This window comes from Microbacterium commune, assembly GCF_014836945.1.
GTDB lineage: Bacteria > Actinomycetota > Actinomycetes > Actinomycetales > Microbacteriaceae > Microbacterium > Microbacterium commune.
In genome coordinates this window covers 181166-238836 of record NZ_JACSPX010000003.1, presented here as the reverse complement: position 1 = coordinate 238836, position 57671 = coordinate 181166, and the positions used below count along the sequence as shown (strand labels likewise).

Genomic DNA, 57671 nt, shown 5'->3' with positions numbered 1-57671 from the left:
ACGCCGCGGCCGTGGATGGCCGAGACGGGGTGCGGCTCGCCGAGGCCGAGGTTCCACAGGGGTGCAGCCTCGGGCTCCTGGCGCGCGTCGTCGATCTTGTTCGCGACGAGGAAGATCGGCTTGCCGCTCTTGCGCAGCAGCTTGACGACGTGCTCGTCGGTGGACGTGGCGCCCACCTTCGCGTCCACGACGAACAGCACCATGTCGGCCAGGTCGATCGCGACCTCCGCCTGGGCGGCGACCGAGCGGTCGATGCCCTTGGCGTCCGGCTCCCACCCGCCGGTGTCGACGAGCGAGAAACGACGGTCGTTCCACTCGGCCTTGTAGGTCACCCGGTCGCGCGTGACGCCGGGGGTGTCCTCCACGACCGCCTCGCGGCGGCCGAGGATGCGGTTCACGAGCGCCGACTTGCCCACGTTCGGGCGGCCGACGATCGCCACCACGGGCAGAGCCGGCGAGTACTCGATGCCGTCCTCACCGAGGGCGATGCCCTCCAGCAGCGCGGCGTCGTCTTCTTCCAGCTCGTAGTCGGTGAGCGACGCGCGCATCGCCGTGGCGCGCTGCTCGGCGAAGTCCTCGTCGAGCGAGGCCATCTTCTCGGCGAGATCGTCCGGGGCGCCGGTGTACTCTTCATCGGCCATGTTCAAGCTCCTCTGTCAGCGTCGCGCCGCTGGGCGATCACCGTGAGCACGGCGTCGATGGTCTGCGCGAAATCAAGTTCGGTGGAGTCGACCACGTCAACGCCTTCGGCGGCGTTGAGGAAGTCGACGACGGTGCTGTCGGATGCGTCGCGCTTGTGCAGCGCCTCCGCGACGACCGCGGCGTTCTCGCCGGCGAGCTCGCCGGCGCGCCGGGCGGCGCGCACCTCCGGCGCTGCGGTCAGCAGGATCCGCACGGGCGCGTCCGGCGCCACGACGGTGGTGATGTCTCGTCCTTCGACGATCACGGCCGGGTACTCCGACTCGGCGACGATGCGGCGGAACATCTCGTTCACCTGCACGCGGATCTCGGGCACGCGGGCGACGCCGCTGACGGCATTCGACACGCGCGGCTCCCGGATGGCCGCGGTCACGTCCACGTCGCCGACGCGCACGATCCGGTCGTCGGGGTCGAGTCCCTGCGAGAACGGGAAGGCGGATGCCGCGGCGCGAACCGCATCGGCATCGGCCGTGTCGTCTCCGCGGTCGAGGACGTGCCAGGCGAGCGCCCGGTACGCGGCCCCGGTGTCGAGGTAGCCGTAGCCCTCGCGGCGGGCGATCTCCTTCGACACGCTGGACTTGCCGGAACCGGCGGGTCCGTCGATCGCGATGAACTTCGAAGCATCAGTCATTGGTGTTCCCCGCAATCCGCCAGCCACGTTCCTCCAGTCCTTCGATGGCGCCGCGCAGCGAAGCGGGAGCCACGCTGATCTCGGCGAGACCGAACTGGGCGCCGGGCGAGTGCTCCAGACGCAGGTCCTCCACGTTCACGCCCAGCTCGCCGAGCTCGCCGAACAGGCGGCCCAGCTGGCCGGGGGTGTCGTCGACCATGACGACCATGGTCTCGAAGCGACGGTTCTGCCCGTGCTTGCCCGGCAGCCGCTCGACGCCCTCGTTCCCCTGGCGGATGGCGTCCGCCACCGCACGGCGGGCACCGGGCGCGGCGGGCGCGCGCAGCGCGGGGGCGACCTCCCTGCGGGCGCCGGCGAGGGCATCGAGCAGCTCGACGACCGGCGCGGCGTTCGCGCCGAGGATCTGCACCCACAGCTCGGGCGCCGAGGCGGCGATGCGGGTCGTGTCGCGCACGCCCTGGCCGGCAAGGCGCAGCGAGCCCTCGTCGGCCTCGGCCAGGCGACCGGCGAGCAGGCTCGCGACCACCTGCGGGACGTGCGAGGTCAGCGCGACGGCGCGATCGTGCTCCTGCGGCGTCATCTCGAGCAGCAGTGCGCCGACGTCGAGCGCGAGCGCCTCGACCAGAGCGAGGTCGGCGGGGCGCGTCTGCTCATCGCGGCAGACCACCCACGGCCGGCCGATGAACAGGTCGGCGCGTGCGGAGATCGCTCCCCCGCGCTCGCGCCCGGCGAGCGGGTGTGAGCCGATGTAGCGGGTCAGGTCGATGCCGCGGCGGCGCAGCTCGTCGAACGGCTCGAGCTTCACACTCGCAACGTCGGTGACGACGGCATCGGGATGCGCGGCCAACTCGGCCTCGATGACGTCGGCGGTGACGTCCGGCGGGACGGCGACGACGATCAGCCGCGGTGCGTCGTCTTCACGTGCGGCGCGCCCTGCCCCGTAGTCGATCGCGAGCCGCAGCTGCGACGGCGACGCGTCGGCGAGCACGACGTCGACGCCCTTGGCGCGCAGCGCGTGACCGATGCTGGCGCCCAGAAGCCCGGCCCCGACGACGCGCACCGTCCCCGAGAGCCGCGCGGCGTTCTGCCTCGCGCGCGCATCGTGGGAATCGCTCACTCGTTCTCCTGAGGGCTGTCGTGCGCTCGACGCTGCTCGGAGGCAGCGGGCGCCGGGGAATCCTGGCGCGACAGGGTCAGCAGTGCGCCTCGTTCGATTTTAGTCAGCTCGCGCGCCTTGCCCACCGGGAGAGTTCCCAGGTGCAGCGGCCCGAACTGCCGACGCACCAGCTCGTCCACCGGATGCCCGACCGCAGCCATCATGCGACGCACGATGCGGTTGCGGCCGGAGTGCAGCGTGAGCTCGACCAGGCTCGACCCGCGCGACACATCGAGGAGGCGTGCCTTGTCGGCCTTGATCGGGCCGTCCTCGAGCTCGATCCCGCGGGTCAGCTGGGCGATCGTCTGCGCGGTGACGGTGCCGGACACCTTGGCGATGTACACCTTCGTGACGCCGAACGACGGGTGCGCGAGCACGTGGGCCAGGTCGCCGTCGTTGGTGAGGATCAGCAGGCCGCTGGTCTCGGCATCCAGTCGCCCCACGTTGTACAGCCGCTCCGGCCACTCCTTCGTGAAGCGGCGCAGGTCGGGCCGGCTGTTCTCGTCTTTCATGGTGCTGACCACACCGGTCGGCTTGTTCAGCATCACGTAGCGCTTCGACACGTCGAGCTGCACAGCGGTGCCGTCGACATCGATCAGGTCGGTGTCGGGGTCGATGCGGGTGCCGAGCTCGGTGACCGTCCTGCCGTTGACGCGGATGCGCCCCTCGACGATGTACTGCTCGATGACGCGGCGGGAGGCCACGCCGGCGTTCGCGAGCGCTTTCTGCAGCCGGATGCCCTCGGGCTGGTCCATCGGGGGTCGGTCAGTGCTCATCGGATCATTCCCTCTTCGAATCCGTCGGCGCCGTCGTCGAGCAGCGGCGAGATGGGCGGCAGCTCGTCGATCGAGTTGATGCCGAGGTGCTGCAGCAGCTGGTCTGTGGTGCCGTAGTTGATCGCGCCGGTCTCGGAGTCGGCGAACAGCTCGGTGATGAGCCCGCGCGCGAGCAGCGTGCGCACCACCGAGTCGACGTTGACGGCGCGGATGGATGCCACCTGCCCGCGGGTCACGGGCTGCTTGTAGGCGATCACGGCGAGCGTCTCGAGAGCCGCCTGGGAGAGGCGCGCCGGCGCCTGACCGCCGACGAAGTCCGCGACCAGGTCGTCGTGGTCGTCGCGCACGTACAGCCGCCAGCCGCCCCCGACCTCGCGCAGCTCGAACCCGCGGCGCGGACCGCGGCCGCGGCCGTCGTAGTCCGCGACCAGCTGCTCGAGCACCTGCCGCACCGCGGGCACGGGCGCGTGCACGGCAGCGGCCAGAGCGACGAGCGAGATCGGCTCGTCGACGATCAGCAGGATCGCCTCGACGCGCTCGGCGAGCGGCGGGCCCTGGGGCGCGTCGCTCGCTGATTCCTGGGGGGAATCCGGTTCTGCGACGGGATCCACGGCGCGGGCATCCGTCTCATCGGTCATAGTCAGCTCCCAACGTGGCCAGCTGCTCATCCGACCAGCTCTCCGCAGACCAGCGCAGAGTCAGCTCGCCCAGCGGCTCGAGCTGCTCGAACGACAGCGCGGCGTGACGGTACAGCTCGAGCACCGAGATGAAGCGGGCGACGACGACGCCGGGCTCGCTGACGCCCGCGACGAGCTCACGGAAGGTCAGCGACTCGGTGCTGCGCAGCAGCGTCACGACGATCGCGGCCTGCTCGCGGATGCTCACCAGCGGCGCGTGCAGATGGTCGAGCCCGACCGTCGGCAGCTCCTTCGGAGTGAACGCCATCAGGGCCAGCGCGGCGAAGTCGGCCGGCGTCAGCGTCCAGACCAGCTCGGGCGTCCGGCTGCGATGCTTCTCGTCGAGCGGCACGGCGCGCACGTGCCGGCGGTCCTCGCGCTGCAGGCAGCGGGCGAACCACGCCGAGACCTCCTTGAACGCGCGATACTGCAGCAGACGAGCGAACAGCAGGTCGCGTGCCTCGAGCAGCGCCACCGATTCGGCATCCACCAGCTCGCCCTGCGGCAGCAGCCCGGCGATCTTCATGTCGAGCAGGGTCGCGGCTACGACGAGGAATTCGGATGCCTGGTCGAGTTCGGCGTCGCCGTCGAGCTCTCTCAGGTACGAGATGAACTCGTCGGTGACGCGGCTCAGAGACACCTCGGTGATGTCGAGCTCGTGCTTGGAGATGAGGGTGAGCAGCAGATCGAACGGGCCGTCGAAGTTCGACAGCGAGACACGGAACGCGTCGACCGGCTCAGCGCCGCGAACGGCGTCGGCTTGCCTCAGATCCTCAGGCGACGGAGCCACGGGCGACCAGCTCCCGCGCCAGTCGCAGGTACGCCTGTGCTGCGGCGTGCTCGGGCGCGAACTCGGTGATGGGAACGCCCGACACCGACGCGTCGGGGAACTTCACGGTGCGACCGATCACGGTCTCGAGCACGTCGTCGCCGAAGGCCTCGACCACGCGCTCGAGCACCTCACGCGAGTGCAGCGTGCGCGGGTCGTACATGGTGGCGAGCAGTCCGTCGAGCTCGATGGCGGGGTTGAGCCGGTCGCGGACCTTGTCGATGGTCTCGATCAGCAGCGCCACACCGCGCAGGGCGAAGAACTCGCACTCGAGCGGGATGAGCACGCCGTGCGCCGCGGTCAGCGCGTTCACCGTGAGCAGGCCGAGCGACGGCTGGCAGTCGATGAGGATGACGTCGTACTCGCCCGACACGTGCCGCAGCACCCGGGAGAGGATCGTCTCGCGAGCCACCTCGTTGACGAGGTGCACCTCGGCTGCGGACAGGTCGATGTTCGCCGGCAGCACGTCGAGGTTGGGCACCGCTGAGTGCACGATCGCCTCACGCGGGTCGCGCTTGGTGTCCAGCAGCAGGTCGTACACGGTGGGCACGTCGTGGGTCTGGATGCCCAGGCCGGCCGACAGCGCACCCTGCGGGTCGAAGTCGACGGCGAGCACCCGACGGCCGTACTCGGCGAGGGAGGCGGCGAGGTTGATCGAGGTCGTCGTCTTGCCGACGCCGCCCTTCTGGTTGCACAGCGCGATGATGCGCGCCGGGCCGTGCGAGGCGAGCGGCGCGGGTGTGGGGAACCCCTGGTAGGGACGACCGGTCGGGCCGATGGGGGTGTCATCACCCTTCGTCGCCTTCGACCTGCTCTTCGTCACCTTGTCCGCCATCCTTCTCCTTCGTGCTCGCTCGATTGTATCCGCCGGGCGGCCTCGAGCCGGGTCGGCACGCGGCGAACGGTCAGCGCGCCCGCGGGTGCGACGTCGCGTACACGTCTCGCAGGGCATCCACCGACACGTGCGTGTAGATCTGGGTCGTCGCCACCGAGGCGTGGCCGAGCAGCTCCTGCACGACGCGCACGTCCGCACCGCCCTGCAGCAGGTGCGTCGCGAAACTGTGCCGCAGGGTGTGCGGCGACACCTCGGCGTCGATCTGGGCTCGTTCAGCGGCGGCGCGGATGACGAGCCAGGCGCTCTGCCGTGACAGCGGCGCCCCCCGAGCACCCAGGAACAGGCGGGCCGTCGCCCTGCCCTTCGCCGCCAGCCCGGGGCGCGCCCGGGTGAGGTAGGCGTCGAGGGCGGCGCGCGCGTACGAACCGACCGGCACGATGCGCTCCTTGTCGCCCTTGCCGCGCAGCCGCAGCACGTCACCGTAGGCCAGGTCGTCGACGTCGAGCGAGACGGCCTCCGACACCCGCGCCCCCGTCGCGTACAGCAGCTCAAGCAGCGCGCGATCGCGCATCCCGATCGGCTCGTCCGCCGGCGGGGCCGCGAGAAGACGCTCGACCTGCTCGATGGTGAGCGCCTTGGGCAGACGCTGCGGTGCCTTGGGTGGGCGCAGCCGTCCGGTCGGATCGGCGGTCTCGATCCCCTCCCTGAGGAGGAAGCGGTGCCACCCCCGCACCGCGGACTGCAACCGCGCGAGGCTGGTCGCCGCCGGCGGAGGGTCGGCGCCGGCGCGGTCGGCGATGAACGCCGTCACGGTGCGCGGGTCGATGGCATCCGTGGTCTCGATGCCCTGCTCGCTCAGCCAGTCGACGTAGCCGGCGAGGTCTCGCCGGTAGGCGGCGACCGTGTGCTCGGAGAGGCCGCGCTCGATCGTGACGTGACGCAGGTACGCGTCGAGTGCCCGCTCGAGCCGCACGTCAGCGCTCGTCGAGCAGCCGCCCGGCGCGCAGGCGGCGCTCGGCGGCGAGGACGCCGATGCTCAGGATGCCGTTGTGCAGCCGGCCGGCGAGAACCCCGTCGGCCGCATCCGAGAGCGGCACCCACTCCACGCGGATGTCGGCCTCCTCGTCCAGACGCTCGTGCGGGTCCGCATCGGAGAGCCCGGTCGCGAGATAGATGTGGATCATCTCATCGTTGCCACCGGGGGTCGTCCACGCCGAGACGAGGTGCTCCCAGTGCTCGGCGACGATGTCGGCCTCTTCGGCGAGCTCGCGCTGGGCGGCTCGGGTCGGGTCCTCACCCGGCACGTCGAGCAGGCCGGCGGGCAGCTCCCAGTCGCGGTGGCGGATCGGATGCCGGTACTGCTGGATCAGCAGCACCCGCTCGCGCTCGTCGAGCGCGACGACGGCGACGGCACCGGTGTGCGCGACGTACTGCCGACGGATCTCGCCGTCGCCGTAGCGCACCCGGTCATCGCGGACATCCCAGACCGCGCCGTGGAACGCGAGGTCGCTGGAGAGGACCTCGGGCTCGAACGGCTCGTCTGCCAGAGAGTCGTCCGACCGACTCGATGACGGCCCGTCAATGGGGGCCCCGTGCCCGGAGGCTCCGGGCGACGCGACAGCGGCGGCTGGAGTGGGCATCAGGATCAGGCGTCTTCGGTGAACAGCTCGCTGGCGCGGTGGCGCTCGATGGCCGCACCGACCAGACCGCGGAACAGCGGGTGCGGTGCGGTGGGGCGCGAGCTGAGCTCGGGGTGCGCCTGGGTGGCGATGTAGAACGGGTGCACGTCGCGGGGCAGCTCGACGTACTCGACGAGGTCGAGGTCGGGGTTCACGCCCGAGAACACCAGACCGGCCTCGGCCAGACGCGGCCGGTAGGCGTTGTTCACCTCGTAGCGGTGACGGTGGCGCTCGGCGGCCGTCGGCGCGCCGTACAGATCACGGGCGAGCGAGCCTTCGGCGAGGGCGGCCTCGTAGAGGCCGAGGCGCATGGTGCCGCCCAGGTCTCCCCCGTCGAGGATCTCGATCTGCTCGGCCATGGTCGCGACGACCGGCTCTGCGGTGTCGGGATCGAACTCGGTCGACGAGGCGCCCTCGATGCCGGCGACGTCACGCGCGTACTCGATGACCATGCACTGCAGACCCAGGCACAGGCCGAGCGTCGGGATGCCCTGCTCGCGCGCGAACTTCAGCGCGCCGAGCTTGCCCTCGATGCCGCGGATGCCGAAGCCCCCTGGCACGCAGATGCCGTCGACGTCGCCGAGGGCCTTGGCGGCACCCTCCGGCGTCTGACAGGAGTCGGACGGGATCCAGCGGATGTTGACCTTCGTCTCCTGCGCGAAGCCGCCGGCCTTGAGCGCCTCGGTGACCGACAGGTACGCGTCAGGCAGGTCGATGTACTTGCCGACCAGGCCGATCGTGACCTCGTGCTTCGGGTTGTGCACCGCGTGCAGCACGGTGTTCCAGCGCGTCCAGTCGACCTCACCTGCGCGGCCGAGACCGAGGCGACGGATGATGTACGCGTCGAGGCCCTGGTCGTTGAGCGTCGACGGGATGTCGTAGATGCTCGGCAGGTCGACGGTGTTGATGACGCCCTCGGCGTCGACGTCGCACATCAGGGCGATCTTGTTGCGGTTGCTCGCGCTGACCGGGCGGTCGCTGCGCAGCACCAGGGCGTCGGGCTGGATGCCGACCTGGCGGAGCGCCGCGACGGAGTGCTGGGTCGGCTTGGTCTTCTGCTCGCCGGAGGCGCCCATGAAGGGAACGAGCGAGACGTGTACGAAGAAGACGTTGTCGCGACCCAGCTCGTGACGCAGCTGGCGGGCCGCTTCGAGGAAGGGCTGCGACTCGATGTCGCCGACCGTGCCGCCCACCTCGGTGATGATGATGTCGGGCTGCGGCTCTTCGGTGGCCTGCAGGCGCATACGGCGCTTGATCTCGTCGGTGATGTGCGGGATGACCTGCACGGTCGCACCCAGGTAGTCGCCACGGCGCTCGTTGGCGATGACCTCGGAGTAGATCTGCCCGGTGGTGACGTTGGCCGCGCGCGACAGGTTGATGCCGAGGAAGCGCTCGTAGTGTCCGATGTCGAGGTCGGTCTCCGCGCCGTCGTCGGTGACGAACACCTCGCCGTGCTCGAACGGGTTCATGGTGCCCGGGTCGACGTTGAGGTACGGGTCGAGCTTCTGCATCACCACGCGCAGCCCGCGGGCGGTGAGCAGGTTGCCGAGACTGGCTGCGGTGAGCCCCTTGCCCAACGAGGAAACGACACCGCCCGTCACGAAGATGTGCTTCGTGGTGAAGGAGCTGGTGTCGTTGTCTGGCGCCGCAACTGAAGAGTTCATCACGGGCTTTTATCCTATCAGTTGATCGCCGAGCCGAGGCTCAGCAGTTCGCGGGCGTGGGTGAGCGCGGCGTCGGAATCGGTGAGCCCGGAGAGCAGGCGGGCCATCTCGGCCTCGCGCTGCGCGCCGTCCAGCCTGGTGACGCTGGAGGCGGTCACCGCGCCGTCGTTCGACTTCACGACCGAGAGGTGGTTGTTCGCGAACGCGGCGACCTGAGCGAGGTGGGTGACGGCGATCACCTGCGAGTTCCGGGCCAGCTGGGCGAGCCTGCGGCCGACCTCGATGGCGGCGGCGCCTCCGATACCGGCATCCACCTCGTCGAAGACGAACGTCGGCACCGGGTCGGTGCCCGCGATCACGACCTCGATCGCGAGCATCACCCGCGACAGCTCGCCACCCGAGGCGCCCTTCGACACCGACCGGGGTTCGGCACCGGGGTGCGGGGCGAGCAGGATGGCCACGTCGTCGCGCCCGTGCGCGGACTCCGCCCCGGGCGAGACGCGTGCCTCCAGCGTCGCATCGGGCATGGCGAGGGCGTGCAGTTCCTCGGTGACCGCAGCGGAGAGCCGCACGGCGGCGGCGGTGCGCACCTCGGTGAGGGCTGCGGCGGCTTCATCCAGGGCTGCGCGGGCGCTGTCGGCCTCGGCGGCGAGCCGTTCGACGCGGTCGCCGTCGTCGTCGAGCTCGGCGAGGCGCAGCGACCCGGTCTGCCAGATCTGCAGGGCCTCATCGAGTGAGCCGTGCTGTCGGATCAGGCCACCGAGCGCGGCACGACGCTCTTCGACGGCGGCGAGCTCGTGCGGGCCCGACTCGTCGAGGTCGGCGAGATAGCCGGAGAGCTGCTGGGCGAGATCCGCGGCGCGATAGCCCAGATCGGCCAGCGCCTCGGCTATCCCGGTGAGCGTCGGGTCGGCGCTGCGCTCGAGCGAGCGTCGCGCCTCGGCGAGCAGAGCCGTGACGTCGGGGTCGCCCTCCTCGCTCGACAGCGCGGATCGGGCGACGGATGCCGACAGCCGCAGCTCCTCGGAGTTGGCGAGGCGCTCGGCGCGCTCGTTCAGCTCGACGTCCTCGCCCGGCTGCGGATCGATCTGCTCGATCTCGGTGAGCTGATCGCGCAGCAGAGCCGCCTCGGCCGCGCGCCGGTCGCGGTTCTCGGTGAGTTCGGTGATCTGAGCATCCAGCTCCCGCCACCGGCTGAAGCGCTCCCGGTACGTCGCCAGGGCAGCAGCGATCGGCTCGCCGCCGAAGCGATCGAGGGCGTCGCGCTGGGCGGCGGCGGAACGCAGCCGCAGCTGATCGGACTGCCCGTGCACGACGACGAGCTCCTCGGCGAGCGATGAGAGCACGCCGGCGGGGGCGGGACGGCCGCCGACGCTCGCGCGGCTGCGCCCCTCGGCGCTGAGCGTGCGCGAGACGTACAGTTCCGCAGCGTCCCCCGCGGGCTCGAGTTCGCCGCCGGCGTCGGTGACGATGTCGGCCACCGGTCCCTGCGGCGGCACCGTCCAGACCCCCGCGACGGATGCCTGCGCAGCCCCCGCGCGGATCGCCGAGGAGTCGGCCCTGGCCCCCAGCAGAAGACCGAGGCCCGTGACGACCATGGTCTTGCCTGCGCCGGTCTCGCCGGTCACCGCGGTGAACCCGGCGCCGAGCGGCAGCACGGCGTCGTCGATGACACCGAGACCGCGGATGCGCATCTCGTCGATCACGACGCCCCCCGCCACCCTGCGACCGGCAGCTGGAACTTGCGCACCAGCCGATCGGTGAACGCGGTCGGATGCAGACGGGCCAGCCGCACCGGCTGGGACGAGCGGCGCACGACGACGCGCGCGCCCGGCGGCAGCTCGTGCGACCGGCGGCCGTCGCACCACAGGATGCCGCTGCCGTCGGTGCGCTCGAGCATCTCGATCGCGACCGACGCCTCCGGACCCACCACGAGCGGTTTGGCGAAGAGGGCGTGCGCCGACAGCGGGACGACGGCGATGGCCTCGACGGTCGGCCAGATGACGGGTCCACCGGCGGAGAAGTTGTAGGCCGTCGAGCCGGTCGGGGTCGAGACGACCATGCCGTCGCAGCCGAAGCTCGACAGCGGACGACCGTCGATCTCGATGACCACCTCGATCATGCGCTCGCGGCTGGCCTTCTCGACGGTCGCCTCGTTGAGCGCCCATGTCTCGTAGACGACGGCACCGTGCGCATCCTTCACCCGCACCGAGAGGGCGAGGCGCTCCTCGACGTCGTAGTCGCGGTCGATGACCCTGGCGACGGCGGCGTCCATGTCGTCGCGATCGATCTCGGCGAGGAATCCGACGTGGCCCATGTTGATCCCCAGCACCGGGGCGCCCGAGCCGCGCACGAGCTCCGCCGCGCGCAGGATCGTGCCGTCGCCGCCGAGGACGATGGCGAGCTCGAGGTCATCGGTCGCGACATCGGCGCCGAGCAGGGCGACGTCGGCGAAGCGCTCGTCGAGAGCGACGAACTCGCGGTGATCCTCGGCCGGCAGCACGGGGGTCGCCCCTGCGCCTCGCAGCGCGTCGACGACGCGCAGCGCCGCGGCGACCGTGTCCTGCCGTTTGGCGTGGGCGACGACCAGGATGGGGCGCGCGTTCATCGTCCTCCTGCCACGTGTGCGATCTGCTCCGACCATTCTGACGGATCCGTTCCCCGCCCGGGCGCGAGGTGCACGAGGTACTCGGCGTTGCCGTGCGTGCCGAGGATCGGCGAGGGCAGGATGCCGAGCATCCCGAGGCCGGCGTCGTGTGCGCTCCACAGCGTGCGCTCGACGGCGTCGAGTCTGGCCGCGGCGCTGGTGACGAGGCCGCCCTTCACCGCGGTGCGGCCGACCTCGAACTGCGGCTTGATGAGCAGCACGACGTCGGCATCGCCCGCGATCGTGTCGGCGACAGCCGGCAGCACGAGGTCGAGCGAGATGAACGACAGGTCTCCGACGGCGAGGTCGGGACGCTGGGCCTCACCTGTGGCGTCCGCAAGCGAGGTCGCGGTCATGTGGCGCACGTTGAAGCCCTCGACCGCGGTGACACCCGGGTCGGCGGCGATCTGCGCGGCGAGCTGCCCGTGTCCGACGTCGACGGCGAGGACCCGCCGTGCACCGCGCTCGCGCAGCACCTGGGTGAACCCGCCGGTGGAGGCTCCCATGTCGAGGGCGAGACGCCCGTCGACGAGGATCGCGAAGCCGTCGAGCGCGGCGATCAGCTTGTGGGCGGCTCGGCTGACGTAGTGGTCACCGCCGTCGACCCGGAGTTCGGCTTCGTCGGCGACGGGCGTGGATGCCTTGACGATGGTGCGTCCGTCGACGCTCACCAGTCCGTCGGCGATGAGGGATGCCGCGTGGGTGCGTGAACGGGCAAGACCCCGGGCCGCGAGGGCGGCGTCGAGGCGGGTCATCGGGTGCCGTGCGCCGAGTCGGTGCGCGGGGTGCTCTCGAGGCGCTTCATCAGCTCATCGTGCATCGCGCCGTACGCGTCGGCCCGGTCGGCGAGGGGCTGACTCTCGATCAGGCGCAGTCTGCTCCAGAGCGCATCGGTCGGCTCGTCTCGCGTGTGCTCCATCCGTCAACTGTAGCCCGCGGTGCCGACGCGGCAGCCGCGACTCTCAGGGCCTGTGGAAAGGATCGGCGTAGAGCTTCTCGGGCACACGGAAGGCGTAGATCGCGAGCCCCGTCGCCCAGATGGCCGCCGCTCCTGCGCGCAGCAGGTCGATCTGCGCCGAGCCCTCCGAGAGGATCTGCACGTCGCCGTTCGCGATGCGCACCGACGCGCCGTTGACGGTGAACACGCCGTCCTTCTCGGTCGTCGCGGGGTACGGCGCGTGCAGGTCGCGCAGGTCGGCGAGGATGTAATCGGGCCGCGACCCCTGCGGGGCGGCGAGCACATGCTTGGGACGGTCGATGCCGGTGAGCACGAGCGCCGAGTCGATGCCGGCACGCACGGCGCCCATGATGTCGGTGTCGAGCCGGTCGCCGAGGAACAGCGGACGCTGCGCGTCGAAGCGCGCGATCGCCTCTTCGAAGATGGGCGTCTCGGGCTTGCCCGCCACGACCGACAGGCGGCCGATGGCCGTGTGCACCGCGGAGACCAGCGTGCCGTTGCCCGGGGCGACGCCGCGCTCGCGCGGGATGGTCCAGTCGGTGTTGGTGGAGATCCACGGGATCCCGCCCTCGTCCTCGGGCACCTTCAGCGCGAACGCCGCCTCGGCGAGATCGGTCCACGCGACATCCGGGCTGAACCCCTGCACGACGGCAGCCGGGGAGTCCTCCGCGCTGCGGGTGACCGTGTATCCGGCCTTCTCCGCCTCGACGACGAGCCCCTCTCCCCCGACGATCAGGATCGTCGCGGGAGCCGGCACCATCGTCGCGAGCAGGCGCATCGCCGCCTGGGGGCTGGTCACGACGTCAGCGGGCGCGACGCTCAGTCCCAGGCTGGTGAGGTGCTCGGCGACCGAGGCATCGGTGCGCGAGGCGTTGTTCGTGATGTAGCCGAGGCGCATCGCCTGAGCGACGCGGTTGAGGCTGTCCACCGCGTGCGGCAGCGCGTGCGGTCCTGCGTAGACGACCCCGTCGAGGTCGGCGAGGACCGCGTCGCGTCCGGTGAGTGGGGTGGATGCCTGGGTGGCGCGGCGGAACAGTGCCATCAGTGATCGGACTCCGAACGCTTTGGGGTCGAGGCTTCCTCGGACTCGGGCTGTGCCTCGGACTCGGGCACGGGCACGGACTCGGACTCGGACTCGGACTCGGGGTGCGCCTCGGGCTCGCGGGGCGAATCGGCAGAATCGACATCGTGCTCGGGTGCATCGGCGTCAGAACCGCTGCCAGCGTCGGTGTCGGTCTCGGTGTCGTCGACGTCCTCGGCGTCCTCGACGAGGCCGTCTTCCACGATGATCTCGTCGAACTCGCCGTCGTGGCCGAGCGCGGCGGCCGCGACATCGGCGCGCTGCGTCCAGAACGCGGCTTCATCGGTGCGACCGAGGTCTTCGAGCACCGCGGCACGCGCCGAGAACAGCGCGGGGCTCCATTCGAAGGCGCGGTCGGGGTCGAGCTCGGGGATCTCCAGTTCACCGAGTGCGAGCTCCGTCTCGCCGCGGTCGAGTCGCGCGCCCGACATCGCGATCGCCAACGCCACGCGCACGGCCGGGCTGAGGGAGGCGCGATCGACTGCGCGTCCCTCCTCGAGGGCGCGGTCGGGGCGTCCGACACCGCGCTCGCTGTCGACGATGAGGGCGATCTGGTCGTCGTTGCCGGAGATGCGCCGGTACGTGCGCAGCTCTCGCAGGGCGAGCGCGAAGTCGCCGACGCCGTATGCCGTGATCGCGAGGGTCTCGCGCACGACGGCCACCCGACCAGCACGACGCGAGGCCGCGAGGGCGTGCTCATGCGCGCGGGCGGGGTCGTCGTCGATGAGCTGCGCGACCATCGCGAGGTGACGCGCGACCTGTTCTGCATTCTCCTTGCTGAGAGTCTTCAGCTCGTTGCGTGCCGAGGGATGCAGGTCGCGTGCGGTGATCTCGTCCGGCAGCGGCGGCTCGGGAATGCGCTCACGCACAGGAGCGAACTCGTTGACCGGGCGGTCGACGCCACCGCGCGGCCGGTCGCGGAACGAACCGCTGGAACCCTGGTCGCGATCCTGCCGCGGCCGGTCACCGTAGGGGCGACGCTCACCCTGCGGGCGGTCACCATACGGACGACGCTCACCGGACTGGTTCCGGTCGTTATAGGGGCGACGCTCACCCGACTGGGGACGGTCACCATACGGACGACGCTCACCCTGCGGGCGGTCACCATACGGACGACGCTCACCCTGCGGGCGGTCACCATACGGACGACGCTCACCCGACTGGGGACGATCACCATAAGGACGACGCTCACCCGACTGGGGACGGTCACCATACGGACGACGCTCACCGGACTGGTTCCGGTCGTTATAGGGGCGACGCTCACCCTGCGGGCGGTAACCATACGGACGACGCTCACCCGACTGGTTCCGGTCGTTATAGGGACGACGCTCACCCGACTGGGGACGGTCACCATACGGGCGACGCTCACCCGACTGGTTCCGGTCGTTATAGGGACGACGCTCACCCGACTGGGGACGGTCACCATAGGGGCGACGCTCGCCCGACTGGTTCCGGTCGTTATAGGGGCGACGCTCGCCCGACTGGTTCCGGTCGCCGTAGGGGCGTCGCTCACCAGACTGGGATCGATCCCCCGGTGCACTGCGATCGCCACTCGGACGGCGATCGCCGTCGCGGCGCGGTCCGCGCGACGAGGAATCGTTGAACCGATGCTTCCGGTCCGAGTCAGAACGTCGGTTCTGCGCGCCCTCGCCGTCGTTTCGGCGGTCTCGCTGCTCATCTGACATTCTGACTCCCTGTTCTGCTGCAAAACGCAAAATGGCCACCCAGCTCTGGGTGGCCATTTTACTTAAGAGAAGTCCGGCGGTGTCCTACTCTCCCACAGGGTCCCCCCTGCAGTACCATCGGCGCTGTGAGGCTTAGCTTCCGGGTTCGGAATGTGACCGGGCGTTTCCCTCACGCTATGGCCGCCGTAACACTATTGACATGTTCATCGGCAACATCACTCGCGTGGAGTGTGTTGTTTGGTTCCGACCGTACGTCGAGAACCACAAAGTGGACGCAAGCTCCGCAAGAAGGAGTGTTATCAAGTCATCGGCTTATTAGTACCAGTCAGCTGCACGTGTTGCCACGCTTCCACATCTGGCCTATCAACCCAGTCGTCTGGCTGGGAGCCTCTCACCCCGAAGGGTATGGAAGTCTCATCTTGAGGCCGGCTTCCCGCTTAGATGCTTTCAGCGGTTATCCATCCCGAACGTAGCTAACCAGCGGTGCTCCTGGCGGAACAACTGGCACACCAGAGGTTCGTCCAACCCGGTCCTCTCGTACTAGGGTCAGATCCTCTCAAACTTCCTACGCGCGCAGCGGATAGGGACCGAACTGTCTCACGACGTTCTAAACCCAGCTCGCGTACCGCTTTAATGGGCGAACAGCCCAACCCTTGGGACCTACTCCAGCCCCAGGATGCGACGAGCCGACATCGAGGTGCCAAACCATGCCGTCGATATGGACTCTTGGGCAAGATCAGCCTGTTATCCCCGAGGTACCTTTTATCCGTTGAGCGACAGCGCTTCCACAAGCCACTGCCGGATCACTAGTCCCGACTTTCGTCCCTGCTCGACCTGTCAGTCTCACAGTCAAGCTCCCTTGTGCACTTACACTCGCCACCTGATTGCCAACCAGGTTGAGGGAACCTTTGGGCGCCTCCGTTACTTTTTGGGAGGCAACCGCCCCAGTTAAACTACCCACCAGGCACTGTCCCTGAACCGGATCACGGTTCGAAGTTAGATATCCAATATGACCAGAGTGGTATTTCAACAATGACTCCACCGTAACTGGCGTCACGGTTTCACAGTCTCCCACCTATCCTACACAAGCCACACCGAACACCAATACCAAGCTGTAGTAAAGGTCACGGGGTCTTTCCGTCCTGCTGCGCGTAACGAGCATCTTTACTCGTAATGCAATTTCGCCGAGTTCGCGGTTGAGACAGTTGGGAAGTCGTTACGCCATTCGTGCAGGTCGGAACTTACCCGACAAGGAATTTCGCTACCTTAGGATGGTTATAGTTACCACCGCCGTTTACTGGGGCTTAAATTCTCAGCTTCGCCTTGCGGCTAACCGGTCCTCTTAACCTTCCAGCACCGGGCAGGCGTCAGTCCGTATACATCGACTTGCGTCTTCGCACGGACCTGTGTTTTTAGTAAACAGTCGCTACCCACTAGTCTCTGCGGCCACCACACCCTTTTCGGAGTAAATCCGTATAAGCGGGTGGCCCCCCTTCTCCCGAAGTTACGGGGGCATTTTGCCGAGTTCCTTAACCACGATTCTCTCGATCTCCTTGGTATTCTCTACCTGACCACCTGAGTCGGTTTGGGGTACGGGCGGCTTGAACCTCGCGTCGATGCTTTTCTTGGCAGCATAGGATCACCCACTTTTCATTCGCATCGTGTCTCAGCCTGTATGAGTCACGGATTTGCCTATGACTCGGCCTACGCACTTGCACCAGGACAACCATCGCCTGGCTGGGCTACCTTCCTGCGTCACACCTGTTAATACGCTAGCCGCACCAGCATAGGGTCGTGTGCTCCACCACCCGGTGAACCCCGAAGGGTCCGATGGATGGCTTTGGACACTTAGCATTACTGGATTGACTGGGGCGGTTCTTCGCCGGTACGGGAATATCAACCCGTTGTCCATCGACTACGCCTGTCGGCCTCGCCTTAGGTCCCGACTTACCCAGGGAAGATTAGCTTGACCCTGGAACCCTTGGTCTTCCGGAGGACGTGTTTCTCACACGTCTTTCGCTACTCATGCCTGCATTCTCACTCGTGTGGCGTCCACGGCTGGTTCACACCGCCGCTTCACTCGCCACACGACGCTCTCCTACCCATCAACACGGCTGGACCACGAAGGCCTACCAAAAATGTTAATGCCACAACTTCGGTGGCGTGCTTGAGCCCCGTTACATTGTCGGCGCGGAATCACTTGACCAGTGAGCTATTACGCACTCTTTCAAGGGTGGCTGCTTCTAAGCCAACCTCCTGGTTGTCTAAGCAACTCCACATCCTTTTCCACTTAGCACGCGCTTTGGGACCTTAGATGGTGGTCTGGGTTGTTTCCCTCTCGACTATGAAGCTTATCCCCCACAGTCTCACTGCTGCGCTCTCACTTACCGGCATTCGGAGTTTGGCTGACGTCAGTAACCTGGTGAGGCCCATCGGCCATCCAGTAGCTCTACCTCCGGCAAGAAACACGCAACGCTGCACCTAAATGCATTTCGGAGAGAACCAGCTATCACGAAGTTTGATTGGCCTTTCACCCCTATCCACAGCTCATCCCCTCAGTTTTCAACCTAAGTGGGTTCGGTCCTCCACACGCTCTTACACGTGCTTCAACCTGGCCATGGATAGATCACTTCGCTTCGGGTCTAGAACATGCGACTAAAAACGCCCTATTCAGACTCGCTTTCGCTACGGCTACCCCACACGGGTTAACCTCGCCACATATCACTAACTCGCAGGCTCATTCTTCAAAAGGCACGCTGTCACCCCTACTAAGGAGGCTCCAACGGTTTGTAAGCAAACGGTTTCAGGTACTATTTCACTCCCCTCCCGGGGTACTTTTCACCTTTCCCTCACGGTACTTGTCCGCTATCGGTCATCTGGGAGTATTTAGGCTTATCAGGTGGTCCTGACAGATTCACACGGGATTTCTCGGGCCCCGTGCTACTTGGGATACTCTTCACGCTGCGCACAACATTTCGACTACGGGGCTGGCACCCACTATGGCCCGCCTTTCAAGACGGTTCGTCTATATCGTCACATCACGTTCACCACTCGGCAGAATGATACGAAAAGTCCCGCAACCCCGGGCATGCAACGCCTGCCGGCTATCACACACACCCGGTTTAGCCTCATCCGCTTTCGCTCGCCACTACTCACGGAATCACTGTTGTTTTCTCTTCCTGTGGGTACTGAGATGTTTCACTTCCCCACGTTCCCTCTACCCACCCTATATATTCAGGCGGGAGTCACCAGGTCGCACAAACGCCTGGCGGGGTTTCCCCATTCGGACACCCTCGGATCAAAACTCGCTTATCAGTTCCCCGAGGCTTATCGCAGATTGCTACGTCCTTCTTCGGCTCCAGATGCCAAGGCATCCACCGTTTGCTCTTAAAGACTTGAAATCACATGAGATGAACCAGATCCAGGAAAAGATCCGGTTCGGTTTTCTTTAAGATGCTCGCGTCCACTGTGTAGTTCTCAAAGTACGGGCGGTCCCCCACCCCCACTGCCATACGGCAACAGAAGTAAGGGCCACAAGGAAACAGAACGACCCACTCCCCGAAAGAAGAGGCCGGCCCGGTCCCTCAGGACCCAACAGCGTGCAGGCACCCCACCCTCAGACCAAGCGTTCCCACAGCAAGCTGCGTACTAACTCAAATCCTCAGATCGAATGCCATGTCAAATGTTCCACCCATGAGCTCCGGTCACACACATTCGGTGTGAATCCGGCTCTGTCAGAACCGAAGTCCTGCAGTGCTCCTTAGAAAGGAGGTGATCCAGCCGCACCTTCCGGTACGGCTACCTTGTTACGACTTAGTCCTAATTACCGATCCCACCTTCGACAGCTCCCTCCCACAAGGGGTTAGGCCACCGGCTTCAGGTGTTACCGACTTTCATGACTTGACGGGCGGTGTGTACAAGACCCGGGAACGTATTCACCGCAGCGTTGCTGATCTGCGATTACTAGCGACTCCGACTTCATGAGGTCGAGTTGCAGACCTCAATCCGAACTGGGACCGGCTTTTTGGGATTCGCTCCACCTTACGGTATCGCAGCCCATTGTACCGGCCATTGTAGCATGCGTGAAGCCCAAGACATAAGGGGCATGATGATTTGACGTCATCCCCACCTTCCTCCGAGTTGACCCCGGCAGTATCCCATGAGTTCCCACCATTACGTGCTGGCAACATAGAACGAGGGTTGCGCTCGTTGCGGGACTTAACCCAACATCTCACGACACGAGCTGACGACAACCATGCACCACCTGTTCACGAGTGTCCAAAGAGTTGACCATTTCTGGCCCGTTCTCGTGTATGTCAAGCCTTGGTAAGGTTCTTCGCGTTGCATCGAATTAATCCGCATGCTCCGCCGCTTGTGCGGGTCCCCGTCAATTCCTTTGAGTTTTAGCCTTGCGGCCGTACTCCCCAGGCGGGGAACTTAATGCGTTAGCTGCGTCACGGAATCCGTGGAAAGGACCCCACAACTAGTTCCCAACGTTTACGGGGTGGACTACCAGGGTATCTAAGCCTGTTTGCTCCCCACCCTTTCGCTCCTCAGCGTCAGTTACGGCCCAGAGATCTGCCTTCGCCATCGGTGTTCCTCCTGATATCTGCGCATTCCACCGCTACACCAGGAATTCCAATCTCCCCTACCGCACTCTAGTCTGCCCGTACCCACTGCAAGCCCGAGGTTGAGCCTCGGAATTTCACAGCAGACGCGACAGACCGCCTACGAGCTCTTTACGCCCAATAATTCCGGATAACGCTTGCACCCTACGTATTACCGCGGCTGCTGGCACGTAGTTAGCCGGTGCTTTTTCTGCAGGTACCGTCACTTTCGCTTCTTCCCTGCTAAAAGAGGTTTACAACCCGAAGGCCGTCATCCCTCACGCGGCGTTGCTGCATCAGGCTTCCGCCCATTGTGCAATATTCCCCACTGCTGCCTCCCGTAGGAGTCTGGGCCGTGTCTCAGTCCCAGTGTGGCCGGTCACCCTCTCAGGCCGGCTACCCGTCGACGCCTTGGTGAGCCATTACCTCACCAACAAGCTGATAGGCCGCGAGCCCATCCCCAACCGAAAAATCTTTCCACCCGCACACCATGCGGTGACGGGACATATCCAGTATTAGACGCCGTTTCCAGCGCTTATCCCAGAGTCAGGGGCAGGTTGCTCACGTGTTACTCACCCGTTCGCCACTAATCCACCCAGCAAGCTGGGCTTCATCGTTCGACTTGCATGTGTTAAGCACGCCGCCAGCGTTCATCCTGAGCCAGGATCAAACTCTCCGTAAAAAAGAAATGCATACACAACCGGGAAAACGGTCACGCAGCGAGTTTGAAACTGACCAAAAGAGACGAACATCATTGCTGACATTCATATAAATTGATCCAAAGGAATTCTCAACCAACCCCCACAAGGGTTGGACGAGGATAATTTGGCATTTGACAAGTGCACGCTGTTGAGTTCTCAAGGATCGGACGCACCCGCACACCCACCCCATCAGGGCAAGAAGCGCAGGGCAACTTCACAATCGTATATCTCCCCGACCAGGCCGTCAAATCCGACACGCCGTAACGATCAAGGTGAAGACATCCACCGCCCCTCACGAGGCAGCCGCTCCAGCCTATCCCATCCGACGAGCATGTCAAATCGACAACACCCGAACCGGGAACCACACTCCCCGGGCCTAACAGCCCCTCCGAACCAACAAATGGACCGAAGTGGAGGTGGGTGGTTCGCTACTTGGAGGGGAGCCAGGCCCTTCAGGCCTTCCGCTCAACCGCTTGGGGCGAACAAGTAATAATTTACGCCCCACCCCACACCCCCGCAAATCCCCACCACCCCCCGGGCGTGTCGCACCCCCACCCACCCCCACCAAAAACACCCACCACCAGCACAAAACCCTCTCCGGACCCCGAACACGACTACAGCCGACGCTGGGGTCGGCCCCGTCACCTCGGCCCGGTGCGGAGCGGGACCGTCGGTGTTCCAGTGATGCTGGCGTCCGTGACGCCGGTCTCTCTGCGCATGGTGACGAGCAGCAGGCACAGGACGAAGGTGAGCGCTCCCCACAGTCCCGACGCGGCCGGCAGCGTGTGGTAGGCCAGCTGCTGCACCGTGATGTCGGGGCCGGAGTTCGCCAGCCCGAGCAGCCACGCTCCCCCGAGCACCGCCGGCAGCGCGAGCATCCACAGCCACCGCAGCCACACCGGGCTGCGGTGCGGCAGCGGCCTGGCCGGACGCTGCCGCACCCAGCGCAGCGCGAATCCGGCGATGACCACGAGGCCGACGACACTCGAGCCGTGCTGCAGCCACCTGTACCCCGGCATCGGACCCCACATCTGCTGCAGCGCGGGCAGGGCCTCGACGCCCCACCGTCCCTCGTGGGTGAACAGATCCCAGCCGATGTGCGAGAGCACACCGATCACGAGGGATGCCGCCAGCAGCCACGGCCCTCCCCGACCATCGGGGCCGCGCAGCGCATCCCGTGCGATCGCCTTACCAGACTGCGACCACGCCTCGGGAAGGCGGCGGGCGAGGGCATCCGGCGCGAGGGCGACGAGCCCGGGACGCAGCACCACTCGCCAGAGCAGCAGCAGCACGAGCGCGATGAGCGCGGTGAACCCCACGTTCGCCACGGAGTGCGTGAACAGGTATCCGGGGCCGAGGCCGCGCGTGAACAGCGGCAGATCGGGGGTCATCGCACCGATCGCGAGCGCGGCCGGCACGAGGGGCGTGCGCAGCAGCGGCAGGGCCACGATGGCGTGGCTGGGTGTGAACGGCATGCGGCCTCCAGCTGCGGCGTGCGCGAACGTCTCGGGTGTGCCGATCCGGCCATCGGTCTGGCCGCTCCGGCGTCGACCTGCTACCGGCTCGGTGAGTCGTCTCCGGACGCAGCGGGGCGGCTTCCGGAGTCAGGCGCACCGCTCGCGCGCTCCGCGTCGTCCTCGGCGCCGACCACGGCGAGGGGCATCGTGCGGGTGTCGATGAACGGGTTCTCGTCCTGCCCCGCCACGAGCTCCTCCGCCTCCGCCACGCTCTCGACCGTCGGCACCGAACCCAGCAGCGGCCGCTGCGCGGTCTCGCGCATGCTCAGCAGCGCGATGCCGCCCAGTGCCGCGAAGAACATGATGTAGAACGCGGGCATGTACACGTTCCCGGTCAGCTCGATCAGCGCCTGACTGAACAGCGGCGTCGTGCCGCCGAACAGCGACACGGCGAGGTTGTACGCGATGGCCATCGCGCCGAATCGCGACGCCGTCGGGAAGAGCGCCGGCAGCGCAGAAGCCGAGATCGCCACATAGAACGCCACCGGGATGGCGACCATGGCGAGCGCGATCATGACGGCCCACTCCTCGCCGATCTGCATGACCGCGAACGCCGGCACCATGAGCAGGATCGTCGACCCGACGGCGATGCCGTACACCGGCCGTCGGCCGATGCGGTCGGACAGTCGCCCGATCAACGGCAGGCACGCGCTCATCACGACGAGCACCGGCACGGTGGCGAGCGCGGCCATGAGGTTCGACACGCCCACTTCCTTCTCGAGGTACGTCGGCATGTAGCTGGTGAGGGCGTACCCGGCGGTGTTCGTCGCCGACACGAGGGCGACGCCGATGAGGATCTGACGCCAGTAGTGGCGGAAGATGCCCGCGATCCCCTGGCGCGCCAACGGGTCGTCGGCGTCGGTGCGGGTGAGCCCGGCGCTCTCCTCCGCTTCGTAGGCAGGGGTCTCGGGAATGCGCAGCCGGAACCAGATCGCGACCGCACCGAGCGGGATGGCGATGAGGAACGGAATGCGCCAGCCGTACTCGGTCATGGCGTCCGGGCCGGACAGGCTCTCGGTGATCCACGTGGTCACCGCCACCGCGCTGGCACCGGCCGCGAAGCCGACGTACGAGCCGACGTCGAGGAACGACGACCAGTAACCGCGGCTGCGGTCGGGCGAGAACTCCGAGACGTAGGTGGTCGCACCGGCGTACTCGCCACCCGTGGAGAAGCCCTGCACCATCTTCAGCAGGTACAGCGGGATGATCGCCCACAGGCCGATCTGAGCTGAGGTGGGCAGCACGCCGATGAGGCCGGTCGCGACCGCCATCATCGCCATCGTGAGGAACAGGACGCGCTGACGACCGATGCGATCGCCCAGCGGACCCAGCACGATCCCACCCAGCGGGCGCACGAGGAACGAGATGGCGAAGCCGAGCAGCGTGATCAGCAGCCCCCACGAGCCCGGCAGATCGCCGGTGAAGACGACGGCGAGCGTGACGGCCAGATAGCCGTAGACCCCGAAGTCGAACCACTCCATGAAGTTGCCGACGACGGTGCCCGAGATCGCCGTTCTCAGACGAGACTTGCGGACGACCAGGACGTCATCGACCTGCAGCCGGCGCGTGGCGCGGCGCGGGACGGTACGGCGGACATGTGCTTCCTTGGGCAAGGGGACCAGCTCCTCGAGTGCTTGCGGACAGCGTCAGCTGTCCGATGCTACTGCACCCCCGGGCCGCGAAGCTGGGCCGCCGCGCAGAGCGGCCTCACTCCACGAAGACGCCCGCCAGGGTCTTCTTGCCGCGGCGCAGCACCGAGACCCCGCCGGGCAGTGTGCCCTGGACGGTGGTCTCGTCGTCGGCGACCTTCGCACCGTCGAGCGAGACACCACCCTGGGCGATGGCGCGCCGAGCTTCGGATGCGCTGGTCACCAGACCCGTCGTGACGAGCGCCTCGACCACCGGCGTGCCGGCGGGCATCGTCGCATTCGGCAGCTCGTCCAGCGCCGTGCGCAGGGTCGCCGGGTCGAGTCCACTCAGGTCGCCCTGACCGAACAGCGCCTCCGACGCCGCGATCACCGCGGCCGTCGCCTCGATGCCGTGCACGGTGGCGCACACCTCGAGCGCGAGACGCTTCTGCGCCGCGCGGCGGAACGGCTCGCTCTCGACGAGAGCCGCGTACTCCTCGATCTCGGCTCGGGTCAGGAATGTGAACACCTTGAGCCGCTCGATCACGTCCGCGTCGGCGGTGCTGAGCCAGAACTGGTACATCCGGTACGGGCTGCACATGTCGGCGTCGAGCCAGACCGCGTTGCCCTCGCTCTTGCCGAACTTGGTGCCGTCGCTGTTGGTGATGAGCGGAGTGCCGATCGCATGCGCCGAGGCCCCCTCGACACGGTGGATGAGATCGGTGCCGCTGGTGAGGTTGCCCCACTGGTCGCTGCCGCCCGTCTGCAGCACGCAGTCGTACGAGCGGAACAGCTCCAGGAAGTCCATGCCCTGCAGGATCTGGTAGCTGAACTCGGTGTAGCTGATGCCGGCATCCGAGTTCAGACGGGCTGCCACCGCGTCCTTCTTCAGCATCGTGCCGACGCGGTAGTGCTTGCCGATCTCGCGCAGGAAGTCGATGGCGCTCATCGGCGCCGTCCAGTCGAGGTTGTTCACGATGCGGGCGGCGTTCTCGCCCTCGAAGCTGAGGAAGCGCTCGACCTGCGTACGCAGGCGCTGCACCCACTCCTCGACCGTCTCGCGCGTGTTCAGCGTGCGCTCCGCGGTGGGGCGAGGATCCCCGATCAGGCCGGTCGATCCGCCGACGAGGCCGAGCGGCCTGTGACCGGCGAGCTGGATGCGGCGCAGGGTGAGCAGCTGCACGAGGTTGCCGAGATGCAGGCTCGGCGCGGTCGGGTCGAATCCGCAGTAATAGGTGATCGGGTCCCCGGCGAGAAGGGCGCGCAGCGCCTCCTGATCGGTGGACACGTGGACGAGGCCGCGCCACAGCAGCTCGTCCCACACGTTCTCGAACGTGGGATCGAGCGCCACGGAGGCGGTCGTCAGAGCGGGATTCGACACGCGTTCCAGATTATCAGCGCGGGACACGCGCTCCCGACCCGTCGGGCTGTCGGATGCCCGTGCGATGCTGTCGGGATGTCGCCGGTCGATCCGCTCACCTCCGCCGTGCTCTCCGCGATCATCGGGATCGTGCTGCTCGTCGTGCTGGTGCTCTCCCTGCTCGGCGTGCGCAGGCCGTCGACGCCGCCGATGGTGCTGTGCGCGGTTCTGCTCGTGGCTGCGGTGACGATCGCCATCGTCGTCCGCCCGATCGCGATGCCCGCCATCGGCGTGCCGATGACGGTGATCGGCATCGGCGCCGCGACGCTCGGAGGCAATCCGTTCACCCGTCGTGCGCTGGACATCGCCACGGGCAAGCGCGTGCGGGAGACGGAGGACGGCGGCATCCTCATCGTCGCCGCCCAGCATGCCGATCCCGCGCACGTGCGCACGCTCATGCGCGGGGGCACGGTGATCGGCTACCTCGAGCGGATCTGCACGGTGCTTGCCATCGCCGTCGGGTTCCCCGAGGCGATCGCGGCGATCATCGCCGTGAAGGGCATCGGTCGATTCCCCGAGCTGGCCGAGGCCGAGGCGCGGGAGCGCTTCATCATCGGCACGCTCGCCAGCCTGCTCTGGGCGGGAGCGATCGGGCTGATCGTGCGCCTCAGCCTGGGCTGATCCTGCGCCTCAGCCTGGGCTGATCCTGCGCCTCAGCCTGGTGTGATCAGGGCTGCCCCGTCAGTCGACGTCGAGCAGCCGGAACCCCTCGACCACAGCCGCGGCCCCCGCGGCCGTCAGCGCCTGCGACACGGCTGACTGCGTGATGCCCTCCTGCTCGGCGAGCTCACGCTGGGTGAGACCGAGGCAGCGACCGTAGGTGAGGCGACGCAGGCGCTCTCGCATCCCGCCGACGAGTTCGTCGCGTGCGAGCAGGTAGGCGTTGGCCCACCGCACCTGCTCACGCGGCATCTGCGCACTCTCATGCACGACGATCCAGCTGCGGGCCTCGGGGGCGGCACGCTTCTGCAGCGTCTGCACGTGCTCGATGGCGCTGCGGGCCGCCCACCATCCCGGCCCCTCCGGAATGCCGTCCCTGGACGCGGTGGAGGGGATGCGCCCCACATCGCCGACGCCGATCCCGAAGCGGAACTCCACACCGTCCGGCAGCGCGAGACGGATCAGCAGCAGAGAGGCCAGTGCGCCGTCCAGCGTGGGATACACCCCCTGCTGCTCGTCGCCGACCGTGGGCCGAAGCGGCTGCGCAGCCACAGGGAGATCGCGCTGCACGCGAGCGATCGCCGCGTCGAAGTGCTGCTGCGCGACGGCGCGGTCGTCGAGCTGCCGGGAGCCGATGATGTCGGCCGTGACTGCGATCACCATGCCATAAGGTTATCACTGATATCTCGCGATAATAAGCGAATCACTCATGTCTGGTGGATATCAGGCGAAGCCCCCGAGTATCAGAGACCGAGGGCGTGCGCCGCGGCCTGCGCACGGGCCACAAGCTCGGCCCGCTGCTCGGCGACGCGCTCCGGGGCCGTGCCGCCGACACCCGTCCGCGATGCCACGGAACCCTCGATCGAGAGCACGTCGCGCACCTCGACGGTCAGGTGCTCCGACACCGAGCGCAGCAGCTCGTCATCCGCATCCTCGAGACCGATGCCCCGCTCCTCGCAGGCACGCACCAGCGCACCCGAGATCTCGTGGGCGTCGCGGAACGGCACCCGGCGCTTGACCAGCCACTCCGCGACGTCCGTCGCGAGCGAGAAGCCCTGTGGCGCGAGCTGCGCCATCCGCTCGGTGTCGAAGCGCAGCGTGGCGATCATGCCGGCGAACGCGGGCAGCACCACTTCGAGCGTCTGCACCGAGTCGAAGACGGGCTCCTTGTCCTCCTGCAGGTCGCGGTTGTATGCCAGAGGCAGGCCCTTGAGCGTGGCGAGCAGCCCGGACAGGTTGCCGATCAGCCTGCCCGACTTGCCGCGGGCGAGCTCGGCGATGTCGGGATTCTTCTTCTGCGGCATGATGCTCGACCCGGTCGAGTAGGCATCGTCGAGCGTGACGAAGCCGAACTCCCGTGTGTTCCAGAGGATGATCTCCTCACTCAGACGCGACAGGTCGATGCCGGTCATCGCCGCGATGAACGCGAACTCCGCCACCACATCGCGAGCCGAGGTGCCGTCGAGCGAATTCTCGGCCGGGCGGTCCAACCCGAGCTCGCGCGCCACGAGCGCGGGGTCGAGCCCCAGGGTGGAGCCGGCGAGCGCTCCCCCGCCGTACGGCGAGGCGCCGGCGCGACGCCGCCAGTCGACGAGGCGCTCGAGCTCGCGCACGAGCGGCCAGGCGTGCGCCTGGAGATGGTGGGCGAGCAGCACCGGCTGGGCGTGCTGCAGGTGCGTGCGCCCCGGCAGGATGGCGCCGGGGTGGGCTTCGGCCTGGGCGACCAGCGCGTCGATCACGCGCAGCAGGTGCTTCGCGATGATCCGCGCGTGGTCGATGAGGTACATCCGCACGAGCGTCGCGATCTGGTCGTTGCGGCTGCGACCGGCGCGCAGCCGGCCGCCCACATCGGCACCGACCTCGGCGATGAGCGCCTTCTCGAGCGCACCGTGCACGTCCTCGTCACCCGGGTCGGGCAGCAGCGTGCCGTCTGCGATGCGTGCGGCGAGGGCGTCGAGCCCCTCGTGCATGATGCGGGCCTCGTCGGCTTCGAGGTACCCCGCCGCCTCCAGCGCCGTGGCGTGCGCGTGCGATCCCGCGATGTCGTACGGGGCGAGGATCCAGTCGAAATGCGTCGACCGGCTCAGCTCGGCCAGCTCCGGCGAGGGCCCCCCGGCGAAGCGCGCACCCCAGAGTGCGCCCTCGTTCGTGCCGTGGCCGCTCACGCTGCCGCCTCCTGCTTGCCGAGCAGCCACACCAGCAGCGCCTTCTGCGCGTGCAGACGGTTCTCCGCCTCATCCCAGACGACGCTCTGCGGGCCGTCGATGACCTCGGAGTCGACCTCGTAGCCGCGGTCGGCGGGCAGGCAGTGGATGAAGATGGCATCCGATGCCGCCTGCGACATGACACCGGTGGTGACCTTGTACCCGCCGAGATCGCGCAGCCGCTCGATCTTCTCCTCCTCCTTGCCCATCGACACCCAGGTGTCGGTGACGACCACGTCGGCGCCGACGGCGGCCTCGCGCGGGTCGGAGATCAGCGTGATCGAGCCGCCGGTCTGCGCCGCACGCGACTGCGCGGCGGCGACCACATCAGGGCGTGGCGCGTAGGCCTCGGGAGAGGCGATGCGCACGTGCATCCCGGCGGTCACTCCGGCCAGCGCGTACGAATGCGCCATGTTGCTGCGGCCGTCGCCGAAGAACGACAGGGTGAGCCCCTTCAGGTCGCCCTTGTGCTCGCGGATCGTGAGCAGGTCGGCCAGCAGCTGGCAGGGGTGGAAGTCGTCGGACAGCGCGTTGACGACGGGAACCCGGGTGCCGCGCGCCATCTCCTCCAGGCCAGACTGCGCGTAGGTGCGCCACACGATGGCCGCAACCTGACGCTCGAGCACGCGTGCCGTGTCGGAGGGTGTCTCCTTGCCGCCGAGCTGGCTGTTCGCCGTCGAGATGATCAGCGGTGATCCGCCGAGATCGGCTATCCCGACCGCGAACGAGACACGGGTGCGCGTGGAGGACTTGTCGAAGATCACCGCGACGGTCTGGGGACCTGCGAGCGCCTTGTTCGCCCAGCGGTCCTTCTTGAGCTCAAGCGCGAGATCGAGGATCTCCGCCTGCTCGGCGGGGGTGAGGTCGTCGTCGCGCAGCAGGTGACGGGTCATGCGGAAGCCTCCGTGGGGGTCGTTGCGTTCTGTGCCTGGAGCGTCTCGGCGACGGCGGCGAGCGCGGCGCTGAATCGCGAGACGAACTCGTCGACCTCCTCGTCGCCGATCGTGTACGCCGGGGCGATGCGGATGACATCCGCCGTGGGCGCGTTGACGATGAGTCCGCGCTCGTGCGCGGCCGCGCGGACGTCGGCGGCGACCGGTGCGGTGAGGTGGATGCCGATGAGCAGTCCCGCGCCCGACATCGCGTCGACGAGCGGCAGCGAGGTCACGGCATCGCGCAGCTGTGCTCCGCGCGCGGTGACGTTCTCGAGCAGATGCGCGCTCTCGATGTGCCCGAGCACGGCGTTGGCTACGGCGCTCGCGAGCGGGTTGCCGCCGAAGGTCGAGTTGTGGGTTCCGGGGTAGAACAGGTCGCTCGCCGCTCCGAAGGTGATGAGGGCGCCGAGCGGGAAGCCGGCTCCGATGCTCTTGGCCACGGTCACGGCATCCGGGGTGATGCCCTCCCGCTGGAATGCGAACCACTCCCCCGTGCGTCCGGACCCGGTCTGCACCTCGTCGAGGATCAGCAGCGCGTCGTTCTCGGTGGCGAGTTCCCTGGCACGGGCGAGGAACCCGGCCGGCAGCTCGACGACCCCCGCCTCGCCCTGGATGGGCTCGACGATCATCGCGGCCACCGCGTGCGATGCGAATGCCGCCTCGAGGCTCTCGACGGAGCGCTCGACGGTCACCACGTCGGGGACCGCGGGCTGGAAGGGGTCGCGGTATGCGGCCTTCGGCGTCAGCGACAGCGTGCCCATCGTGCGGCCGTGGAAGGCCCCCTCGACGACGAGGATCGTCGTGCGGGCGCTGCCCTCGGTCTCGGCGAAACGCGCACCGTGCAGGCGGGACAGCTTGATGGCGGTCTCGTTCGCCTCGGCGCCGGAGTTGGCCAGGTACACGCGGCCCTGCTCACCGGTGCCGGCCAGGCGCTTCAGTCGCGCGGCGATCTCGAGCTGGGCGGGGGATGCGAAGTAGTTCGACACATGCGACAGCGTGGCGGCCTGACGTGAGACGGCGTCGACGAAGACCGGGTGCGCGTGCCCGAGGCAGTTCACCGCGATGCCGCCGAGGAAGTCGAGGTAGCGGTTCTCGTCGGCATCCCACACCCACGAGCCCTCACCCCGGGTCAGCATGGCCAGCCGCCCGCCCAGGCTCATCAGATCGCGCGCGGCGTCATCGCTCCAGTCAGACATCCTTGACCACCTCCGTGCCGATTCCCTTGCTCGTGAACAGCTCGACCAGCACCGAGTGCGGCACCCGTCCGTCGATGATGGCCGCGGCATCGACGCCGCCCTCGACGGCGTCGAGGCATGCCCGCATCTTCGGGATCATCCCCGACTCGAGCGTGGGGAGCAGCTCGACCAGCGAGCTGGATGTGAGGTGCGAGACGAGGGAGTCGCGGTTCGGCCAGTCGGCGTACAGGCCGGGCACGTCGGTGAGGATCACGAGCTTGCGGGCGCCGAGCGCGACGGCGAGCGCGGCTGCCGCGGCATCCGCGTTCACGTTCAGCGACTGGCCGGGGTGGTCGAGGTCGGGGGCGATCGAGGAGACCACCGGGATGCGACCGGCGGCGAGGTGATCCAGCACGGGCGTCGGGTCGACCTCGACGACGTCGCCGACCCGGCCGAGGTCGACCTCTTCGCCGTCGATCACGACGCCACGTCGACGGCCGCCGAACAGGCCGGCGTCCTCACCGCTGAGACCGGTCGCGATGGGCCCGTGCGAGTTGATCTTCGCGACGAGCTGCGGGTTGACCTGCCCCGTGAGCACCATGCGCACCACGCTGATCGCCTCGGTGTTGGTCACCCGGTAACCGCCCTTGAACTCGCTCGGGATGGCGAGTCGATCGAGCATGTTCGAGATCTGCGGGCCGCCGCCGTGCACGACGACCGGCTGCACGCCGACGTAGCGCAGGTATGCGATGTCCTGCGCGAACGCCTCCTGCAGCTCGTCGGAGACCATCGCATTGCCGCCGTACTTGACGACGACGATCTGATCGCGGAACTTCCTCAGCCACGGCAGGGATTCGATGAGTGTCGCTGCCTTGACGGCGGCCTCTTCCGGCGGGGTGTCCTGGATGTCTGTCATGAGGCGTAGGCGCTGTTCTCGTGCACGTAGTCGTGGGTCAGGTCGTTGGTGAGGATGGTCGCGGTCGCGTCGCCCATCTTCAGGTCGATCTCGATGCGCACCTCGCGCGGCGTCAGGTCGACCTCCTCGCGCGGGCGGTCGGGGCCTCCCGCGGTGCACACGCGCACCCCGTTCATCGAGACGTCGACGTCGTACGGGTCGAACTGGGCGGAGGTGGTGCCGATCGCGGCGAGCACGCGGCCCCAGTTCGGGTCGTTGCCGAAGATCGCGGCCTTGAAGAGGTTGTTGCGTGCGACCGATCGGCCGACCTCGACGGCCTCGGTCTCGGTGACGGCGTTCTTCACCTCGATGGCGATGCTGTGGCTCGCGCCTTCGGCGTCGGCCTGCAACTGCTCGGCGAGGTCGCGGCACAGCTCGGTGAGCGCGGCGGCGAAGTCATCCAGGTCGGGGCGGATGCCGCTGGCGGCGTTGGCGAGCAGGGTGACCTGGTCGTTGGTCGACATGCATCCGTCGGAGTCGAGCCGGTCGAAGCTGACGGCGGTCGCCCTGCGCAGCGCCGCGTCGGCCTGGGATGCCTCGAGGTCGGCGTCGGTGGTGATCACGACGAGCATGGTCGCCAGCCCCGGGGCGAGCATGCCCGCGCCCTTGGCCATGCCGCCGATCGTCCAGCCGTCGCGGGTGACCGTTGCGGTCTTCGGCACGCTGTCGGTCGTCATGATGGCCGCCGCCGCATCGTCGCCGCCGTCGACACGAAGGGAGGCGATGCCGCGTTCGACGCCGTCGAGCACCTTGCCGCGGAACACCTCGTCGCCGGTGCCGATGAGCCCGGTCGAGCACACCAGGACATCACCCGCGCTGACGTCGAGCAGCTCGGCCGCCTTCTCCGCGGTGAGGTGGGTGGTCTGGAAGCCGAAGGCACCGGTGAAGCAGTTGGCGCCGCCGGAGTTGAGCACGACCGCCTCGACCACGCGATCGGCGATGACCTGCTGCGACCAGATGATCGGGTTGGCCTTGGCGCGGTTGGTGGTGAAGACAGCCGCTCCGATCTTGCGCGGGCCGCGGTTGACGACGACGGCGACGTCGGGCTTGCCTGTGCTCTTCAGGCCTGCGGCGACTCCGGATGCTTCGAAACCCTGGGGTGCGGTGACACTCACGGCGCGACTCCGTTCACGGTGAGGGCGCGACCTTCGGGCAGGCCGAGCGCGATGTTCATGGACTGCACGGCGGCGCCCGCCGTACCCTTGACGAGATTGTCGACCGCGGTGACGACGGTCACCCGGTTCGCGGCGCGGTCGACAGCGAGACCCATCAGCGCGGTGTTCGCGCCGAGCACGTCGGCCGTGCGGGGGAAATGACCTTCAGGAAGCAGCTGCACGAACGTCTCGTCTGCGTACGCGTTCTGCCACGCGTCGCGGATCTGGGCGTCGGTCGCGCCGGCGGCGATCGGAGCGGTCGAGGTGGCGAGGATACCCCTGGCCATCGGGACGATGACGGGGGTGAACGAGATGCGGATGTCGTCGGGCGCGTGGGATGATGCCGCGGCCAGAGCCTGGCGGATCTCGGGGATGTGCCGGTGCGTGCCGCCCACCGCGTACGGGTTCGCGGTGCCGAGGATCTCGCTGCCGAGAAGGTTGGTCTTCAGGCTCTTGCCGGCGCCGGAGGGGCCGACGGCGAGCACGCTGACGATGTCGGACGGGTCGATCACGCCGGCCGCGACGCCGGGCACGAGGCTCAGGCTCACGGTGGAGGCGTTGCAGCCGGGGGCGGCGATCCGGGTCGCCCCCTGCAGGTTCTCGCGCTGCTTGCCGGCGGTGGTGAGCAGTTCCGGTACGCCGTAGACCCACGGCTCGTGGAATGCCCCGCCGTAGAAGGCGTCCCACGCGTCCCGCGAGGTGAGGCGGTGGTCCGCCCCGGCATCGATGATGAGCGGCGCGTCGGCCAGCGCGTCGGTGTACTGCCCCGACTGGCCGTGCGGCAGCGCCAGGAAGACCACGTCGTGCCCCGCGAGGATCTCGGGGGTGGTGTCGTGCAGGGTCAGGTGCGCGAGGGAGCGCAGATGCGGCTGGTGCTCGATGAGCGGCTGACCGGCGTTCGAGTGCGCGGTGACGGTGCGGATCTCGATGTCGGGGTGGGCGGCGAGGAGCCGCAGGATCTCGCCTCCCGCATAGCCGGATGCGCCGGAGACGGCGACGGAGTACGTCATGCTTCTACCTTAACGGTCGGTGCTCGGTCGACCCCGAGGATGACGCGGGATGCGAGCGATGGGCGGGCCGGGGCGGCGACACCGGTGTCCTCCGATCTGGTCCCTGCGCGTGGCGGAGGGCGGGGGCGCGGGGTCGCCTAGAGTCGGCGGCCGCTGCGACGTCGGCGCACGGCAGCGACGCTGAAGACGAGCGTCTGCGAGGGCTGTGGCACCGAGGGCATGCGGCGACAGTAGCGCCGAGGGCGCGGGATCCGCAAATCCACACGCTCGGCGCTGCTGTCTCAGCGAAGGTCGAAGAAGGCCCGTTCGTGCTCGGACGCGACGACGAAGGCGCGGTGCATGTCCCGTCTGAGTCGATCGTCTGCTCTCGCCGCCGCCCCGGTCGCGAAGCCGATGGCGCGCTCGTTCGCCGCGGCGAAGTCCGGGTCGGCGTACGTCTCGAGCCACGACGCATAGGGATGCTGCGGATCCCGCGTCTGCGCTCCGAACTCCCCCGCGCGCAGCCGCATGCCGAGGTCGGTGTACAGCCAGAAGCAGGGCAGCACGGCGGCGACCAGCGTCTCGTACGCACCCGCGAACGCCGTCGCGCGCAGGTGATCGAGGTAGGCCGTCGTGACCGCGCTCGGTTCGGCGTCGAACGTCTCCGCACTGACGCCCGTCGCCGGCGTCAGCCATGAGGCGTGCAGCTCGAGCTCGCCCACGATGCAGCCCCGGGCGGATTCCGCCCAGAACGCCTGCTCGACCGGCGTCGGAGCCAGACGCGCGGCCTCCGCGAGCACGCGTGCGTACTCCCGCAGGTACAGGGCGTCCTGCGCGAGGTAGGCCAGGAACCGCTCGCGATCGAGCGATCCGTCGGCCAGCGCGCGGATGAACGGCAGCCCGTCGATGTCGCGTCGGATTCCGGCGACGCTGCGCCACCACTCATCCCGGATCTCCTCGGCGGACGGACGTGTGGCCAGACCGCCACGGTGCCACAGCCCGGCGAAGTGACTGACCGGCCCGTGTCCGCGCCCGACGTCCAGGGCGTCGGCCGCGCGCAGGGATTCCCGCAGCCAGGCGCGGGACGCGCGCACGGCATCCGGCCACTCCCGCCCGCCAGCCCGGAGCGTGGCGATCGCCGACGAGAGCGAGCAGCCGGTGCCGTGCGTGCTGGTCGTGTCGATGCGCGGGCCGTCGAATGCGGCCACGACTCCGTCCGCGTCGACGAGGGCGTCCGGGACGGTCGGGCCGTCGAGGTGACCGCCTTTCGCGAGCACGAGTGCTCCCGTCTGGGCTGACAGCCGCTGCGCGGCGCCCAGCGCGTCGTCCCAGTCGCTGATGCCCCGTCCCACCAGCACCGCGAGCTCGTCCAGATTCGGGGTGATCACGTCTGCGAGCCCGGTGAGCTCGCGCAGCGCAGCCTCCGCCGGCGCGTCGAGCAGGCGGTCCCCGCTGGTGGCGACCATCACGGGGTCGAGCACCACCGTCGGCGGGCGGTGCGCCCGCAGCCAGTCGGCGACCGTGCGGATGATCTCGGCGTCTGCCAGCATCCCGATCTTCACCGCGTCGATCACGATGTCGTCGGCGAGGGCGTCCAGCTGCGCCCGCAGGAACTCCGCCGGTGGCACGTGCACGCCGTGCACGCCACGGGTGTTCTGGGCCGTCAGGGCGGTCACGGCGGCCATCCCGTATCCGCCGTGCGCGGCGATCGACTTGAGGTCGGCCTGGATCCCCGCGCCGCCGGAGGGATCGCTGCCGGCGATGCTGAGCACGCGCGGGACGGTGGGCCCCGTCCACCGACGCCGGAGTTCGCGCGCCGCGCGACGGGCGTCGGGCGCGGCGCAGACGGCGGAGACGACGGCGACCCCTGCCGCCCCCGCCTGGCGCAGCGCGGCGACGTCGTCGGTCCGGATGCCGCCGATCGCCACGACCGGCACCGGGCTCTCGGCGGCGAGCGCGGCGAATCCGTCGAGGCCGAGAGCAGGCGGGTGGTCCGGCTTGGTGCTGGTGGGTCGGATCACTCCGATGCCGACATAGTCGACGGTCCCGGCGGGCAGCGCGCGCACGGCGGCGAGGTGAGCGGACGTGTCCGCGGTGAGTCCGATCAGCGCGTCGGGTCCGAGCAGACGCCGCGCCTCGGCGACCGGCATGTCCGATTGTCCGACATGCGCTCCGTCGACTCGCGCTCCCCGCCGTCGCGCCTCGAGAGCCGCGTCGATCCGGTCGTCGACGACGAGCGCCGCGCGGCCGTCGATCACGTCGCTGAGGGCGATGAGCTGCTCGATCACCGACGCGTCGGAGGCGCTCTTGTCTCGCAGCTGCACCACGCTCACGCCCCCGGCGACGGCCTCGCGGACCGTGTCGACGACACCGCGTTCGCCGCACAGGGCGGAGTCGGTCACCAGGTGGATAGACAGGTCACGGGTCATCTCGCGACCTCCTCGACGGGCGCATCGTGCTGCTCGACCCGCGCCTCGGCGGCGATGTCGGTCGGGTCGATTCCGGCGAGGGCATCGAGCAGGCCGACCGCGAAGCTGCCGGGCCCGTCGGCGACGCGAGCCGCGTGCTCGGCTGCCAGGGTGTAGACGAGCGTGGCCGCCGCGACCGCCTCCAGGGCGTCCGCGTCGGTGTCACGCGCAGCGCCGAGGAAGGCGGCCATGAGCGCCCCGAGGGCGCAGCCGCCGCCGGTCACGCGGGTGAGCAGTGCATCCCCGTTCGCGACCCGGATGACGCGCGTGCCGTCGGTGAGGAGATCGACCGGCCCGGAGACGGCGACCACGGCGCCGAAGCGGGTGGCGAGGGAACGAGCCGCATCCAGCGCGGCGTCCGGGTCATCCAGCGCGTCCACCCCTCGCCCGCCCGAGCCGCTGCCGGCCAGCGCGAGGATCTCACTGGCGTTGCCGCGCACGGCCGCCGGCCGCAGCCGCACCAGCTCGCCGGCGAGGGCGGTGCGCACGGGGAGGGCGCCGACCGCGACCGGGTCGAGGACCCACGGCGTGCCCGCGTCGTTCGCTCCGGCGACGGCTTCACGACTGGCCGCCCGCTGCTCCGGCGTCGGGGTGCCGAGGTTGATCAGCAGACCCGAGGCCAGCCGGGCGAAAATGCCGGCCTCTCCGACGATGTCGACCATCGCGGGCGACGCGCCCGCGGCGAGGAGCACGTTCGCGGTGAAGCCCGTGACGACGGTGTTCGTGATGCAGTGCGTGAGCGGCGGTATCTGCCGCACGCGGGTGAGAAGCTCGGCGGAGACCGCCGGGATACGGACGGATGGACGCAGCGGATCGCACATGGGCGACATCCCTTCGCTAGTACGAACTAGATCAGGTTCGACGGGTGTGATCTCAGCCGCGGATGCGGCACCCCGTGTCACTGCCCGCGAGTCTAGCGAGGACACCGACCGGGGCGGCCGGAATGACGCTCCGTGTCAGGGCGACGTGTCAGGGCGACTCACCTGGGCGACGTCAGCTGGGCGAGGAGAGCGAGCTCGTCCGCGCGACTCAGGCCCGCGCGGCGCGCACGGTCCAGACCCCTGGTGCGCTCGTCGTCGAGAACCGCGCGGATCGTCTCGTCGAGCGGGCGGCGCACCCCTCCGGCCGCCCGGTAGGCGGAACTGTCACGGCGCATGAAGCCGGGCATGTCGGCGGGCAGCCAGAGAGGAAGCGACCTCTCCCCCATCCAGTACTGCACGCCGTGCCCCTCCAGCCACTCGTCGCTCGCCTCCCGCAGCTCCCCGGTGTGTCCCGCCGCGGCACGGATGCGGCTGAGCAGCTCGGCGAGCGGATGCACGTCTCCGATGGCGTTCATGACCCCTCGCCCGAGCTCACCGGCGACGACGTCGGCCAGGTCGTCGACGTCGATCACCTGCACGGAGCGGTCGGCCGATTCGGGCACCAGCACGGGCTCGCTCCCCGCCCGGGCGAAGGCCGCCGGCCAGTACCCGAAGCGGTCGCTCGGGTCGCCCGCGCCGACGATGAGTCCAGGGCGCACGATCAGCGCGTTCTCGACCAGCGCCGTCACGGCGTCTTCCGCAGCGACCTTCTGCGCACCATAGTCGTACGCGTCGCCGCGCTGGGCTGGCGCGTGACGCAGACCCGACTCGTCGAGCCCGTCCGTCACGTCGTCCACGTACACCGACAGGGACGACACGTACGTCCAGTGATCGGCGCGGTCGCCGAGCGCGGCGAGCGCCGCGGTGACGTGATCGGCGCGCGAGGAGACGTCGACCACCTCGATCCAGTGCTGCTCGGCGAGCGGGTCGTAGACACCGCGGTCGTCCCGATCGCCGCGGCACAGCACGGTGCCGTCCGGCGCGGGGCGCTCGCCCCGCGCCAGACAGGTCACCTCCGCACCGGCATCCCGCCACCGCTGTGCGATCCGCCCCGAGAGCCATCCTGTTCCGCCGAGCACGAGCACCTGATCCATCCGGCCATGACAGCACCGGTGCACGAAGAGGGGAAGGGATTCCGCTCAGAGCAGACGACGACGCCCCCGGAGCCGGTCGGCTCCGGGGGCGTCGTGCGGTCAGTCGCGGATGGTCGCGCCGAAGCGCTCAGCGGCGACGGCCACGCCGGCGAGCTTCGCCTCGGTCGCCTCGGCCGCGGTGAGGGTGCGATCGGATGCCCGGAAGCGCAGGGCGAAGCTCAGGCTCTTCTGTCCCTCCCCGAGGCCCTCGCCGCGGTAGTCGTCGACGAGCCGGGCCGACTCGAGCAGATCGCCTGCGCCCTCCACGAGCGCCGTGCGCACCTCTGACGCCGGCACCTCGACGCCGACGACCAGCGAGACGTCCTGCGTCGCGGCGGGGAACGTCGACAGCGACTCGGCCACGACCCGGTGCCCGGCGAGCGTCAGCACGCGATCGAGGTCGAGCTCGAGCACGTACGCGCGACCGGGGAGATCGGCATCCGCCGAGACCTGCGGGTGCAGCTCGCCGACGTACCCGACCTGCTCGCCCGCCACGCTCAATGCCCCCGCGCGACCCGGATGCAGTGCCGCGCGCTGTGTCTGCTCGACGTCGATCTCCACACCCGCGGCGACCGCGATGACGCGGACCGCATCGAGCGCATCGGAGAGATCGACGTGCTCGGCCGCACGCCCCGGCTGCCGAGGGGTGATGTTGCCCGTCAGCAGCGCCGAGACGAGGCGCGGCTGCGGCGGGATCGACGCGTTGAGCTCGGCGAGCGTCTCGTCGGACGGGCGCTGGCCCAGCGGCGGGACGACGTCGGTGCCGTACGCGACGCCGTCTTCCGGCGCGAACACCGAGCCGACCTCGAACAGCGCCAGGTCGACCAGCCCGCGCGAGATGTTGCGGTGCGCGGTCTGCAGGAGGCCGGGCACGAGCGAGCGGCGCAGGAACGGCGCCTGACCGTCGAGAGCGTTGGCCAGACGGATGCTGGGCAGGTGCGCGCCGCTCGCCGAGCCGTGCAGATCGTTGTGCTGCTCGGTGGTGAACGGGAACGACGGAGTCTCGACGAAGCCCGCCGCGGCGAGCGCATCCGCCACGCGCGTGCGCCCGATCTGCAGCGCGGTGTATCCGCGCCCGGACGGCGGGGTCGGCAGGATCGAGGGGATGCGGTCGAGCCCGTGGATCCGCGCGACCTCCTCGACCAGGGTCCACTTGTCGGTCAGGTCGCGTCGCCAGCTCGGCGGGATGACGAACCACCCCTGTGCCGGGGCTCCCGAGCCTGTCGCAGGGGTCACCTCGGCGCCGATCATCTCGAGCGCGGTGACGATCTCCTCATCCGTGTAGTCGACCCCCACGACACCCTGCGTGAAGCCGCGGGGCAGGTCGATGCCCGCGATCTCGACCTCGGCGTAGAGGGCGCCGCCCTCATCGGTCAGCGTTCCGCCGGCGAGCTCGACCATCAGATCGGCCACGCGGCGAGCGGCGACGAACGGGATCAGCGGGTCGACTCCGCGCTCGAAGCGCTTGGATGCCTCGCTGGGGAGCTTGTGGCGCCGGGCGGTGCGGGCGATCGTGACGGGGTCGAAGGTCGCCGCCTCGATGAGCACGTTGCGGGTCTCATCGCTCATCTCGGTCGTCCCGCCGCCCATGACACCGGCGAGACCGATGGGTCCGGAGCCGTCCGTGATCAGCAGATCCTCGACGTGCAGGGCGCGGTCCTGGCCGTCGAGCGTGGTCATCCGCTCGCCCTCGACCGCGCGACGCACGACGATGCCGCCCTGCAGTCTGTCGAGGTCGTACCCGTGGATCGGGTTGCCGAGCTCGAGCATCACGTAGTTGGTGATGTCGATCAGCACGCCGAGCGAGCGCATTCCGGCCAGGCTCAGCCGAGCGATCATCCAGGGCGGGGTGGGGCGCGACGGATCGACGTCCCGCACGACGCGCACGACGAACTCGCTCGCGCCCACCGCACCGCGGATGGGCGAGGAGTCGTCGACGCGGATGTCGAAGCCGGATCCTGGCTGCAGGTCCGAGAAGTCCCGCTCGGCGGGGTCGCGGAACTCTCCGCCGGTGGCGTGCGCGTACTCGCGCGCGAGTCCCCGCAGCGAGAACGCGTATCCCCGGTCGGGGGTGACGTTCACGTCGACGGCGAAGTCGTCGAGGTGCAGCAGGGCGATGGCATCCGAGCCGACCTCCGGGTCGAGCCCGAGGGTGGCGAGCACGATGATGCCGTCGTGCTCGTCACCGAGACCCAGCTCGCGCGCCGAGGCGATCATGCCGTCGGAGACGTGGCCGTAGGTCTTGCGGGCCGAGATCGGGAACGGTCCTGGCAGGACGGCCCCCGGCAGGCTCACCACGACCTTGTCGCCGACCACGAAGTTGTGGGCGCCGCACACGATACCTCGCACGCCGCCGTTCTCGACGCCGACATCGACCTGGCACCAGTTGATCGTCTTGCCGTTCTTCTGCGGCTCGGGCTCGATCGACAGCACCCGGCCCACGACCACGGGGCCGGAGATCTCGAAGCGGTGGACGTCCTCCTCTTCGAAACCGACGGACACGAACGACGCCAGCACGTCCTCGGCCGTGGCATCCGGTGCCACATCGACGTACTCGCGCAGCCATGAGATCGGAACGCGCATCACACCACCATCCCGAACTGCTCGCTGAAGCGCACATCGCCCTCTGCCATGTCGCGCATGTCCTTCACATCGCTGCGGAACATCAGGGCGCGCTCGACGCCGATGCCGAAGGCGAATCCGCTGTACACCTCGGGGTCGATGCCCGCCGCGCGCAGCACGTTCGGGTTGACCATGCCGCAGCCGCCCCACTCGATCCAGCGTGCGCCGCCGGCGAAGGTCGGGTGCCACAGGTCGAACTCGGCTGAGGGCTCGGTGAACGGGAAGTAGTTGGTGCGCAGACGCGTCTTCGCCTCAGCCCCGAACAGCTGCCGGGCGAGGTGATCGAGGGTGCCCTTCAGGTGCGCCATCGTGATGCCCTTGTCGACGACGAGACCCTCGACCTGGGTGAACACCGGCAGGTGGGTGGCGTCGAACTCGTCGGTGCGGTACACGCGTCCCGGGCAGAGCACGTAGATCGGCAGCTCGCGGTCGAGCATGGAGCGCACCTGCACGGGGCTGGTGTGCGTGCGCATCACGAGGTGACGCGAGGTCGGATCGACGTAGAAGGTGTCCTGCTCCTGGCGGGCGGGGTGATCCTCGTCGAAGTTGAGCGCGTCGAAGTTGAACCACTCGTGCTCGAGCTCAGGCCCCTCCGCGACCTCCCACCCCATGCCGACGAAGATGTCGCTGATCTGCTCCTGCATGAGCGGCAGCGGGTGTCGAGCGCCGACGCGGGAGCGCGACGCGACGGCGGTGATGTCGACGCGCTCGGCCTCGAGTCGCGCGGCCGTCTCGGCCTCGGCGAGCTCGGTCTCCTTGGCCGCGAGCGCCTGGGTCACGCGACCCCTGCCCTGACCGATCAGCTTGCCGAACGCGGCCTTGTGCTCCGGGGCGACCTGACGCATCGCCGCATTCAGCGCGGCCAGCGGGGAGCCCTCGGCGACGTGCGCAGCACGTGCCGCCTTCAGCTGCGCCGTGTCGGCTGCGGCGCCGATCGCGGCGAGCGCGGCGTCGACGGCGACCTCCACCGCCTCTGGGGTGATCTGGGGTGTTTCGGGCGAGTCTGACACGAGAGAAGAGTCTACCGGCGCCCCGCATGCCGACCCGCCCGCCGCCGGACCGCCCGCCGCCGGACCGAGCGCTCGCCGATAGGATCGCCATCGACCGGGACCGACGAGCGCGACGGGATGACGATGACCGCGAACGACCTGCCCACCACCGAGGCCATCGCCCTGGTGTCCGCGCCCGCACCGTATGTGCTGGCCATCGACATCGGCTCCGGCTCCACCCGCTGCAGCCTGTACGACGCCTATGCCCGTCCGATCAGGAAGCGCATCGCGAAAGCGGATCACCGATTCGTGGAGGAGGCGGACGGCACCGCCGAGATCGACGCCGATCTGATCGTCGCCGAGGTCGCCGACGTGATCGGGCAGGTGGTCGAAGGCGTCGAGCCCGGACTCATCCGCGCCGTGGTGATGGACACGTTCGCCTCCTCGCTGGTGTGCGTGGATGCCGACGGCGCCGCCCTCACGCCGTGCTACACCTACGCGGATTCACGGTCGGCACGACACCTGGCCGAGCTGCGCACGTGCCTGGACGAGACCGAGGTGCACCAGCGCGTCGGCGCGCGTCTGCACACCAGCTATCACCCGCCACGCCTGCTCTGGCTGCAGGACGAGCAGCCCGACGTCTTCGCACGCACCGCGAAGTTCCTCTCGCTCGGCGAGTACGTGTACGCGAAGCTGGCCGGGGTCGAGGGCGCGGCGACCTCGACGATGGCGTGGGCGGGCATCCTGAACCGGCACACCTGCGAGCTCGACGACGAGCTGCTCGCGGCGGTCGGCGTCGATCGGTCTCGCTTCGCGCCGATCGTCGACCCTGACGAGCCGATCACCGCCGTCTCTCCTGATGTCGCACGCCGCTGGCCGGCGCTCGAGGGAGCCGCATGGTTCCCTGCCGTTCCCGACGGCTACGCGTCGAACGTCGGGGTGGGGGCATCTGCGCCGGAGGTCGCCGCGATGTCCGCGGCCACCTCGGGCGCGATCCGCGTGATCGTCGACCGAACCCCCGACGTGCTGCCCTCCGGCCTGTGGGCGTATCGCATCTCGCGCACCCAGTCGATCATCGGCGGGGCGCTGAACGACGTCGGACGCGTGACGCTATGGCTGCAGGCGACCCTCGCTCCACTCTCGTACGACGAGGTCGACATGCTGCTGCGCGCCGCGCCCGCCGAGGGCACGCCCCTCATGCTGCCCTTCCTCACCGGAGAGCGCGCCACCGGATGGGCGGGCAGCGCTCGGGCCGCCCTGACCGGGGTCTCATCGGCCTCGGGCCCGCGCGAGCTGTGGCGCGGGGCGGTCGAGGGCATCGCCATCTCGTACCAGCGGGTGTTCGAGCAGCTGCGCGAGGTGAGTCCGGGGATCGAGCGTGTGATCGGATCGGGCGGTGTGGCCGGCGCCTTCCCCGCGATGATGTCCGTGATCGCGCAGGCGCTCGGATTCCCCGTCCAGGTGGTGAACGTCAAGCGCGTCACGATGCGCGGCGCCGCGGCGATCGCCCTGTCGGTGCTGCAGCCGGAGCATCCGCTCGCGATCATCCCGCAGACCGATCGCACCGAACCGGATGCCGGGCAGCGGGCCTACTACGACGACCTGCGACGCCGATTCGATGAGGCGTACGCGGCGATCATCGCCGGCTGAGCCTGCCCGGATCGGGCGGGCCGCCGGTCAGATCTGAGCAGGCGGCGCGCCCGTTCCGGCGTCGAACTTGCCTGCCCCGCGCTGCATCGCGATGACCTCGGTCACCGTCGACTCGCCGTGGATGCGGGGGTCGCCACCGGCATCCGGGGTGTAGCCCTTCGTCTTCGGCGAGTGGCGGGTGCGCACCTCGACCCACTTCGCCACGCCGGCGAGAAGCAGGCAGAGCAGGATGTAGATGCCGCCGATGACGAACGCGGACTGCAAGATGGGCCGGCCCTGCTGCGAGCTGAGCAGCTTCGCGTAGTACAGCAGCTCGGGGTAGGTGATGATGAAGCCGAGAGCGGTGTCCTTGAGCGTGACCACCAGCTGCGCGACGATCACCGGCAGCATGGCCCGAACCGCCTGCGGCAGCAGGATGAGGCGCATCACGCCGCTCTTGCGCAGACCGATCGCGTAACCGGCCTCTTTCTGGCCCTTGGGCAGCGACTCGATGCCGGCACGCAGCGCCTCGGCGAGCACCGAGCCGTTGTACACCATGAGACCGATGACGACCGCCCAGTACGGGTCCATGTCGACGCCGATGACCGGAAGGCCGTAGTACAGCAGCATCATGAACACCAGCACCGGCACGGCGCGGAACAGCTCGATGACCACGCCGACCGGAATGCGCACCCAGGCGTGGTCGGAGAGGCGGCCGATGGCGAGCACGAAGCCGAGGACGACGCTGAGCACGGCGGCGAGCGCGAAGGCGCCGAGGGTCTTCCCGAGGGCGCCCAGGATGCCGTTCCAGACGTTGGCGAAGGTGAAGACGTACCACTTCTGCGGCTCGAACTGTCCGGTCGCGTACATCCGGTACAGGACGAAGCCGATCGCAGCCAGCACGACGACGATGGTGATCACGGCGAGGATGCGGTTGCGCGCGATCGCCCGGGGACCGGGGACGTCGTAGAGCACTGAGGTCATCGTGCGATCCTCCACTTGTTCTCGAGATGCCGCTGCACCGCGCTCATCGCGAGCACGAGCACGACGAACACGACGGCGACCCAGAGCAGGACCTCCATCGGGTTGCCGGGGCGTCCGGGCGCATCGTTGATGGTGGCGCGCAGGGCCGCGAGCTCGGCGATCGAGAACCCGGCGGCGACGGTGGTGTTCTTGAGCAGGGCGATGAAGACGCTCATCATGGGCGGGACCACGGAGCGGAACGCCTGCGGCAGCACGATCAGCGTCATGACCTGCCCGAACGGCAGGCCGATCGCGCGGGCGGCCTCGGCCTGGCCGACCGGCACGGTGTTGATGCCGGCTCGCAGCACCTCCGCCACGTAGGTGGCGGTGTAGATGCCGATGGCGAGGATGCCGAGCACGGTGTTCGACAGGTCTGGCAGCCCGAGCTGCGGATAGCCGAACACGAAGAAGAAGAAGACCAGCGTGAGCGGGGTGTTGCGGATGATGTTCACGTACGCGGTGCCCACACCGCGGGCGATCGGCACCGGCGAGACGCGCATCGCGCCGACGATGATGCCGAGCACGAGGGCGATCAGCCCGCCGACGAAGAACACCAGCAGCGTGTTGGCGATCGCCCCACCCCAGAGGTCGAGGTTTCCGAAGATGACGTCCACGCCGTCTTCCCTTCTCAGGATGTGTTCGGGGCGGCCCGGTTACGGGCCGCCCCGCAGGGTGGTCAGTACGCGTCGACCTCAGGCTGCTCGACCTTGATCCCCGAGTCGCCGAGGTTCTTGTCGAAGATGGCCTGCCAGATGTCGTTGTTCTCGGTGAACAGGTCGTTGATGTGCGCACGCAGCGCGTCATCGCCCTTGGTGAGGCCGACGCCGTAGCGCTCCTCGGTGAACAGTCCACCGGTGACCTTGACCTCGTCCGGGTACTGGGCGGCGTAGCCGATCAGGATGGCCTGGTCGGTGGTGACGGCGTCGACCTTGCCGTCGATCAGGTCCTGCACGCATGCGGAGTACAGGTCGTACTCCTGCGTCTTGATCTCGGGGAAGTTGGCCTTGATGTTCTGGATCGGCGTGGATCCGGTGGCCGAGCAGACGGTCTTGCCGTTGAAGTCCTCGAGCTTGTCCGCCTCCGGTGCGTCCTTCGCGACGAGCAGACCCTGTCCGGTGATGAAGTACGGGCCGGCGAAGTCGATCTGCTCCTTGCGCTTGTCGTTGATCGAGTAGGTGCCGACGTAGTAGTCGATGTCGCCGTTGACGATGGCCTGCTCGCGGTTCGCGGAGGCGATCGGCTTGAACTCGATCTTGTCCTCGCCGTAGCCGAGCGAGGCGGCGATCCACCGGGCGATGTCGACGTCGAAGCCGGTGCGCTCACCGGTCGTCGCGTCGAGGTAGCCGAGCCCGGGCTGGTCCTCCTTGACGCCGATGGTGACCTTGTCGGCCTTCTCGATCTTGTCGAAGGTGGGGCTGCCGTCGAGCGTGACGTCCTTCGCGACCTCGAACAGCGGCGTGTCGCCGCCGTCGCCGGCGTCGCCGCCGCCCGGGTTGCTGGGGCTGCCGCTGTTGCAGCCGGTGAGGGCCAGCAGCGCCGCCGTGGCGATTCCGATCCCTGCGAGAGCTCGTGTGCGTCGCATGTGCGTCTCCTTCTGTGCTGTGGTGCGTTTCGGTGCGGGGTCAGTGGGTGAGGAGCTTGGACAGGAAGTCCTTCGCGCGCGTGCTCTTCGGGTTGGTGAAGAACTCCTCCGGTGCCGCCTCTTCGACGATCTGGCCGTCGGCCATGAAGACGACGCGGTTGGCCGCCTTGCGCGCGAAGCCCATCTCGTGGGTCACGACGATCATCGTCATGCCCTCTTTCGCGAGCCCGACCATCACGTCGAGCACCTCGTTGATCATCTCCGGATCGAGCGCGCTGGTCGGCTCGTCGAAGAGCATCACCTTCGGGTGCATCGCGAGAGCGCGCGCGATCGCGACGCGCTGCTGCTGACCGCCGGAGAGCTGGGCAGGGAGCTTGGATGCCTGCTGCGCGACGCCCACGCGCTCGAGCAGCGCCATGGCCTCCTTCTCGGCCTCGGCCTTGCTCTTGCCGAGCACCTTGATCGGCCCGAGGGTGACGTTCTCGAGGATGGTGAGATGCGCGAAGAGGTTGAAGGACTGGAAGACCATGCCGACCTCGGCGCGCAGCTTCGCGAGGCCCTTGCCCTCGGCGGGAAGCGTCTTGCCGTCGATGCGGATCTCGCCGCTCGTGATCGTCTCGAGTCGGTTGATCGTGCGGCACAGCGTCGACTTGCCCGAGCCGGACGGACCGATGACGACGACCACCTCGCCCCGGTCGACCTTCAGATCGATGTCCTTCAGGGCATGGAAATCGCCGTAGTGCTTCTGGACGTTCTCGACCACCACGAGGGCGTCATTGCGCTCTGCCATGGGTTACAGACTAGGCCAGAGGCCGCGTCCGTCGCGGAGACCCCACGCGGGTTTACCGATTCGTGATGGGTCTCGGCTGACCCGCACGGGCCAGATCGCCGGCGCGAGCTCAGTCGGCCGCGCGCTGCGCGAACGCCGACTCGTAGAGGCAGACGCTCGCGGCCGTGGCCAGGTTCAGCGATTCCGCGCGGCCGAAGATCGGCAGACGCAGCGCCCGATCCGCCTGAGCGAGGGCATCGTCATCCAGCCCGCGCGCCTCGTTGCCGAACAGCCAGGCGGTGGGCTGCGCGAGCACGCCGTCGGCGCGCGCGGCGAGCAGGTCGTCGCCCTTCACGTCCGCGGCCACGACGTTCATGCCCGCGGCGTGGGCGCGGCGGATCACGTCGTCGAGGTCTCCCCCCACGGAGACGGGGAGGTGGAAGAGAGAACCGGTCGTCGAGCGCACCACCTTCGGGTTGTACGGGTCGACGGTGCGCCCGGTGAGCACCACGGCATCCGCGCCTGCCGCGTCCGCCGCGCGGATGATGGTGCCGAGGTTGCCGGGGTCGCGGACCTCCTCGCAGATCGCGATGAGTTTCGGCTCGGCGGCGAAGATGTCCTTCACGGACGTCGGGGTCTGGCGTGTGACCGCGATCAGACCCTGCGGGGTCACCGTGTCGGCCATGGCGGCGAGCACCGCCTCGGTGACGTACTCGACCTCGACGTCGCGCTCATCGGCGAGAGCGCGCACGTCGGCATGCTTCTCCCACGCGGTGGGAGTCGCGAACAGCTCGACGATCGCGTCCGGCAGGTACTGCAGCGCTTCGCGCACCGACTGCGGGCCCTCGAGCAGGAAGAGTCCCGTCTCGACCCTGGCGCTGCGCTTGGTCAGCTTGGCGACGGCACGGACGCGGGGAGAGCGAGGGTTCTCGAGCACCCGGCCAGTCTACCGGGGTGCGGAGACGCGAAACGGGCGCCTCCCCGGAGGGAGACGCCCGTGCAGACCACTCGGATCAGGCAGCGGCCTTCGGCGCGTTGACGTCCGAGGGCAGAGCGTTCTTCGCGACCTCGACGAGTGCCGTGAAGGTGCCGGCGTCGGTCACGGCCAGGTCGGCCAGCATGCGGCGGTCGACCTGCACACCCGCGAGGCCGAGGCCCTGGATGAAGCGGTTGTAGGTGATGCCGTTCTGACGGGCAGCGGCGTTGATGCGCTGGATCCACAGACGACGGAAGTCGCCCTTGCGCTTGCGGCGGTCGCGGTACGCGTAGACGAGCGAGTGGGTGACCTGCTCCTTCGCCTTGCGGTACAGGCGCGAACGCTGGCCACGGTAACCGGACGCGCGCTCGAGGATGACGCGACGCTTCTTCTGCGCGTTGACTGCGCGCTTGACTCTTGCCATTTTCGTATTCCTATTCGTACGGGCGTCGCGGTCAGCGACCGAGAAGCTTCTTCGCGACCTTGGTGTCTGCCTTGGACAGGACCTGGTCCTGGTTCAGACGACGGGTGCGCCGGCTCGACTTGACCTCGAGGTTGTGGCGCATGCCGGCCTGCTGCTTCTTCAGCTTTCCGCTGCCGGTGATCTTGAAGCGCTTCTTCGCACCCGAGTGGGTCTTCTGCTTCGGCATCTTCTCTTCCTTCGTGTGGCGCCCTGGCGGGCGACGGTGGGTACCCGCTCGGAAGCGGGAGCTGTGGGGGCGGGCTACGCCTCGGACTCGTCGGTCGCCTCGGAGTCCGTGCCCGGGCCGTTCTTCGCGTCGCGCGCGGCCTGCTTGTTCGCGGTGCGGACGGCGTTCTGCTCTGCCTTCGCCTCGGACTTGTTCTTCAGCGGGGCGACGACCATGACCATGTTGCGCCCGTCGATGGTGGGGTTCGACTCGACGGTGCCCAGCTCGGCGACGTCCTCGGCGAACTTGCGCAGCAGACGCACGCCCTGCTCGGGACGCGACTGCTCGCGGCCGCGGAACAGGATCATCGCCTTGACCTTGTCACCGGCCTTGAGGAAGCCCTCGGCGCGCTTGAGCTTGGTCGTGTAGTCGTGAGCCTCGATCTTCAGGCGGAAGCGGACCTCTTTGAGGATGGTGTTCGCCTGGTTGCGGCGCGCTTCCTTGGCCTTCTGCGCGGCCTCGTACTTGAACTTGCCGTAGTCCATGATCTTGACCACGGGCGGCTTGGAGTTGGGGGCCACCTCGACGAGGTCGAGGTCCGCCTCCTGGGCCAGACGCAGTGCTGCCTCGATGCGGACAACGCCGATCTGCTCACCCGCGGGACCGACGAGGCGGACCTCGGGGACGCGGATGCGCTCATTGGTACGGGGATCGCTGATGCGGAGCTCCTAAGACGTGGGTTCTCGGCCACCGGGATGCAGGTCGCATCTCGGGCGAAATCGGAGTTCTCCCCACCCGCCGGTGCAGTCAGACACACCGGCTTGTGACACCCTTTCCACCGGAACCGGCGGGGTGCTGAACCCGGTAGCCTGGAACGGCAAGCGCGGGTGGGATCAGAATCCTCTTTCGTATCGGAGCATGACACTCCGAAGCCCGCAGAAGTCTACCAGAAAGCACCCCGAAGTGACGATTCCCGCTGAGCACCACGATGACCGCCACGATCGCTGGGAGCAGCAGGAGCACGCCGCGAGCGCCGCGACGCGCGACATCGCGGACGTTCCCGCCGTCGAGGTGATCACGACGACCGCCGTGCACCTGATGAGCGCCGCGGCCGTGAAGGTGGGCCTGGCGGACTCCCCCGAGGAGCAGACCGACCTCGACGAGGCGCGCAAGCTCATCAACGCCCTCGCCGGCCTCATCACCGCCGGAGCGCCCGAGATCAGCGACATGCATGCCCGGTCGCTGCGCGACGGACTGCGCTCGCTTCAGCTGGCCTTCCGCGAGGCGTCCGTGATCCCCGACCCGATCGGCAAGGGACCCGGCGAGAAGTGGACCGGCCCCGTCAACTGAGCTTCTCGCTCAGCCCGCGGAGCGCGTCAGCTTCACCGTGAGCGAGTCGACCAGCACGGCCATCCGGTCATCGGCCGCCCAGCGCTGCGCGAGCCGCGCGAGCACGGCGTCCAGCGTCTCGCGCTCCAGGCCGTCGACGAGCTCGAGGGTGACGACGAGTTCCGCGCCGCGCATCCGGGCATCCGGATCCCCCGCCGCGACCGACACGTCGATGACCGCCAGCTCGTGAGCGATGCTCTCCCGCAGAGCGGTGAACACCTCCGGCGACAGGTGGCTCGGCTCCCAGCGCTGCCCCTGGGCGATCGCCCAGACCGCCGGGCGACGGATGACGAACTCGGTCTCGGATGCCGGGTCGAGAATGATGAGGTCCGTCTGCTCGCTCGACGCCGACAGCGCCACGCGGATCGCCTCCACGGGGATCGGCCGGGCTGCGGCGTCCCAGCGTCGCATCGTGTCGACCGACGAGAACACCGGCTGCACACGACGCCCGTCGGGGGCGGCGACCGTGACGATCGAGAGCTCCTGCGTCTTGTCGACCGTCAGTCCGGTCGGCCCCACGCCCTCATCGCCCTTCTCGGCGATGAGGGGAACGAGCACGCGCGCATCGCGGAAGGCGTCGACCACCTCGACCTGCGAGCCCGAGCCGCCGCGGAAGCGCAGCAGGGCGGCGAGCAGGGCGGGGTCGGCGGAGCCGTCGTCGGAGGCGTGCGGGTTCGCCTGGAAGCTCCGCCCCTCCCACGGGACGCCGGCCGAGTCGCCCGGGTTCCCGCGCCCGTGGTCGCAGGCGTCGTCAGTCGCCGGCGACATCCAGCGCCTCGGCGAGGGTGAACTTCCCGGCGTAGAGCGCCTTGCCCACGATCGCGCCCTCGACGCCCAGGGGCACGAGCTGACGCAGCGCCGCGATGTCGTCGAGCGTCGCGACACCGCCGGACGCGATCACCGGCTTCGGGGTGCGCGAGGTGATCTCGCGGAGCAGGTCGAGGTTCGGACCGCGCAGGGTGCCGTCCTTCGTGACATCGGTGACGACGTAGCGGCTGCAGCCGGCCTCTTCGAGGCGCTCGAGCACATCCCAGATGTCACCGCCCTCCTTCGTCCAGCCGCGCGCGGCGAGCGTCGTGCCGCGCACGTCGAGCCCGACCGCGATCGCCTCGCCGTATCGGCTGATGACGTCGGCCGACCACTCCGGGTTCTCCAGGGCGGCCGTGCCGAGGTTGATGCGGGTCGCACCGGCCTCGAGCGCGGCGTCGAGGCTCGCGTCGTCGCGGATGCCGCCGGAGAGCTCGATGCTCACGCCGCGGTACTGCTTGATGACCTTGCGCAGGATCGCAGTGTTGCTGCCGCGGCCGAACGCCGCATCGAGGTCGACGAGGTGGATCCACTGAGCACCGGCGTCGACGAACTCGCCGGCCGCGTCGACGGGGTCGCCGTAGCTCGTCTCGGTGCCGGCCTCGCCCTGCGTCAGGCGCACCGCCTTGCCGCCGGCCACATCGACCGCGGGCAGCAGGATCAGCGAGGGGGACTGTGCGAAGTCGTTCATGTCGTCCTTCGAAGGGGGTGGGTGCGGCCCGAGCGGGCACGAGAGATCAGAGTAGCCGGGCAGGGGGGTCGTCTCAAATGACGTGACGTCCGGCGCCTCGGTGAAGTGGGGTTCTCGCAGGCCCCGGCGGTACGATCGGAGGCGCACCGGCCGGGCAGCCCCGCCTGTGCGCACATCGACACGAAGGGACGCGAGGCATGGCCGACGCGCACAACGACAGCGGCGCAGGTCCGCTGCGCCGGCGGACGAGCGCTGCGCGGCGTTCCGCACCCGAGCCCGAGTCGATGGTGTCCGAGGTCCCGCTGGTCGCGTCCGACGGCCCGGTCGAGGCACCGCGTTATCATCGCGGGTCCGCCGCCGCGTCCGCGCCCGCTCCGGCACCGGAATCCGCGCCCGCAGCGCCGGCACTCCCGACGACCCCGCCCGCATCCCCCGTCTCGCGGCGCGAGCAGCGTGAGCGACCGTCGTTCCTGCAGCAGGAGCGACGCGAGGAGCCCGCCAGGACCGGCGCGCGTGGCATGCTGAACCGGATCGGATTCTCGCTCGCCCCCGGTGCCGCAGAGCGCGCGGTGCGCGAAGATGAGCTGCTCGTCAGTCAGCACTGGCCGGGCCCGCGCACGATCGCCGTGGTGAACGGCAAGGGCGGCGCGGGCAAGACCCCGACCACCGTGCTGCTCTCTGCCGTCTTCGCGCGCTTCGGAGGCGCGGGTGTGCTCGCCTGGGACAACAACCAGACCCGCGGCACCCTGGGCTGGCGCACCGACACCGGCCCGCACGACCGCACGCTGTTCGAGCTGCTCCCCGAGGCCGATCGGCTGCTGGGCGCGGGCGCGCAGTCGGCGGATCTCGCGCATTTCGTGCACCACCAGGCGCGGGAGAAGTACGACGTGCTGCGCTCGAAGCCGATGCGGCTCGCTCAGGAGAACCGGCTGCGCTCCGCAGACATCGACGCGATCCACGCCGTGGCGGCGAAGTACTACCGGCTGATCATCATCGACTCCGGGAACGACGAATCCGACCCGATGTGGCTGCGCATGATCGACCACGCCGACCAGATCGTCGTGGCGACCACGACGCGCGACGACCACGCCGAGGCGGGTGCGCTGCTGCTCGAGGCTCTCGAGGACCGCGACGAGCGATCCGCCCGGCTCGCCCGTCAGTCGGTGGTCGTCGTCACTCAGGCGGACCCCAAGGCGACCCCGGCCGATGTCGACCAGGTCGTCACCGGCTACCGCGACCTGGCACGGGAGGTGGTCGCGATTCCGTTCGATCATGAGATGGTCGACGGCCACCTGCGCCTCGGCGCCCTCGCCCCGGCCTCCCAGACCGCCTGGCTGGCGGCGGGAGCAGCCGTCGCGCGGGGCCTCTGACCACCCGTACCGGGACCACCCGCACGGGTCTCCGTGCGGGGCTCCGGGTCGCGTCGGACGCTAGAGCGACTCGACCCAGTTGCGCAGCAGCCGGATGCCGGCCTGTCCCGACTTCTCGGGGTGGAACTGCGTTGCGGAGAGCGGGCCGTTCTCGACCGCGGCGATGAAGCGCTCCCCGTGGGTCGCCCACGTCACGGCGGGCTGCGGGAACGGCGGGATGACGTCGAGCTCCCACGACGTGGCGGCGTACGAGTGCAGGAAGTAGAAGCGCTCGTGCTCGATGCCGCGGAAGAGCACACTGCCCTCCCCCGGCTCCACGGTGTTCCAGCCCATGTGCGGCAGCACCGGGGCGTGCAGCTCGGCGACCGTGCCCGGCCACTCCCCCAGGCCCTCGGCGGGGTGCCCGCGCTCGACACCGCGTTCGAACATCACCTGCATGCCGACGCAGATGCCGAGCACCGGGCGCCCACCGGCCAGGCGACGGTCGATGATCTCGTCACCGCCGTGTGCGACCAGCGCCTCGCGCACGGCGGCGAAGGCCCCGACGCCGGGCACGAGCAGGCCGTCTGCCTCCAGCGCTCTGTCGCGATCGCGAGTGAGCTCCACCTCGGCGCCCGCGGCGGCCAGCGCCTTGACGGCCGAGTGCACGTTGCCCGACTCGTAGTCGAAGACGACGACGCGGCGCGTGGTCACAGCGCACCCTTGGTCGAGGGGATGCCCTCGACGAGCGGGTCGAGCGCCTTGGCCTGACGGAACGCACGGGCGAATGCCTTGAACTCGGCCTCGGCGATGTGGTGCGGGTCGCGTCCGCCGATCACGCGCACGTGCACGGTGAGCCCGGCGTTGAAGGTGATCGCCTCGAACACGTGGCGCACGAGCGATCCGGTGAAGTGCCCGCCGATGAGGTGGAACTCGAAGCCGGCCGGCTCTCCGTCGTGCACGAGGAACGGGCGGCCGGAGATGTCGACCACGGCCTGGGCGAGAGCCTCGTCGAGAGGCACCATGGCGTCGCCGTAGCGCGAGATGCCCGCCTTGTCGCCCAGTGCCTCGCGAATCGCCTGGCCGAGCACGATCGAGATGTCCTCGACGGTGTGATGCGCGTCGATGTGCGTGTCTCCCGTGGCGCGCACGGTGAGGTCGGTGAGCGAGTGCTTGGCGAAGGCCGTCAGCATGTGGTCGAAGAACGGCACGCTCGTGTCGATGTCGCTGCGACCGGTGCCGTCGAGGTCGACGACGACCTCGACGGTCGACTCGGAGGTGCTGCGGGTGCGGCGGGCGGTGCGTTCGGTCATGCTGACGGTCCAATCGACGCGAGGGCTTCCAGGAATGCGGTGGTCTCGGCCTCGGTGCCTGCGGAGACCCGGAGGTGATGCGGGATGCCGACATCGCGGATGAGCACTCCGCGGTCGTACAGTGCGCGCCACAGGGCCTGGGTGTCGTCCACTCCGCCGAACAGGACGAAGTTCGACCACGAGGCGTGCGGCAGGTACCCGAGGGCCTCGAGCGTGGCCGAGATGCGCTCGCGCTGCTCGACGATCTCATCGACCATGCGCAGCATGGTGGCGGAGTTGCGCAGCGCCGCGACGGCGGCGGCCTGCGTGAGGGCGCTGAGGTGGTACGGCAGGCGCACGAGCCGCAGCGCGTCGATGAACGCCGGATCGGCGGCCAGGTACCCGACCCGAGCTCCGGCGAAGGCGAAGGCCTTGCTCATCGTGCGCGACACCGCGAGACGCGGGCGACCGTGCAGCAGGCTCAGCGCAGAGGGCGCGTCGTGCGGGGCGAACTCCTGATACGCCTCGTCGACGACCACGACACCGCGGGCCGCCTCATAGACGGCCTCGATGACGTCGAGTCCCAGCGGCGTGCCGGTCGGGTTGTTCGGGGTGCACAGCAGGATGACGTCCGGGTCGGCCTCGGCGACCTGTCTGGCGGCATCGTCGGGGTCGATGGTGAAGTCGTCGTGGCGCGTGCCGGCGACCCACCGTGCGCCGGTGCCCTGCGTGATCAGCGGGTACATCGAGTAGGTGGGTGCGAACCCGAACGCCGTGCGGCCGGGGCCGGCGAAGGCCTGCATGATGTGCTGCAGCACCTCGTTCGAGCCGTTGCCCGCCCAGATCTGCTCGGCCGTGAGACCGTGACCGAGGTACTCGGCGAACCCTTCCCGCAGCGCGGTGAACTCGCGGTCCGGGTAGCGGTTGACATCGCGCAGGGCGAGGGCGACGTCGTCGAGGATGTCGCTGGCGACCTCGTCGGGAACCGGATGCGTGTTCTCGTTGACGTTCAGAGCGACGGGAAGCGGCGCCTGCGGGGCGCCGTACGGCGTGAGCCCGCGCAGATCGTCGCGGAGGGGCAGCTCATCGAGGGATGTCACATGCTCCATCGTAGGCCGCGCATCGCACCCACCGCCTCGGATGACGGCGCACTCTCACTCTGCGGGCGCGGTCTCGGAGTAGGCGGTCGGGATCGCGATCGACGCACCGGCCTGGATCATGCCGGAGGGGAGGTTGTTGAGACGCCTGATGTCATCGATGACCTCGCGCGGGTCGGAGCCGGGAGCGGCCTCAGCGGCGATCGACCAGAGGGTGTCACCGGGCAGCACCGTCACCGTCTCGAAAGCGAGGGGTGCACTCTGGCCGGACGCGATGGCGGAGCCGCCGGCCAGCAGAGAGACCGCGATGCCGGCGATGACCGGCGCGGCGGCGAGGGTGGCGAGCAGACGACGACCGCGCACGGTGAGGCGCAGCCGGGTCGGGACAGAACGCCGGGCAGCGGCCGTGTGCGACGCGGTCAGGGGGGCCTGGATGCTGATGGTGCTCATGCGATGCTCCTCTTCACTCTCCTCCACCCATCGGGCGGAAGTGGTGCAGCTTTCGCATCCGGCGTCCGGCCGGGGATGCCGGATGCGAAGCTACGTTCCGAATCTATCTTCGATATCGAACATCTGTCAAGAATTCTTCGAATACAGCGCCCGCGGTTCCGCGACACGCTCGAACAGATCTTCCGTTTTCCGAGCGAACTCGGATACGGTTTCGATGAAGTCAGCCCACCATGGGCCACCGACATTCGAACCGGATCCCCGCGAAGACGCGGATCTGCACCGTGTGAGGGCATGAAGGAGCACCCATGAGCGACAACCCCGAGACCGCAGCCGAGGCTCCCCGCACGCGGCGCCGCAAGAGCCTGAGCCCCAAGCAGATGGCGATCCTCGAGGTGATCCAGAGCTCGATCGCCCGTCACGGCTACCCGCCGAGCATGCGCGAGATCGGCGACGCGGTGGGGCTGAAGTCGCTCTCGAGCGTCACCCACCAGCTCGGGCAGCTCGAGCTGAGCGGCTACCTCCGCCGCGACCCGGGCAAGACCCGCGCCATGGAGGTGCTGATCGATCTGCCCGGCAGCGGAGCCGAGAACCCGGCAGACACCGCGCCGTCTGTCGGCGATGCCGCGCTGGTGCCGCTCGTCGGTCAGATCGCCGCCGGCGTGCCGATCACGGCAGACCAGCAGGTGGAGGAGATCTTCCCGCTGCCGAGGCAGCTCGTCGGCAAGGGCGACCTGTTCATGCTGAAGGTCAACGGAGAGTCGATGATCGATGCGGCGATCTGCGACGGCGACTGGGTGGTCGTGCGCACGCAGAACAACGCCGAGAACGGCGAGATCGTCGCCGCCATGATCGACGGGGAGGCGACGGTGAAGACCTTCCGCCGCCGAGACGGACACACCTGGCTGCTGCCGCGCAACTCGGCTTTCGAGCCCATCCTCGGCGACGAGGCGGTCGTGCTCGGAAAGGTCGTGGCGGTGCTGCGCTCGGTCTGAGCGAGCCCTCGCGAACGAAGAGGCGCCCCTTCCCGGTCGGGAAGAGGCGCCTCTTCGTCGTGGGCGGTGCTCAGACGGTGACCGCGACGTCCTCGCGGACGCGCCTGGTCGCCTCGACGATGTTGCGCAGCGACTCCACCGTCTCCTCGTACGCACGGGTCTTCAGGCCGCAGTCGGGGTTCACCCACAGCTGGCGCAGCGGCAGCTCGTCGACGGCGCGACGCAGCAGCGCCTCGATCTCCTCGACGCTGGGCACACGCGGCGAGTGGATGTCGTAGACGCCGGGGCCGACACCGTGGTCGAAGCCGAATCGCGCGATGTCGGCGACGACCTCCATCCGGCTGCGGGCGGCCTCGATCGAGGTGACGTCGGCGTCGAGGGCGCGGATCGCGTCGATCACGACACCGAACTCCGAGTAGCAGAGGTGCGTGTGGATCTGCGTTCCGGCGGCGGCGCCGCCGGTCGCGAGCCGGAACGAGCGAACCGACCAGTCGAGGTAGTCCGCCTGATCGGCCGCCTTCAGCGGCAGCAGCTCGCGCAGCGCCGGCTCGTCGACCTGGATGATCGCGATTCCGGCGGCCTCGAGGTCGGTGATCTCGTCGCGCAGGGCGAGCGCGACCTGGTTGGCCGTCTCGCCGAGCGGCTGGTCGTCGCGCACGAACGACCAGGCCAGGATCGTCACGGGGCCGGTGAGCATGCCCTTGACCGGTTTCGCGCTCAGCGACTGCGCGTACGACGCCCACGAGACGGTGATCGGCGCAGGGCGCGACACGTCTCCCCAGAGGATCGAGGGCCGGGTGGCGCGCGAGCCGTACGACTGCACCCAGCCGTGCTGGGTGACGGCGAACCCGTCGAGGTGCTCGGCGAAGTACTGCACCATGTCGTTGCGCTCCGGCTCGCCGTGCACGAGCACGTCGAGGCCGAGCTCCTCCTGCAGGGCGACGACCTGGTCGATCTCGCGGCGCAGGAAGTCGTCGTAGTCGTCGGCGGGCAGCTCGCCGCGCAGGAACTGCGCACGAGCCCTGCGGATGTCGCCGGTCTGCGGGAACGAGCCGATCGTCGTCAGCGGCAGCGCCGGCAGGTTCAGCGCCTGCTGCGCGCTCTCGCGCTCGGCATACGAGACGCGCAAGAACTCCGCCTCGGCGACCTCATGGCCGCGCACGGCCCCGTCGCGCACGCCGGGTGCGTCATGCCGGTCGGCGAGGGCCGCGGACGCGGCATCCAGCGCGTCGGTGATGGCATCCCGCCCCTGGGCCAGTCCTTCGGCGAGGGTGACGACCTGGCCGACCTTCTGGTCGGCGAAGGCGAGCCACGAGACGAGACGCGGGTCCAGCGCCGTCTCGTCGTCGACGTCGTGCGGCACGTGCAGCAGCGACGTCGAGGTGGACGCCGAGATGTGGGACGCCCCGAGGTCGCGCAGCGCCTCGAGCTTCGCGAACGCCGCGTCGAGGTCGCCGCGCCAGATGTTGTGTCCGTCGATGACGCCGCCGACGAGGGTCTTGCCCTCGAGCGCGGGGAGCGCTGCGGGCACCTCGCCGCGGACCAGGTCGATGCCGATGGCCTCGACGGGTGCGGTCGCCAGCACGTCGAGCGTCGTGCCGAGAGCGGCGTAGGGCGCGGCCACGAAGATCTGCGGTCGCGCGCCGGCGCCCCCCCGCCCGG

At 68.9% G+C, this 57671-nt stretch carries 52 protein-coding genes, 3 rRNA genes and 1 riboswitch (1 of these 56 cut by a window edge); of the genes, 6 read left to right on the top strand and 49 right to left on the bottom strand.

What is annotated here, in order from left to right; all coding sequences use genetic code 11:
- The 16 genes from der to H9633_RS11225 all read right to left on the bottom strand — a co-directional run.
- Positions 1-641 carry the 5' end (the start) of a ribosome biogenesis GTPase Der gene (gene der, locus H9633_RS11300; RefSeq protein ID WP_191713239.1) on the bottom strand. 880 nt of this gene lie to the left of the window's left edge, so 641 of the gene's 1521 nt are visible here — the first part of the coding sequence; the start codon lies at positions 639-641; its stop codon lies off the left edge, out of view.
- Positions 642-643: 2 nt separating this feature from the next.
- Positions 644-1330, bottom strand: coding sequence for a (d)CMP kinase (gene cmk, locus H9633_RS11295; RefSeq protein ID WP_191713238.1), 687 nt, complete (start codon positions 1328-1330; stop codon positions 644-646).
- Positions 1323-2447 (bottom strand): prephenate dehydrogenase, encoded by a 1125-nt coding sequence (locus H9633_RS11290; protein WP_191713237.1) that lies wholly within the window; start codon positions 2445-2447, stop codon positions 1323-1325. Before H9633_RS11290 ends, cmk begins: the two co-directional genes overlap by 8 nt.
- Positions 2444-3262 carry a pseudouridine synthase gene (locus H9633_RS11285; RefSeq protein WP_225211418.1) on the bottom strand — a complete coding sequence of 273 codons (819 nt, stop codon included), beginning with the start codon at positions 3260-3262 and terminating at the stop codon, positions 2444-2446. The genes H9633_RS11290 and H9633_RS11285 overlap by 4 nt, the downstream gene beginning before the upstream one ends.
- A complete protein-coding gene (gene scpB / locus H9633_RS11280) occupies positions 3259-3900 on the bottom strand; it encodes an SMC-Scp complex subunit ScpB (RefSeq protein ID WP_191713236.1) in 642 nt (213 codons plus the stop codon). The genes H9633_RS11285 and scpB overlap by 4 nt, the downstream gene beginning before the upstream one ends.
- Positions 3890-4729 carry a segregation and condensation protein A gene (locus H9633_RS11275; RefSeq protein ID WP_191713235.1) on the bottom strand — a complete coding sequence of 280 codons (840 nt, stop codon included), beginning with the start codon at positions 4727-4729 and terminating at the stop codon, positions 3890-3892. The genes scpB and H9633_RS11275 overlap by 11 nt, the downstream gene beginning before the upstream one ends.
- Complete coding sequence (locus H9633_RS11270; protein ID WP_191713234.1) at positions 4713-5603, bottom strand: ParA family protein; 891 nt, start codon at positions 5601-5603, stop codon at positions 4713-4715. The genes H9633_RS11275 and H9633_RS11270 overlap by 17 nt, the downstream gene beginning before the upstream one ends.
- A 70-nt stretch (positions 5604-5673) precedes the next feature.
- Positions 5674-6576, bottom strand: coding sequence for a site-specific tyrosine recombinase XerD (xerD, locus tag H9633_RS11265; protein WP_191713233.1), 903 nt, complete (start codon positions 6574-6576; stop codon positions 5674-5676).
- Position 6577: 1 nt separating this feature from the next.
- Positions 6578-7243: an NUDIX domain-containing protein gene (locus H9633_RS11260; RefSeq protein ID WP_083428731.1), complete on the bottom strand. Its 666-nt coding sequence runs from the start codon at positions 7241-7243 to the stop codon at positions 6578-6580.
- 5 nt (positions 7244-7248) lie between these two features.
- Positions 7249-8946 carry a CTP synthase gene (locus H9633_RS11255; RefSeq protein ID WP_071643562.1) on the bottom strand — a complete coding sequence of 566 codons (1698 nt, stop codon included), beginning with the start codon at positions 8944-8946 and terminating at the stop codon, positions 7249-7251.
- A gap of 17 nt (positions 8947-8963) precedes the next feature.
- Positions 8964-10652: a DNA repair protein RecN gene (gene recN / locus H9633_RS11250; protein WP_191713232.1), complete on the bottom strand. Its 1689-nt coding sequence runs from the start codon at positions 10650-10652 to the stop codon at positions 8964-8966.
- The gene (locus tag H9633_RS11245; RefSeq protein WP_071643563.1) at positions 10649-11554 is read right to left on the bottom strand and encodes an NAD kinase; all 906 of its coding nucleotides are present in this window, start codon (positions 11552-11554) and stop codon (positions 10649-10651) included. Before H9633_RS11245 ends, recN begins: the two co-directional genes overlap by 4 nt.
- On the bottom strand, positions 11551-12348 hold the full coding sequence (locus H9633_RS11240) for a TlyA family RNA methyltransferase (RefSeq protein WP_191713231.1): 798 nt from the start codon (positions 12346-12348) through the stop codon (positions 11551-11553). Before H9633_RS11240 ends, H9633_RS11245 begins: the two co-directional genes overlap by 4 nt.
- Entirely contained in the window at positions 12345-12512 is a 168-nt protein-coding gene (locus H9633_RS11235) for a hypothetical protein (protein ID WP_177243835.1), read from the bottom strand. Before H9633_RS11235 ends, H9633_RS11240 begins: the two co-directional genes overlap by 4 nt.
- 43 nt (positions 12513-12555) lie before the next feature.
- A complete protein-coding gene (locus H9633_RS11230; protein ID WP_191713230.1) occupies positions 12556-13593 on the bottom strand; it encodes an HAD-IIA family hydrolase in 1038 nt (345 codons plus the stop codon).
- Positions 13593-14501, bottom strand: coding sequence for a hypothetical protein (locus H9633_RS11225; RefSeq protein ID WP_318247268.1), 909 nt, complete (start codon positions 14499-14501; stop codon positions 13593-13595). The genes H9633_RS11230 and H9633_RS11225 overlap by 1 nt, the downstream gene beginning before the upstream one ends.
- Here H9633_RS11225 and H9633_RS11220 point away from each other — a divergent pair.
- Complete coding sequence (locus H9633_RS11220) at positions 14442-15314, top strand: hypothetical protein (protein ID WP_191713229.1); 873 nt, start codon at positions 14442-14444, stop codon at positions 15312-15314. The genes H9633_RS11225 and H9633_RS11220 overlap by 60 nt on opposite strands.
- Positions 15315-15388: 74 nt before the next feature.
- Here H9633_RS11220 and rrf read toward each other — a convergent pair.
- The 6 genes from rrf to tyrS all read right to left on the bottom strand — a co-directional run bounded on the left by rrf (position 15389) and on the right by tyrS (position 25151).
- Positions 15389-15505, bottom strand: a 5S ribosomal RNA gene (gene rrf, locus H9633_RS11215).
- Between the two features lie 107 nt (positions 15506-15612).
- Positions 15613-18718 (bottom strand): 23S ribosomal RNA (locus H9633_RS11210).
- 363 nt (positions 18719-19081) lie between these two features.
- Positions 19082-20606 (bottom strand): 16S ribosomal RNA (locus tag H9633_RS11205).
- The 16S, 23S and 5S rRNA genes sit together here, the layout of an rRNA operon.
- A 660-nt stretch (positions 20607-21266) precedes the next feature.
- Entirely contained in the window at positions 21267-22100 is an 834-nt protein-coding gene (locus tag H9633_RS11200) for a DUF4184 family protein (protein ID WP_191713228.1), read from the bottom strand.
- A gap of 80 nt (positions 22101-22180) precedes the next feature.
- Complete coding sequence (locus H9633_RS11195; RefSeq protein ID WP_225211417.1) at positions 22181-23755, bottom strand: MFS transporter; 1575 nt, start codon at positions 23753-23755, stop codon at positions 22181-22183.
- A gap of 94 nt (positions 23756-23849) precedes the next feature.
- Complete coding sequence (tyrS, locus tag H9633_RS11190; protein ID WP_191713227.1) at positions 23850-25151, bottom strand: tyrosine--tRNA ligase; 1302 nt, start codon at positions 25149-25151, stop codon at positions 23850-23852.
- A 75-nt stretch (positions 25152-25226) separates the two neighbouring features.
- On the opposite strand from tyrS, the gene H9633_RS11185 reads away from it, so the two are divergent.
- On the top strand, positions 25227-25811 hold the full coding sequence (locus H9633_RS11185; RefSeq protein ID WP_191713226.1) for a hypothetical protein: 585 nt from the start codon (positions 25227-25229) through the stop codon (positions 25809-25811).
- 60 nt (positions 25812-25871) lie between these two features.
- Here the strand turns inward: H9633_RS11185 and H9633_RS11180 are convergent, their stop codons facing one another.
- From H9633_RS11180 to pheS, 12 genes are all read right to left on the bottom strand, one after another.
- Positions 25872-26513: a SatD family protein gene (locus tag H9633_RS11180; protein WP_191713225.1), complete on the bottom strand. Its 642-nt coding sequence runs from the start codon at positions 26511-26513 to the stop codon at positions 25872-25874.
- Between the two features lie 80 nt (positions 26514-26593).
- Positions 26594-28015: an argininosuccinate lyase gene (gene argH, locus H9633_RS11175; RefSeq protein ID WP_191713224.1), complete on the bottom strand. Its 1422-nt coding sequence runs from the start codon at positions 28013-28015 to the stop codon at positions 26594-26596.
- Entirely contained in the window at positions 28012-28947 is a 936-nt protein-coding gene (gene argF, locus H9633_RS11170) for an ornithine carbamoyltransferase (protein WP_071643635.1), read from the bottom strand. Before argF ends, argH begins: the two co-directional genes overlap by 4 nt.
- The gene (locus H9633_RS11165; RefSeq protein WP_191713223.1) at positions 28944-30185 is read right to left on the bottom strand and encodes an acetylornithine transaminase; all 1242 of its coding nucleotides are present in this window, start codon (positions 30183-30185) and stop codon (positions 28944-28946) included. Before H9633_RS11165 ends, argF begins: the two co-directional genes overlap by 4 nt.
- Positions 30178-31080, bottom strand: a complete 903-nt coding sequence (argB, locus tag H9633_RS11160; protein WP_071643633.1) for an acetylglutamate kinase — start codon at positions 31078-31080, stop codon at positions 30178-30180. Before argB ends, H9633_RS11165 begins: the two co-directional genes overlap by 8 nt.
- Entirely contained in the window at positions 31077-32234 is a 1158-nt protein-coding gene (argJ, locus tag H9633_RS11155; protein ID WP_071643632.1) for a bifunctional glutamate N-acetyltransferase/amino-acid acetyltransferase ArgJ, read from the bottom strand. The genes argB and argJ overlap by 4 nt, the downstream gene beginning before the upstream one ends.
- Positions 32231-33283 (bottom strand): N-acetyl-gamma-glutamyl-phosphate reductase, encoded by a 1053-nt coding sequence (argC, locus tag H9633_RS11150; RefSeq protein ID WP_191713222.1) that lies wholly within the window; start codon positions 33281-33283, stop codon positions 32231-32233. The genes argJ and argC overlap by 4 nt, the downstream gene beginning before the upstream one ends.
- Before the next feature lie 281 nt (positions 33284-33564).
- Complete coding sequence (locus H9633_RS11145; protein WP_191713221.1) at positions 33565-35691, bottom strand: bifunctional hydroxymethylpyrimidine kinase/phosphomethylpyrimidine kinase; 2127 nt, start codon at positions 35689-35691, stop codon at positions 33565-33567.
- Positions 35688-36551, bottom strand: a complete 864-nt coding sequence (gene thiM, locus H9633_RS11140; protein ID WP_191713220.1) for a hydroxyethylthiazole kinase — start codon at positions 36549-36551, stop codon at positions 35688-35690. Before thiM ends, H9633_RS11145 begins: the two co-directional genes overlap by 4 nt.
- Positions 36543-36636: riboswitch (TPP riboswitch) on the bottom strand. It overlaps the preceding gene by 9 nt.
- Before the next feature lie 73 nt (positions 36637-36709).
- Positions 36710-37684 carry an NAD-dependent epimerase/dehydratase family protein gene (locus tag H9633_RS11135; RefSeq protein WP_191713219.1) on the bottom strand — a complete coding sequence of 325 codons (975 nt, stop codon included), beginning with the start codon at positions 37682-37684 and terminating at the stop codon, positions 36710-36712.
- 99 nt (positions 37685-37783) lie between these two features.
- Positions 37784-40306, bottom strand: a complete 2523-nt coding sequence (pheT, locus tag H9633_RS11130; protein ID WP_191713218.1) for a phenylalanine--tRNA ligase subunit beta — start codon at positions 40304-40306, stop codon at positions 37784-37786.
- Entirely contained in the window at positions 40306-41355 is a 1050-nt protein-coding gene (gene pheS, locus H9633_RS11125) for a phenylalanine--tRNA ligase subunit alpha (protein ID WP_191713217.1), read from the bottom strand. Before pheS ends, pheT begins: the two co-directional genes overlap by 1 nt.
- Positions 41356-41478: 123 nt before the next feature.
- Here pheS and H9633_RS11120 point away from each other — a divergent pair, with 123 nt between their 5' ends.
- A complete protein-coding gene (locus H9633_RS11120) occupies positions 41479-42984 on the top strand; it encodes a gluconokinase (protein WP_191713216.1) in 1506 nt (501 codons plus the stop codon).
- A gap of 27 nt (positions 42985-43011) precedes the next feature.
- Here H9633_RS11120 and H9633_RS11115 read toward each other — a convergent pair whose 3' ends face one another.
- The 8 genes from H9633_RS11115 to infC form a co-directional block, all read right to left on the bottom strand.
- Positions 43012-43947 carry an amino acid ABC transporter permease gene (locus tag H9633_RS11115; RefSeq protein ID WP_071643625.1) on the bottom strand — a complete coding sequence of 312 codons (936 nt, stop codon included), beginning with the start codon at positions 43945-43947 and terminating at the stop codon, positions 43012-43014.
- The gene (locus H9633_RS11110) at positions 43944-44600 is read right to left on the bottom strand and encodes an amino acid ABC transporter permease (RefSeq protein ID WP_071643624.1); all 657 of its coding nucleotides are present in this window, start codon (positions 44598-44600) and stop codon (positions 43944-43946) included. Before H9633_RS11110 ends, H9633_RS11115 begins: the two co-directional genes overlap by 4 nt.
- 62 nt (positions 44601-44662) lie before the next feature.
- Positions 44663-45568, bottom strand: a complete 906-nt coding sequence (locus H9633_RS11105; RefSeq protein WP_071643623.1) for a glutamate ABC transporter substrate-binding protein — start codon at positions 45566-45568, stop codon at positions 44663-44665.
- Between the two features lie 40 nt (positions 45569-45608).
- Positions 45609-46358 (bottom strand): amino acid ABC transporter ATP-binding protein, encoded by a 750-nt coding sequence (locus H9633_RS11100; protein WP_071643622.1) that lies wholly within the window; start codon positions 46356-46358, stop codon positions 45609-45611.
- A gap of 109 nt (positions 46359-46467) precedes the next feature.
- The gene (locus H9633_RS11095) at positions 46468-47274 is read right to left on the bottom strand and encodes a TrmH family RNA methyltransferase (RefSeq protein ID WP_071643621.1); all 807 of its coding nucleotides are present in this window, start codon (positions 47272-47274) and stop codon (positions 46468-46470) included.
- 76 nt (positions 47275-47350) lie between these two features.
- Positions 47351-47737, bottom strand: a complete 387-nt coding sequence (gene rplT / locus H9633_RS11090; RefSeq protein ID WP_071643620.1) for a 50S ribosomal protein L20 — start codon at positions 47735-47737, stop codon at positions 47351-47353.
- A 31-nt stretch (positions 47738-47768) separates the two neighbouring features.
- Positions 47769-47963 (bottom strand): 50S ribosomal protein L35, encoded by a 195-nt coding sequence (gene rpmI / locus H9633_RS11085; protein ID WP_071643619.1) that lies wholly within the window; start codon positions 47961-47963, stop codon positions 47769-47771.
- A gap of 74 nt (positions 47964-48037) precedes the next feature.
- Positions 48038-48661, bottom strand: coding sequence for a translation initiation factor IF-3 (gene infC, locus H9633_RS11080; RefSeq protein WP_071643618.1), 624 nt, complete (start codon positions 48659-48661; stop codon positions 48038-48040).
- Positions 48662-48911: 250 nt separating this feature from the next.
- Here infC and H9633_RS11075 point away from each other — a divergent pair, with 250 nt between their 5' ends.
- Complete coding sequence (locus H9633_RS11075; protein WP_396654507.1) at positions 48912-49292, top strand: DUF1844 domain-containing protein; 381 nt, start codon at positions 48912-48914, stop codon at positions 49290-49292.
- A gap of 9 nt (positions 49293-49301) precedes the next feature.
- Here the strand turns inward: H9633_RS11075 and H9633_RS11070 are convergent, their stop codons facing one another.
- Both H9633_RS11070 and priA read right to left on the bottom strand, forming a co-directional pair.
- On the bottom strand, positions 49302-50099 hold the full coding sequence (locus tag H9633_RS11070) for an SseB family protein (RefSeq protein ID WP_191713214.1): 798 nt from the start codon (positions 50097-50099) through the stop codon (positions 49302-49304).
- Complete coding sequence (gene priA, locus H9633_RS11065) at positions 50083-50829, bottom strand: bifunctional 1-(5-phosphoribosyl)-5-((5-phosphoribosylamino)methylideneamino)imidazole-4-carboxamide isomerase/phosphoribosylanthranilate isomerase PriA (RefSeq protein ID WP_071643615.1); 747 nt, start codon at positions 50827-50829, stop codon at positions 50083-50085. The genes H9633_RS11070 and priA overlap by 17 nt, the downstream gene beginning before the upstream one ends.
- 197 nt (positions 50830-51026) lie before the next feature.
- Here priA and H9633_RS11060 point away from each other — a divergent pair, with 197 nt between their 5' ends.
- Entirely contained in the window at positions 51027-52199 is a 1173-nt protein-coding gene (locus H9633_RS11060) for a MinD/ParA family ATP-binding protein (RefSeq protein ID WP_191713213.1), read from the top strand.
- A gap of 60 nt (positions 52200-52259) precedes the next feature.
- On the opposite strand, the gene hisH is transcribed toward H9633_RS11060, so the two are convergent.
- Genes hisH through H9633_RS11040 form a run of 4 tightly spaced genes read right to left on the bottom strand, consistent with a single transcriptional unit; the run spans position 52260 to position 55017 of the window.
- Positions 52260-52892, bottom strand: coding sequence for an imidazole glycerol phosphate synthase subunit HisH (hisH, locus tag H9633_RS11055; RefSeq protein ID WP_071643614.1), 633 nt, complete (start codon positions 52890-52892; stop codon positions 52260-52262).
- Positions 52889-53491, bottom strand: a complete 603-nt coding sequence (gene hisB, locus H9633_RS11050; RefSeq protein ID WP_071643613.1) for an imidazoleglycerol-phosphate dehydratase HisB — start codon at positions 53489-53491, stop codon at positions 52889-52891. The genes hisH and hisB overlap by 4 nt, the downstream gene beginning before the upstream one ends.
- Positions 53488-54579 carry a histidinol-phosphate transaminase gene (locus tag H9633_RS11045; RefSeq protein WP_191713212.1) on the bottom strand — a complete coding sequence of 364 codons (1092 nt, stop codon included), beginning with the start codon at positions 54577-54579 and terminating at the stop codon, positions 53488-53490. The genes hisB and H9633_RS11045 overlap by 4 nt, the downstream gene beginning before the upstream one ends.
- A 45-nt stretch (positions 54580-54624) precedes the next feature.
- Entirely contained in the window at positions 54625-55017 is a 393-nt protein-coding gene (locus tag H9633_RS11040) for a LysM peptidoglycan-binding domain-containing protein (RefSeq protein ID WP_191713211.1), read from the bottom strand.
- A 305-nt stretch (positions 55018-55322) separates the two neighbouring features.
- Between H9633_RS11040 and lexA the strand changes: the two genes are divergently transcribed.
- Positions 55323-56009, top strand: a complete 687-nt coding sequence (gene lexA, locus H9633_RS11035) for a transcriptional repressor LexA (RefSeq protein ID WP_071643610.1) — start codon at positions 55323-55325, stop codon at positions 56007-56009.
- Between the two features lie 70 nt (positions 56010-56079).
- Here the strand turns inward: lexA and metE are convergent.
- On the bottom strand, positions 56080-57671 hold a 1592-nt coding region (gene metE, locus H9633_RS11030; RefSeq protein WP_225211416.1), incomplete at its 5' end, for a 5-methyltetrahydropteroyltriglutamate--homocysteine S-methyltransferase.

What these genes read in the sequence shown, in the direction of transcription:
- cmk (WP_191713238.1), bottom strand. Translation starts at nt 1,330, where the DNA reads ATGACTGATGCTTCGAAGTTCATCGCGATCGACGGACCCGCCGGTTCC.
- H9633_RS11285 (WP_225211418.1), bottom strand. Translation starts at nt 3,262, where the DNA reads ATGAGCACTGACCGACCCCCGATGGACCAGCCCGAGGGCATCCGGCTG.
- scpB (WP_191713236.1), bottom strand. Translation starts at nt 3,900, where the DNA reads ATGACCGATGAGACGGATGCCCGCGCCGTGGATCCCGTCGCAGAACCG.
- H9633_RS11270 (WP_191713234.1), bottom strand. Translation starts at nt 5,603, where the DNA reads ATGGCGGACAAGGTGACGAAGAGCAGGTCGAAGGCGACGAAGGGTGAT.
- H9633_RS11260 (WP_083428731.1), bottom strand. Translation starts at nt 7,243, where the DNA reads ATGCCCACTCCAGCCGCCGCTGTCGCGTCGCCCGGAGCCTCCGGGCAC.
- H9633_RS11255 (WP_071643562.1), bottom strand. Translation starts at nt 8,946, where the DNA reads ATGAACTCTTCAGTTGCGGCGCCAGACAACGACACCAGCTCCTTCACC.
- H9633_RS11245 (WP_071643563.1), bottom strand. Translation starts at nt 11,554, where the DNA reads ATGAACGCGCGCCCCATCCTGGTCGTCGCCCACGCCAAACGGCAGGAC.
- H9633_RS11240 (WP_191713231.1), bottom strand. Translation starts at nt 12,348, where the DNA reads ATGACCCGCCTCGACGCCGCCCTCGCGGCCCGGGGTCTTGCCCGTTCA.
- H9633_RS11235 (WP_177243835.1), bottom strand. Translation starts at nt 12,512, where the DNA reads ATGGAGCACACGCGAGACGAGCCGACCGATGCGCTCTGGAGCAGACTG.
- H9633_RS11230 (WP_191713230.1), bottom strand. Translation starts at nt 13,593, where the DNA reads ATGGCACTGTTCCGCCGCGCCACCCAGGCATCCACCCCACTCACCGGA.
- H9633_RS11220 (WP_191713229.1), top strand. Translation starts at nt 14,442, where the DNA reads ATGCAGGTCGCGTGCGGTGATCTCGTCCGGCAGCGGCGGCTCGGGAAT.
- H9633_RS11200 (WP_191713228.1), bottom strand. Translation starts at nt 22,100, where the DNA reads ATGCCGTTCACACCCAGCCACGCCATCGTGGCCCTGCCGCTGCTGCGC.
- H9633_RS11185 (WP_191713226.1), top strand. Translation starts at nt 25,227, where the DNA reads ATGTCGCCGGTCGATCCGCTCACCTCCGCCGTGCTCTCCGCGATCATC.
- H9633_RS11180 (WP_191713225.1), bottom strand. Translation starts at nt 26,513, where the DNA reads ATGGTGATCGCAGTCACGGCCGACATCATCGGCTCCCGGCAGCTCGAC.
- argF (WP_071643635.1), bottom strand. Translation starts at nt 28,947, where the DNA reads ATGACCCGTCACCTGCTGCGCGACGACGACCTCACCCCCGCCGAGCAG.
- H9633_RS11165 (WP_191713223.1), bottom strand. Translation starts at nt 30,185, where the DNA reads ATGTCTGACTGGAGCGATGACGCCGCGCGCGATCTGATGAGCCTGGGC.
- argB (WP_071643633.1), bottom strand. Translation starts at nt 31,080, where the DNA reads ATGACAGACATCCAGGACACCCCGCCGGAAGAGGCCGCCGTCAAGGCA.
- argC (WP_191713222.1), bottom strand. Translation starts at nt 33,283, where the DNA reads ATGACGTACTCCGTCGCCGTCTCCGGCGCATCCGGCTATGCGGGAGGC.
- H9633_RS11145 (WP_191713221.1), bottom strand. Translation starts at nt 35,691, where the DNA reads ATGACCCGTGACCTGTCTATCCACCTGGTGACCGACTCCGCCCTGTGC.
- thiM (WP_191713220.1), bottom strand. Translation starts at nt 36,551, where the DNA reads ATGTGCGATCCGCTGCGTCCATCCGTCCGTATCCCGGCGGTCTCCGCC.
- H9633_RS11135 (WP_191713219.1), bottom strand. Translation starts at nt 37,684, where the DNA reads ATGGATCAGGTGCTCGTGCTCGGCGGAACAGGATGGCTCTCGGGGCGG.
- pheT (WP_191713218.1), bottom strand. Translation starts at nt 40,306, where the DNA reads ATGCGCGTTCCGATCTCATGGCTGCGCGAGTACGTCGATGTGGCACCG.
- H9633_RS11120 (WP_191713216.1), top strand. Translation starts at nt 41,479, where the DNA reads ATGACCGCGAACGACCTGCCCACCACCGAGGCCATCGCCCTGGTGTCC.
- H9633_RS11115 (WP_071643625.1), bottom strand. Translation starts at nt 43,947, where the DNA reads ATGACCTCAGTGCTCTACGACGTCCCCGGTCCCCGGGCGATCGCGCGC.
- H9633_RS11105 (WP_071643623.1), bottom strand. Translation starts at nt 45,568, where the DNA reads ATGCGACGCACACGAGCTCTCGCAGGGATCGGAATCGCCACGGCGGCG.
- H9633_RS11100 (WP_071643622.1), bottom strand. Translation starts at nt 46,358, where the DNA reads ATGGCAGAGCGCAATGACGCCCTCGTGGTGGTCGAGAACGTCCAGAAG.
- rplT (WP_071643620.1), bottom strand. Translation starts at nt 47,737, where the DNA reads ATGGCAAGAGTCAAGCGCGCAGTCAACGCGCAGAAGAAGCGTCGCGTC.
- rpmI (WP_071643619.1), bottom strand. Translation starts at nt 47,963, where the DNA reads ATGCCGAAGCAGAAGACCCACTCGGGTGCGAAGAAGCGCTTCAAGATC.
- H9633_RS11070 (WP_191713214.1), bottom strand. Translation starts at nt 50,099, where the DNA reads ATGTCGCCGGCGACTGACGACGCCTGCGACCACGGGCGCGGGAACCCG.
- priA (WP_071643615.1), bottom strand. Translation starts at nt 50,829, where the DNA reads ATGAACGACTTCGCACAGTCCCCCTCGCTGATCCTGCTGCCCGCGGTC.
- H9633_RS11060 (WP_191713213.1), top strand. Translation starts at nt 51,027, where the DNA reads ATGGCCGACGCGCACAACGACAGCGGCGCAGGTCCGCTGCGCCGGCGG.
- hisB (WP_071643613.1), bottom strand. Translation starts at nt 53,491, where the DNA reads ATGACCGAACGCACCGCCCGCCGCACCCGCAGCACCTCCGAGTCGACC.
- H9633_RS11045 (WP_191713212.1), bottom strand. Translation starts at nt 54,579, where the DNA reads ATGGAGCATGTGACATCCCTCGATGAGCTGCCCCTCCGCGACGATCTG.
- H9633_RS11040 (WP_191713211.1), bottom strand. Translation starts at nt 55,017, where the DNA reads ATGAGCACCATCAGCATCCAGGCCCCCCTGACCGCGTCGCACACGGCC.
- lexA (WP_071643610.1), top strand. Translation starts at nt 55,323, where the DNA reads ATGAGCGACAACCCCGAGACCGCAGCCGAGGCTCCCCGCACGCGGCGC.